This is a genomic window from Arthrobacter sp. UM1, from assembly GCF_020483305.1.
Lineage (GTDB): Bacteria > Actinomycetota > Actinomycetes > Actinomycetales > Micrococcaceae > Falsarthrobacter.
Window position 1 is genome coordinate 57,033 of the sequence record NZ_JACWAB010000005.1, and the last position, 55,882, is coordinate 112,914.

Sequence of the window (55,882 nt, forward strand, 5' to 3'; positions counted from 1 at the left end):
CCGTGTCCCAGATGACCGTGGCGGCCAGCAAGGATGACACGCTGCCGATTCTCACGGCCGTGCGCCTGGAGTTCGAGGCGGACAAGATCACCTTCCTCGCCACGGACCGCTACCGCCTCGCGATGCGCGAGCTGCCGTGGCGCCCCAACGCCACAGACATCAGCACCTCGGCGCTCGTCAAGGCCCGCACCCTGGACTCCGTGGCCAAGAGCCTTGCGAGCGGCGGAGACCTCTCGATCGCCCTCAAGGACGACGCGGACCTCATCGGCTTCGAGTCCTCCTCCCGCCGCCAGACGAGCCTGCTCGTGGACGGGGACTATCCCAAGATCCGCTCTCTGTTCCCCGAGTCCACGCCGATCCACGCCGTGGTCAACACCGCGGAGCTCGTCGGCGCCGTCAACCGCGTCAAGGTCGTCGCCGAGCGGAACACGCCCATCCGCCTCGCCTTCACGGACGGCGCCGTCACCCTGGACGCCGGCACGGGCGAGGACGCACAGGCCTCCGAGTCCATCAGCGCGCAGCTGGAGGGCGAGGAGATCACCGTGGCCTTCAACCCGCTGTACCTCAGCGAGGGCCTCGGCGCCTTCTCATCGGAGTACGTGCGCTTCTCCTTCACCTCGGCTCCGAAGCCCGCCATGATCACGGCGCAGCACGAGCTCGAGGGCGAGGACGAGGGAGACTACCGGTACCTCGTCATGCCGGTCCGCCTCCCGAACTACTGACCGCGGCCCCTCTGACGAGGGGCTGATCCCCCAATGAAGAAAAGTGGTTCCACAGTGCAACTCGGACTCATCGGCCTCGGAAAGATGGGCAACAACATGCGGGAGCGGCTGCGCCGCGCCGGCATCGAGGTGGTCGGGTACGACCGCAACCCGGAGGTCTCGGACGTCGCCTCTGTCGACGAGATGATCCAGAGGCTGCAGTCCCCGCGCAGCGTGTGGGTCATGGTTCCGGCCGGCCCCGTGACGGACTCGGTCATCACCGAGCTCGGCGAGAAGCTGGAGAGCGGGGACATCGTCGTCGACGGCGGAAACTCCCGATTCTCCGACGACCAGAAGCATGCCGGCCACCTCGGCAAGAAGGGCATCGCCTTCGTGGACTGCGGCGTCTCCGGCGGCGTCTGGGGCCTCGAGAACGGCTACGGCCTCATGGCCGGCGGCCGGGACGAGGACATCGAGCGCCTCATGCCGGTCTTCGACGCGCTCCGCCCGGAGGGCGAGCGCTCGGACAGCTTCGTCCACGTGGGCGAGGTCGGCGCCGGCCACTACGCCAAGATGGTCCACAACGGCATCGAGTACGGCATGATGCAGTCCCTCGCGGAGGGCTACGAGCTCCTCGAGTCGAAGGACATCATCAAGGACGTCACGGGCACGTTCAAGGCCTGGCAGCAGGGCACCGTGGTGCGCTCGTGGCTGCTCGACCTGCTGGTCCGCGCGCTCGAGGAAGACCCGCACCTCGACGCGATCAAGGGCTATGTGGAGGACTCCGGCGAGGGCCGCTGGACCGTCGAGGAGGCCCTGGCCCAGGCGGTGCCGCTGCCGGCCATCACGGCCTCGATCTTCGCGCGCTTCGAGTCCCGCCAGGAGGACTCCCAGGCCATGAAGGCCGTGGCGGCGCTGCGCAACCAGTTCGGCGGCCACGCGGTCAAGAAGGCCTAGCAGGCATATACGCGGCGGGGCATGTACATTGACCGACTCTCCCTGACGGACTTCCGGACCTACGCGCAGACGGATCTGCAGCTGGGTCCGGGAGTCAACGTCTTCGTGGGCTCGAACGGGGTCGGCAAGACGAACATCGTCGAGGCGATCGGCTACCTCGCCACGCTGGCCTCGCACCGGGTCACGAGCGATGCGCCCCTCGTCCGCTTCGGGGCGGAGCGGGCCATCGTCCGGGCCCGGATCGTCCGCGGGGGCCAGCAGAGCGTCCTCGAGCTTGAGATCGCCCCGGGCCGCTCGAACAGGGCCCGGATCAACCGCTCCGCGCCGATGCGCTCCCGGGAGATCGCGGGGATCGCACGCACGGTGCTCTTCGCCCCCGAGGACCTGGCCCTCGTCAAGGGGGAGCCCAGCCACCGGCGGCGGTTCGCGGACGACCTCATTGTGACGCTCTTCCCCTACCTGGCCAAGGCGCGCGGGGACTACGAGAAGGTCCTGAAGCAGCGCAACGCCCTCCTCAAGTCCGGCCGCCGCCAGTGGAGCGAGGGCCACGAGTCCACCATCGCGGTCTGGGACCAGCAGCTCGCCCGCGCGGCCGCGGCCCTGACCAAGGCGCGCCTGACCGTGCTGGCCGGCCTCGCTCCGCATGTGGAGGACGCCTACCACCGGCTCGCGGACGGCCAGAAGGCCACCGGCCTCGTCTACCTCAGCTCGCTCGCCGGGGACGTGGAGCAGCAGCGCTCCGCCCCGGATCCCGCGCACGCCGAGCGGCTCCGGGAGCTCGACGCGGCCGGCCTCTACGAGGCGTACCTCCGTGCGTTCGAGTCCTCCCGCCAGAAGGACCGCGAGCGGGCCACGACCACCGTGGGCCCGCACCGGGACGACATCGCCCTCATCCTCGGCACCGCCCCCGCCAAGGGGTTCGCGTCCCACGGCGAGACCTGGTCCTTCGCGCTGGCCCTGCGGCTCGCGTCCTTCCGCCTCATGCGGGAGGACGATTCGTCCGAGGCCGCCTGCCCCATCCTGGTGCTCGACGACGTCTTCGCAGAGCTGGACGCCCAGCGCCGGGCCCGTCTCAGCCGGCTGGTGCTCGAGGCGGAGCAGGTGCTCATCACGGCCGCCGTCGGCAATGACGTCCCGGAGGGGCTCGAGGGGCGGGCGTTCACGGTCACGCCCGGCGAGGTCGCGCTCGAGGGCGAGGCGGCATGAGCCACGCCGCCCCCGAGCAGCCGGCCCCCGAGCCGGATCAGTCCGGCGAGCCCGACGACGTCGACGCCGCCTGGGCCCTCCTCAACCGCGTGCGCTCCAACGCCGCCGAGCGCGGAGACCGCAGGGTGGACGCCCGCCAGGTGGCGCGCTCCCGCGCGAAGGTCAAGGACAGGGACCTCACCCGCGAGGCCCGGGCCAAGGACCGCGCGCGGCGCGGGGAGCACGACTCCTACTTCGGCCGGGATCCGCAGGGCATCGGCCGGATCTTCGGCCGCTTCCTCAAGGAGCGGGGGTGGAGCCAGCCGGTCGCCGTCGGAGGCGTCATCGCGCGGTGGCGGGAGCTCGTGGGAGCGGAGATCGCGGACCACTGCGAGGCGGTGGCGTTCGAGGACTCCACGGTCCGGGTCCGCTGCGACTCGACGGCCTGGGCCACAAACCTCAAGCTCATGGCTCCTCACGTGGTGCGGCAGCTCAACGAGCGGCTGGGCGACGGCGTGGTCACCCGCCTGGACATCACCGGGCCCGCGGCGCCGAGCTGGCGCAAGGGCTACCGCACCGTCCGCGGCCGCGGCCCCCGGGACACCTACGGGTAGGCCCCGGGGTACGGGACTCGGGACGCCGGGCGCGCAGAAGGCTCTCTGAGCGCCTCGACCCCCGTGGCGGACTCCCTCCCGCCGGGTGCCCCCTCAATCGCTTCCAGGTGAGGAATCCGGACGCTCAGGGCATGGACGGCCCCCATCCGAGGCGTCAGTTGGTAGAATTGCAGGGATTGACCGGGCGTCGTCTGAGCGGCGTTCGCCGAGACTTTTCAGGAGTTTGAGCCGGCAGTGGCAGAGAACAAGAACGAGGCCCCGTCCAACGCGGTCCAGAACGACTACGGCGCAAGCGCCATCACGGTCCTCGAGGGACTGGAGGCGGTCCGGAAGCGTCCTGGCATGTACATCGGCTCCACGGGTCCCCGGGGCCTCCACCACCTCGTGTACGAGGTCGTGGACAACTCGGTGGACGAGGCCCTGGCCGGCTACGCGGACATGATCGACGTGGTCCTCCAGGCCGACGGCGGCGTGAGCGTCAAGGACAACGGCCGCGGCATCCCGGTGGACATCCACCCCACGGAGGGCAAGCCCACGGTCGAGGTGGTCATGACCATCCTCCACGCCGGCGGCAAGTTCGGCGGCGGCGGATACGCGGTCTCCGGCGGCCTGCACGGCGTGGGCATCTCCGTGGTCAACGCCCTCTCCCGCCGGGTCCGCACCGAGGTGCGCCGGCAGGGCTACGCGTGGCGCATGGAGTTCGCGGACGGCGGCCGCCCCCAGGGCGAGCTCGAGAAGGGCGAGGCCACCGAGGAGACCGGCACCACGCAGACGTTCTACGCGGACCCGGAGATCTTCGAGTCCGTGGAGTACGACTTCGAGACGCTGCGCGCCCGCTTCCAGCAGATGGCGTTCCTCAACAAGGGCCTGCGGATCCGCCTCACGGACGAGCGGCAGCTCGAGGAGCAGGGCGAGGAGATCGCGGACGACTCCGAGGCGGAGGAGAAGGGCCCCCGCGTCGTCGAGTACTGCTACAAGGACGGCCTGCTGGACTACGTCAAGCACCTCAACGCGTCCAAGAAGGCGGAGATGGTCCACGAGGACGTCATCGCGTTCGAGACGGAGGACGAGGAGCGCAAGATCTCCGCGGAGATCGCGATGCAGTGGACCACGGCCTTCTCCGAGTCGGTCCACACTTACGCCAACACCATCAACACGCACGAGGGCGGCACCCACGAGGAGGGCTTCCGCACCGCGATGACGTCTCTCATCAACCGCTACGGGCGGGAGAAGGGCCTCATCAAGGAGAAGGAGGACAACCTCACGGGCGACGACATCCGCGAGGGCCTGACCGCCGTCATCTCCGTGAAGCTCTCCGAGCCGCAGTTCGAGGGCCAGACGAAGACCAAGCTCGGCAACTCCGAGGCCAAGGGGTTCGTGCAGCGCGTCGTCTCGGACCAGCTGGGCGACTGGCTGGACCGCAACCCGGTCTCCGCCAAGAGCATCATCCGCAAGGCGCAGCTCGCCGCCCAGGCGCGCATGGCGGCCCGCAAGGCCCGGGACCACGCGCGGCGGAAGTCCCCGCTCGAGTCGTTCGGCATGCCGGGCAAGCTCTCGGACTGCTCCTCGAAGAACCCGGTGGAGTGCGAGGTCTACCTCGTGGAGGGAGACTCGGCCGGCGGCTCGGCCAAGCGCGGCCGTGACCCGCGGACGCAGGCGATCCTCCCGCTGCGCGGCAAGATCCTCAACGTGGAGCGCGCCCGCCTGGACCGGGCGCTCGGCAACGCCGAGGTCCAGTCCATGATCACGGCGTTCGGCACGGGCATCGGCGAGGACTTCGACATGTCCAAGCTCCGCTACCACAAGATCATCCTCATGGCGGATGCGGACGTGGACGGCCAGCACATCACCACGCTGCTCATGACGCTGCTCTTCCGGTACATGCGCCCGCTCATCGAGCAGGGCCACGTGTTCCTGGCCCAGCCGCCGCTCTATCGCATCAAGTGGTCCAACGCCCAGCACGACTACGTCTACACGGACGCCGAGCGGGACGCCGCGCTCACGGCCGGCCGCGCCGCCAACAAGCGCCTGCCGAAGGACAACGGCATCCAGCGCTACAAGGGCCTGGGCGAGATGGACTACCACGAGCTGTGGGACACCACCATGGACCCTGCGCGCCGCACGCTGCGCCAGGTGACCATGGAGGACGCCGCCGCAGCAGACCAGATCTTCTCGGTTCTCATGGGGGACGACGTGGACTCGCGCCGCACCTTCATTCAGCAGAACGCGAAGGACGTGAGGTTCCTGGACATCTGATCCACCGGATGCCCTAGAACCCGCCGCGAAAGGAAGCCATGAGCGACAACACCCCCGAGAACCCGGAGAACGAGAACCCGGAGAACGGGACTCCCGAGAACGAGACCCCGGAGACCGAAGACCGGGAGCGCGAGCTCCCCGCGGACGCCGAGGAGGCGGGCCTCGAGGACGAGGCCCGGGAGATCAAGCCCGAGCCCGTCGTCGTGCCGGAGGGGCATGACAAGATCGAGCAGATCGACCTCCAGGAGGAGATGCAGCGCTCCTACCTGGACTACGCGATGGCTGTCATCGTGGGCCGCGCGCTCCCGGACGTCCGGGACGGCTTGAAGCCCGTCCACCGCCGCGTGCTCTACGCGATGTACGACGGCGGCTACCGCCCGGACCGCGCGTTCAACAAGTGCGCCCGCGTGGTGGGCGACGTGATGGGCACGTACCACCCGCACGGCGACCTCGCGATCTACGACGCCCTCGTGCGCCTCATCCAGGACTGGACGATGCGCTATCCGCTCGCGCTCGGCCAGGGCAACTTCGGCTCCCCGGGCAACGACGGCGCGGCGGCTCCCCGTTACACCGAGACCAAGATGGCGCCGCTCGCCATGGAGATGGTCCGGGACATCGACGAAGAGACGGTCGACTTCAAGGACAACTACGACGGCAAGAACCAGGAGCCCGTCGTCCTGCCGTCCCGCTTCCCGAACCTGCTGGTCAACGGCTCGTCCGGCATCGCCGTCGGCATGGCCACGAACATCCCGCCGCACAACCTCCGCGAGGTGGCGGACGGCGTGCAGTGGGCCCTCAAGAACCCCGAGGCGAGCCGCGAGGAGCTGCTGGACGCGCTCCTCGAGCGGATCAAGGGGCCGGACTTCCCCACGGGCGCCACGATCCTGGGCCACAAGGGCATCGAGGACGCGTACCGGACGGGCCGCGGCTCCATCACGATGCGCGCCGTGGTCAACGTGGAGGAGATCCAGGGCCGCACGTGCCTCGTGGTGACGGAGCTGCCGTACCAGGCCAACCCGGACAACCTCGCCATCAAGATCGCCGAGCTCGTCAAGGACGGCAAGATCAAGGGCATCGCGGACCTCCGCGACGAGACCTCGGGCCGCACCGGTCAGCGCCTCGTGATCGTCCTCAAGCGGGACGCCGTGGCCAAGGTGGTCCTCAACAACCTCTACAAGCACACGCAGCTGCAGGAGAACTTCTCCGCGAACATGCTCGCGATCGTGGACGGCGTGCCGCGCACGCTCTCCCTCGACGCGTTCGTGCGGCACTGGGTGGCGCACCAGATGGACGTCATCGTGCGCCGGACGAAGTTCCGCCTGCGCAAGGCGGAGGAGCAGGCGCACATCCTGCTCGGCCTCCTCAAGGCCCTCGACGCGCTGGACGAGGTCATCGCCCTCATCCGCCGCTCGCCGACGGTGGATGACGCCCGCAACGGCCTCAAGGAGCTCCTGGACATCGACGACGTCCAGGCCCAGGCCATCCTCGACATGCAGCTGCGCCGCCTCGCGGCCCTCGAGCGGCAGAAGATCCAGGACCAGTACGCGCGCCTCATGGAGGAGATCGCGGACTACAAGGAGATCCTGGCCACGCCGCAGCGCCAGCGGGACCTCGTCTCGGACGAGCTCCAGGAGATCGTGGACCGTTACGGGGACGACCGCCGGACGGAGATCGTCCGCGGCCTCGACGGGGACGTCAACATGGAGGACCTCATCCCCGAGGAGGAGATGGTGGTCACCATCACCCGGGGCGGGTACGTCAAGCGGACGAGGATCGACCAGTACCGCTCCCAGGCCCGCGGCGGCAAGGGCGTCCGCGGCGCCCAGCTGCGGGAGGACGACGTCGTCGAGCAGTTCTTCGTGACGACGACGCACCACTGGCTCCTCTTCTTCACCAACCTCGGCCGGGTATACCGGGCTAAGGCGTACGAGCTCGCCGAGGGCGGGCGCGATGCGAAGGGCCAGCACGTGGCCAACCTGCTCGCGTTCCAGCCGGACGAGCGGATCGCCCAGGTCATGGAGCTGCGGGACTACGACGTGGCCCCGTACCTCCTGCTCGCCACGCGCAACGGCCTCGTCAAGAAGACGCGGCTCGAGGACTACGACACCAACCGGGCCGCCGGCGTCATCGCGATCAACCTCCGCGAGGGGGACGAGCTCGTGGCCGCGCGCCTCATCTCGGAGAAGGACGACCTCCTCCTCGTCTCCCGCGAGGGCATGAGCGTGCGCTTCACCGCCACGGACGAGACGCTGCGCCCCACGGGCCGCGCCACCTCGGGCGTGACGGGCATGAAGTTCCGCGGGGAGGACCACCTCCTCTCGGCCGACGTCATCACGGACGAGGGCTACGTGTTCGTGGTGACCGAGGGCGGCTACGCCAAGCGCACCCACGTGAGCGAGTACCGCTCGCAGGGTCGCGGCGGCCTCGGCATCAAGGTGGCCAAGCTCGCGGACGAGCGCGGCGTGCTCGTGAGCGGCATGATCGTCGGGGAGGACGACGACGTCCTGGTGGTCATGAAGAAGGGCAAGATCGTCCGCTCCCGCGTGGACGGCGTGCCGGCGAAGGGCCGCAACACGATGGGCGTCATCTTCGCGAAGCCGGACAAGGGCGATTCGATCATCGCCGTGGCCAAGAACTCGGAGCGCCACCTGGACGAGGAGATCGAGCAGGCGCTCGCCGACTCCGAGGACGGGGCCGAATCCGGGGATGGCAAGGGCGATGGCGTACCGTTGACTACTGAACCCGCCCCCGGCGAGAGCGATCTCGTGGCGGCGGAAGCTGAAGGAACGTCCACGGAGGAACTGAGTGAGTGAGTCGAAGAGCGGGCGCGCAGGCGCGTCCCGCGCGGGAAACCGTCCCCAGGCCGGCCGTCCGATCCAGCGCTCGACGACGCAGCCGGCCTCCCGCGGGTCCCAGCAGCGTCCGGCCTCTCCGAGCCGTCAAGGAGCCCAGTCCCGTTCTGGAGCTCCGGCCCGTTCGGGGACCCAGTCCCGGCAGGGCCTCGTCCGGCCGGCGCCGAAGGCCAAGTCCCGCAAGGCGAGGCTCGTCGTCTCCAAGCTGGACCCGTGGTCCGTGCTCAAGATGGCGTTCCTCCTCTCGGTGGCGCTCGGCGTGGTGGCTGTCGTGGCCTCGATCGTCCTCTGGACGGTCCTGGACCTCACGGGCATCTTCGACCGCATGAACACCCTGATCGGTGACGTGGGCGGCCAGACGATGAGCAGCGTGGACGTGCGTCAGATCGCCTCGCTCCAGCAGGTGGTCTCCTTCACCACGATCATCTCGCTCGTGAACATCGTGCTCCTCACGGCCTTGGCCACGCTCGCTGCGGTCCTCTACAACATCTGCGCGTCCCTCGTGGGCGGCGTGGGCGTCACGCTCACGGACGACTGACCGGCGGGAGGCCGGCTCGAGGGCGACAGCCCCGAGGCCTGTCTTCCCGGCGGTTCTGCCGGCCCTCCTCGATTTGGCATTGCCAGGGAGGGTTCGGTAGAGTTGTCTCTCGGTCCGATGGACCGGTGAGGGCGTATAGCTCAGGCGGTTAGAGCGCTTCGCTGATAACGAAGAGGTCCCAGGTTCAAGTCCTGGTACGCCCACTCGATAGCCTTCCCAGCATGCTGATGACCAGCGCGGTTGCGGAAGGCATCGCCCATCTGGGGGCATGGCGCAATTGGTAGCGCATCTGCTTTGCAAGCAGAGGGTTAGGGGTTCGAGTCCCCTTGCCTCCACAACTGGATATGACAGCGGCGGCTGGCCTGAGGGCTGGCCGTCGCTTTTGTCTTCACCGGGTGACGCCCCAGGACGACGCGACCGGCGGAGACCAGGATCGCACGTCAACTGGGGTGCGGTGAGCACCCGCCCCGATACGATGGCCCCATGACGGTCTCCGAGCTCTCGACGAGCGCCCAGAACTACCTCAAGGTCATCTGGAGCCTGACGGAGTGGACGGACGAGCCCGTCACCCCCACGCTCATTGCCAAGCAGACCGGCCTGAAGCTCTCCTCCGTCTCGGATGCGCTGCGCCGGCTGAGCGCCCAGGGCCTGCTGAGTCACGCGCGCTACGGCTCGGTGGAGCTCACGGACACCGGCCGGACGCACGCGCTGGCCATGGTCCGCCGCCACCGGCTCATCGAGTCCTTCCTCGTGAGCGTCCTCGGCTACTCGTGGGACCAGGTCCATGACGAGGCCGAGACCCTGGAGCACGCGGTCTCCGACTTCATGGTGGAGCGGATCGACGCGTTCCTAGAGCACCCCACGCGCGACCCCCACGGCGATCCCATCCCGTCGGCGGACGGCACTATGAGCGTCCCGGATGCGGCGCCGCTCTCGGAGACGGGTGCGGGCGGGGACGTCGTCGTCGAGAGGATCTCGGACGCGGACCCGGACCTGCTCAAGTTCTTCGCGAGCCACGGGATCGTGGTGGGCGCGGTCCTGGCCGTCGAGGAGGGGGCTCCGTTCTCCGGGGCGCTCGAGGTCCGGGCGCGGTCGGCTGCCAAGAAGGGCGGCTCCAAGAAGCACGGCCACAAGGGCAAGGACGGCAAGGGCAAGGACGCGAAGAACGGGCCCGCCCGAGACCGCGAGGTCCTGGGCGAGCCCGTCCAGCTGGGACGCGAGGCGGCCTCGGCCCTCTACGTCTCGGTCAAGGGCGCCTGAGTCCCCCGCGGGCTGGGGCGGCGGGCGGCCGCCGTCGTCGTTCTCCGGCGGAGCAGGCCGTGACGCGGGCTGAGGAGGAAGACCGCCGCGAAGACCGCGCCCTGGGCGAGCACCACGAGGCCTCCAGGGGAGGCGTCCGCCCAGTAGCTCACGAGGATGCCGCCCGCCGTGCAGAGCGCCGAGAGCGCGGGCGCGAGGACGAGCATCCGGCTGAACCGCTCGGTGAGGAGCCGGGCGGTGGCACCGGGGATGACGAGCATCGCGACGACGAGCACCACCCCCACCACCTGGATCGCCATGACCGAGGTGAGCGCCACGAGCCCGAGCAGCAGCCACCCCAGCCGCCGCGGCGAGAGGCCGATGGCGAAGGCGTGGACGGGGTCGAACGCGAAGAGCGTGAGGTCCCGCCGCTTGAGCAGCAGCACGGTGAGGGACACGGCGGCGAGGACCGCCACCTGGAGCAGGTCCTCGCCCGAGGTGCCGAGGATGCTGCCGAAGACGATGTGGTTGAGGTCGGTGTGGCTGGGCGTCACCGAGATGAGCACCAGCCCGAGGGCGAAGAGCGAGGTGAAGACGATGCCGATCGCCGCGTCCTCCTTGACCCTTCCTCCTCCGCGGACCCCGCCGATGAGCCCGACGGCGAGGAACCCGAACACCACCGCGCCGACGGCGAACGGAATCCCCAGGATGTAGGCGAGGACCACGCCGGGCAGCACCGCGTGCGAGACCGCGTCCCCCATGAGAGACCACCCCACGAGCACCAGCCAGCAGGAGAGCACCGCGCACACCGTGGCCGCGATGATGCCGACGGCGAGGGCGCGGAGCATGAAGGGGTAGGAGAGGGGCTCGAGGATCCAGTCGAGGGGGCTCATGCGGGGGCCTCCCCGGCGGGGTCCAGGCCGAAGGCGAGGGCGAGACGCTCGGGCCGCACCGCCTCGCGGACTGGCCCCTGGTACAGGACCTTGCGGCGCAGGAGCACGGCCTCGTCCGCCAGCCGGGGCAGGGAGGCGAGGCCGTGCGTGGCCACGAGCACGGTGCGCCCGGAGGCGGCGAGCTCGCGGAGGAGCCCGGTCACGGCGGCCTCGCTCCCGCGGTCCACGCCGGCGAAGGGCTCGTCCAGGAGGAGGATCCGGGCGTCCTGGGCGATGGCCCTCGCCACGAACACCCGCTTCCGCTGGCCGCCGGAGAGGCTGCCGACCTGTCGGCGCCCGAGTCTCGAGAGCCCCGCTCGCTCCAGGGCGACCCGGACGGCCTCGCGGTCCGCCGCGCGGGGGCGCCGGGTGAGGCCGAGCAGCCCGTACCGGCCGGTCATGACCACCTCCTCCACGCTGAGGGGAAAGGACCAGTCCACCTCCTCGCTCTGCGGGACGCAGGCGAGGAGGCCCCGGGCCCGAGCGGCGGCCGGCGGCATGCCCGCGATCTCCACGGAGCTGGCGTCCGGGCGCAGCCGCCCGGTGATCGCGTTGAAGAGGGTGGACTTGCCGGATCCGTTCATCCCGACGAGCGCCGTGACCTGTCCGGCGGGGACGGCGAGGCTGAGGTCTTTGAGCGCGACGACGTCGCCGTAGCGGACGGTCAGGCCCCGAACGCGGATCGCGGGCCTCACGGGCGCCTGCCCGAGCCGCCTGCCGGTGCGCCGGAGCCCGCGCTGTCGCCCGGGCCCCGGCCGGTCAGGCCGCGCGCGATGACGTCCGCGTCATGCTGCAGCAGCGCGAGGTAGCTGGGCACGGGCCCTCCCTCGGCGGACAGCGAGTCCACGTAGAGCGTGCCCGCGAACCTCGAGCCGGCCGCCGCGGCCGCCTGCTTCATGGACTTGTCCGAGACCGTGCTCTCGCAGAAGACCGCCGGCACCTTGTTCTTCTTCACGAAGTCGACGACGCCTGCCACCTGCTTCGGCGTCCCCTCCTGCTCCGCGTTGACCGGCCAGAGGTACTTCTCCGTGAGGCCGGCGTCCTTCGCCAGGTAGGAGAACGCGCCTTCGCAGGTGACGAGCGCCCGCTTCTGGCTCGGCAGACCTGCCAGGGTGCGGACGAGCCCGGCCCGCACCTCGTCCAGGCGCTTCTTGTAGGCCTCGCCGTTGCGGCGGTAGTCCTCCGCATGCTCGGGGTCCAGCCGGCCGAAGGCGGCGACCATGTTGTCCACGTACTTCTTCCCGTTCGCCGGGCTCATCCAGGCATGGGGATTCGGCTTTCCGGCATATGCGTCCTCGGTGATGGACAGCGGCTCCACGCCCTCGGAGACGACGGCGTGCGGGGCGTCCGCGTCCCTGGCGAACTTCTCGAACCACCGCTCGAGGCCGAGCCCGTTGTCCAGGACGAGGTCTGCCTTGGCGGCTTTGCGGACGTCGCCGGGCGTGGGCTCGTAGTCGTGGATCTCTGCGCCGGGCTTGGTGATCGAGTGGACCTCGAGGTGGTCCCCGGCCACGTTCTCCGCCATGTCCTCGAGGACCGTGAACGTGGTGAGCACGGTCTTCTTCCCCTCGGCCTTCTTCTCCGACGGGGCCCCCGAGCACCCTGTGAGCAGGAGCGCCGCGGCGACCGCCGTCGTCGTCGCTGCCCCGAGCCTTCCCCTCAGCCGATTCCGTGTGCGCATCCCAACCGCCTTTCCTGCGTGAAACTCATCGAGGCGAGCGCCTCGGGCCCCGCGCCCGACGGCGCGAAGGCGTGTCCAACTCTAATGTTTGTCTAGACGTAGTGACAAGATTGTCCTACCGTAGTTGTTCCGAGGGAGAGGCGAGCTGAGGAGGACGGATGCTTGACGGGGACGGGCCCAGGGCGGAGAGATCCCGTGCGGGGAGACTCCGTGCGGAAGGACCGAGCGCGGAAGAGAACCGGGCGGAGCGTCCGCGGGCGCAGGGGACGGAAGCCGGAGGGTCCGAGGTGCGGGAGCTCGCGCCGGAGGAGAGCCCGGACCTCGTCTACTTCTCGAGCGCCTCGGAGAACACCAAGCGGTTCGTCGAGGCGCTCGGCCGGGAAGCCGTGCGGATCCCGCTCAGGCCGAGGCGCGAGGGGATGATCCGCGTGTGCCGGCCCTTCGTGCTCGTGGTGCCGAGCTACGGCGGAGGGGACCTCGCCGGGGCGGTGCCGCGGCAGGTGCGGACCTTCCTCAACGACCCGGCGAACCGGGCGCTCCTGCGCGGCGTCATCACGTCCGGGAACACGAACTTCGGGGAGCACTACTGCATCGCGGGGCCCGTCATTGCGCGCAAGTGCGGCGTGCCGGAGCTGTACCGGTTCGAGCTGCTCGGGACCGAGGAGGACGTCACGCGCGTCCGCGAGGGCCTCGAGCGGTTCTGGGCGCAGCAGCCCTCAGCAGACGGCACTCCACCCACACCCCAGAACGAGCAGAGGAGAGAAGCATGAGCATGACAGCGAGCCGGCCGGAGCAGGGGGCGCCGGGGCGGGGAGCTCCGCAGCAGGGAGCTCCGCAGCAGGGCACACCCGGGCGCGGGACCGAGGACTCGGTGACGCCGCCGGGATACCGGCACGATCCGGCTGCACGGCTGCGGCCCGTCAACTGGAACCGGGTGCAGGACGACAAGGACCTGGAGGTCTGGAACCGGCTGACCGCAAACTTCTGGCTCCCGGAGAAGGTGCCGCTCTCCAACGACCTCCAGGCCTGGCAGAGCCTCGGCCCCGAGCAGCGGACCCTCACGATGCGCGTCTTCACGGGGCTCACCATGCTGGACACCCTCCAGGCCACGGTGGGGGAGATCTGCCAGATCCAGGACGCCCGCACCGAGCACGAGGAGGCGGTCTACACGAACATCGCCTTCATGCAGTCGGTCCACGCGCGCTCCTACTCCTCGGTGTTCTCCACGCTGACGAGCACCCCGGAGATCGACGACGCGTACCGCTGGGCCATCGGCAACGACCTGCTCCAGGAGCGTTGCAAGAAGGTCCTGCAGCACTACTACGGGCCGAGTCCGCTCAAGCGGAAGGTGTCCTCGACGCTCCTCTCCTCGCTGCTCCTCTACGCGGGGTTCTACCTGCCGCTGCACTTCTCCGTCCGGGCCACGCTCACGAACACCGCGGACATGATCCGCCTCATCCTCAGGGACAAGGCGGTCCACGGCTACTACTCGGGCTACAAGTACCAGCGCGGGCTCGAGGCGCACGGGCCGGAGACCCGCGCGGAGATGGAGGAGTTCACCTACGGCCTGCTCGAGGAGCTGTACGAGCTGGAGCTCCGGTACTCGGGCGAGCTCTACGAGCCGCTGGGGCTCATGGAGGACGTGGCGGCGTTCGTCCGGTACAACGCGAACAAGGCCCTCATGAACCTCGGCTACCCCGCCCGCTTCCTCCCTGAGGAGACCCGCGTGAGCCCTGAGATCCTTGCGGCTCTGGCGCCGGGCGCGGACGAGAACCACGACTTCTTCAGCGGCAGCGGGTCCAGCTACGTCATCGGGAAGGCGGAGCACACGAGCGACGACGACTGGGATTTCTAGGGTTTGGGATCCAGGGGGCGGAAGCGGCCCGCTGTCTGTTCAGTGTGGAGACCGCTCAAGACCTGCCGGTCGCCACGGCACAGCGTCCTCGGCTCGGAGTGGGCTGAGCGCATTGGTTCTGTTTCGTAGAGGTCCGCATGCGCGGCGAAGAGCCGTGGATGCTGGCGCGCGATCGCGCGATGGAATTCAGCCGGAGTCGTCGGCGGGGATCTGCTGGTCAGAAGGCATCTCAGGCGAAGAGATCAGCTCTCAGGTCTTCACTCGTTGCCTCAACGAGTTCGCCCATCGTGGCCGTCCAGAACCGAAGATACTCTTCGTAGGGGATGCGGTTGCGGTTGCCCACCTTGACGGCGCGCAGTTCGCCTGAGGAGATCTTCCGGGAGATCGTTGAGCGAGACATGCCGGTGCGGTCTGCGACTTGTGCGGGTGTCAGCATGCGTCGCTTCGCGGTGAGGGTGACGAGCTCTCCTTCGGCAGCGGCGCGCTGTACGTACGCTGCGATCTGGTTCAGCCAGTCAGGCCGTCCTGAAGCCGGGGCCTGTTCTGCGCGTACCTCTTCTGGGGTGATGGTCAGGCTGTCTGCTGTCATGATCCGAGTCTACCCGGTCTTGAACAGTTAGATCAGACTGTCTGTGCAGACCGTCCGCACTGTTCGTGGCGATGGCTGGGATCGAGAAGGTTTTCCTGCGGCCTGAAGGGCAAACAGAATTTCAAGGCAACCTATAGGAATTGTTAGTGTTCCGAGCATGAGCAACGATTCTCAGAGCCCCTATGAGGGCCAGGCCCAGTCTCAGTTCAACAGCTACGGCCAGGACTCCGGATCCGGCATGCCTGCGTACGGAGGCCACGATGGCGCTCAATACGGCCAGGGCGGCTACGGCTCGCAGCCCTACGGCCAGCAGCCGTATGGTCAGCCGGGCTATGGCGTCCAGGGGGCGACCCTGGGCCAGCCGGTCGGGGGCACCCCGGAGAACCTCGACCTGCCGCTCTATGGTGCAACCTTGCCGCAGGCGTTCACCCGCTTCTTCAAGCGGTATGCGAACTTCCACGGGCGCTCGAGCCGCTCGGAGTTCTGGTGGATGTCATTGGTCGTGATGGTTGTTTAGTACGGCCTGATGATCCTTATGGCCACTGTCGGCACGGATCGGACGACGGGCGATGCGAACCCGTTTGGCGTGCTTCTCTCGGGGCTTCTTTTCATTGTGATGGCCGGTTGTCTGGTTCCCAACCTTGCTTCTGGGGTTCGCCGCCTCCATGATGCGGGGATGTCGGGATGGCTCTGGCTCCTGGCGGTGTTTCCCTTCTTCGGCTCGATTGCCCTCATCATCCTGTGGGCGCTTCCCTCGAAGCCGGAAGGCAGGTTCTACGACGATCAGAACGCGCCTGGCGTTCGCGAACAGTTCGCCGGTCAGAGCGGTTTCGGCGGAAACGGCTACCAGGGCTATGGCCAGCAGTCCTACGGCCAGGGCGGCTACGGCAGCCAGTCGGGCCAGTACGGCGCACCCTACGGCAACGGCCAGAACGGCTCTTCGTTCTGATCTCCCGCTGACTGCTGCCCTGCAAGACAGACAGGAAGGCCCGGCACCCTCAGGGTGCCGGGCCTTCCTGTCTGCCTGTTGTGGGGCGTCGAGGGCCGCTCCATCGAGGACGGGCGCAGGGAGCGTTGTAGCGTTGTCCCCATGAGCAACAACGCCGCACCCGGTCCCTTCGCGGGACAGAATCAGCCACAGTTCAACAGCTACGGTACTCAGGGCGACTTCGGCGGGCCGCAGGCGGCCATGGACAACTCCGGCGGCATGCCGGACAACCTGGACCTGCCCCTCTACGGAGCGAGCATCGGCCAGGCCATCACCCGCTTCTTCAAGCGCTACTTCAAGTTCGCGGGCCGTTCCAGCCGTTCTGAGTACTGGTGGTGGCAGTTCTTCAGCTTCATCGTGGCCTTCGTCCTCGGGTTCGTCCAGTCCCTCTTCGGCGGTCCGACTGACCACATGAACGCTCTGGGCAACACCATCGAGGTTCTCTCCTACGTCTTCGGGTTGGCCGTCCTGATCCCGACCATCGCTCTCACGGTGCGGCGACTCCATGACACGAACAAGTCCGGGCTCTTTGCCCTCTTCTTCCTGCTTCCCCTCCTGGGCGGCCTGGTGCTCATGATCATGTGCATCTTCAACAGCAACCCGCTCGGCCGGCGCTTCGACGACGCCAGTGCTGCCGGCGTCCAGGGCTACGGCCAGAACGGTTCGGCCTACTGAGCATGACCCGCAGCCCCGTGGGAGGAACCCCGGACAACCTGGACCTCCCGCTCTACGGGGCGGGGCCCGTTCAGGCGGTGGTCCGGTTCTTCAAGCGCTGGCTGAAGTTCCAGGGCCGTTCGAGCCGCTCCGAGTTCTGGTGGAGCATGCTGGCCCAGTTCCTGGTCAACGCAGTGATGACGGCGGCGATGTTCTCGCTCGAGCTGGCGCTGGCCGGCGGTTCGCCCCGCGAGTTCATGCAGGGGCCGGCGGTGTTCGCGTTGACCCCGTTCCTCCTCATCCACTACGCCCTGCTCATCCCGTGCATCTCCATGATGGTCCGCCGCCTCCAGGACGCGGGCCTGACGGGCTTCCTGTGCCTGCTCCTCACGGTGCCCTTCGGGGCGCTCGCGCTGCTCGTCATGTGCTGCCTCCCCTCGAAGCTGGAGGGGGAGCGGTTCGACGACCCCAACGCCCCCGGCGTGCGCCACCTCTATGCGGGGACCGGAACGCCGTCGTCGTTCTGAGCTGAAAGGGGAGGCGGCCGTCCGCGGACGTGGCCTCCGCGTGCCGGAGACAGAGAGAGGGCCCCGGATCCGTGCGGATCGGGGGCCCTCGTCAGCTCGGCGCCTTGAAGGGGAGGCGCTGTGCCGGCTTACTCAGCGGCGCGCGGCTTCGGCAGCTCCGTGGTGGTGGTGCCGGGCTCCGGGGTGACGGCGCGGCGGGCCTGCTGGGCCTGCGCGGTGGTCTCCACCGGGGTCTCGCCGTCCTTCTTCGGCTCGACCGTGGCGCGCTTCCAGGGATCCTCGATCGGCTGAACGGCCTTCCAGATCGCGGCGCCCGCCACAGCGGCCGTCACGATGAGGCCGAAGACCAGACCGCCCTTGCCCTTCTGGGCGCGGGCGTTCTGCTTGGCGGCCTTGCGGGCCTCCTTGGCGGCCTCCTTGGCCTGGGCGGCGGCCTGCTTCTGCATGGCCTTGAGCGAGCGGCCCGTGTACTTCTTGGAGGCCTTCTCGAGGCCGGCCGGGATGGAGAGGGCCGCGATGCCCTCGGCCGTCTTGGCCGCGGCGTCCGCGCCCTTGGCCTGAGCCGGGGCGAGGTGCTGCGCCTGAGCCTGCGCCTTGGCGTTCTGCAGACGCGCCTGGGCGTCCTTCTTGTAGGACGCCGCCTGCTTCTTGGCGTCCTTGGAGTAGGAGTTCGCCTGCTTCTTGGCGTCCTTCGTGTACGCGTCGGCCTGCTTCTTCATCTGCTCCGCGCGCTCGGCCGCAGCCTCCTGGGCGTTGCCGAGGGACTTCTCGGCGCGCTCGAGGAAGTCCTGGCTCTTGGCCTCGACCGTCTCCACCAGGTTCTGCAGCTTGGGCTGCAGGGTCTCAACCTTGTCCTGGATCACCGGGGTCACATCGTCGAGCGTGTTCTGGACGCGCTCCTGAACCATCGGGGCGTACTTGTTGTACTGCTCTGCGACCGCGTCAGCGAGAGTGGCCGGTTTGCGCTTCTTCTTCACTTTGAACATCGGGTCTCCTAGGTTGGGTGGTTTCCGTCCTCAGCCTAGAGGGCCGGTGCCGCCAAACTCTAGGCGAGAGGCCTTTCTGACGCGGATTTTCAGGCTATGCCCATGTTCGCCGCCGTCGAACTCTGCCGCCGAGGGGCGGAACAGTGCGAAGATTGGGGGCATGAACGCTAACGCAACCCAGCAGGCCACGATCAAGACGAACCACGGCGACATCGTCGTCGACCTCTTCGGCAACCACGCGCCGAAGACGGTGCAGAACTTCACGGGCCTCGCGGACGGCTCGAAGGAGTGGACGCACCCCGCCACGGGCGAGAAGCAGTCCGGCACCCCCCTCTACAACGGGACCATCTTCCACCGCATCATCCCGGACTTCATGATCCAGGGCGGCGACCCGCTCGGCCAGGGCTTCGGCGGGCCGGGCTACCAGTTCGAGGACGAGATCCACCCGGAGCTGCAGTTCGACAAGCCGTACCTGCTCGCCATGGCCAACGCCGGCCCCGGCACCAACGGCTCGCAGTTCTTCATCACCACGGTCCAGACGCCGTGGCTGAACGGCCGCCACACGATCTTCGGCGAGGTGGCGGACGAGGCCTCGAAGAAGGTCGTCGACGAGCTCAACCGCGTCAAGACCGGCGGGGCGGACCGCCCGGTGGAGGACGTCATCATCGAGAAGATCGACGTCAAGTAAGGACGCCTCTTGACCCCGGACCAGCAGCGGCCGTGGTCTGAGCCGAGCGGGCGGCCCGTGCACAGGCGTGCGCGGGCCGCCCGCTCGTCCATGCCCGTCACCTTCGCCGTCATGGCGGTCTGCGTCGCAGTGCAGCTCGCCGAGTTCGCCGTGCCCGGCCTGGACTACGAGTACGGGCTCAAGGCGCGCTATGCCGCGGACGAGCCGTGGACGCTCCTCACGAGTGCGTTCCTCCACGACCCGTCCTCCCTGGCCCACATCGGGACCAACATGCTCTCGCTGTGGATCTTCGGGCGGATGATCGAGCCGATGGTCGGCAGCCTGCGCTTCGCGGGGCTCTTGTTGGCGAGCATTCTGGCGGGCAGCGTCGGCGTGCTCCTCTGGGAGAGCCAGGGCGCCTACACGGTGGGGATGTCCGGCGGGATCTTCGGCCTCATCGGCGGAGTGCTCGTGCTCCAGCTCCTCCTGCGGCAGAACATCGCCGGGACCCTCGCGCTCCTCGGGCTCAACGCCCTCGTCCCGCTCATGGTCCCCAACATCTCCTGGCAGGGCCACGTGGGCGGCTTCATCGGGGGACTGCTGTATTCGGCGGCTGTTATCGCCCCGTGGGCCCGGCGGCGGCTGCGGAGGATCCCTCAGCCCTTCGGCGGGCAGGCTCCGCCCCCGCCTCCGCCTCCTGCGGGGGCTTGACCTCCTCCTCTCCCGCGCGAGGGGAGGGCGACGACGACGCCGGGGGCCGCCCGGCCTTTCCCCACCGTCTGTTTGTCCCCGCTCATCCACACGCGTTGTCCACAAGCGCCTCCCGGTTCGGGAGGCGCTTTTTCACAACTGGCGCACAGATTCGGGGGTTTCGGCGAATCACTTCGGTGATGTTCGAGGGTTGTCCCCAGCTTGTGGATAACTCTGTGCACATGTGTGGAGGGCGATGGGGACGGTGCGTTCGAGGAGCGTTCGAGAGAGCTCTGTCCACTGTCGAACATCCGTGCGATTCCGGGGGAGAAGGGGGTTGTCCACACCTGTTGTCAACAGTGTGGGCATCTGACACGCCTGTGATTCCCCGCGTGTGTTTCCCGCCGTTCCGCGGCTGTGGAGGGCAAGGTTCAACCCGTTGTCCAGAGTTAATGCACACCTGTGGATAACTCGTGTGCACACGTGTGGGCAGGGGTGTGGGGAACTCGAGGGGAGGGGGGTTGCCGCGGCTCGGAGGACAGTCCTAGGCTGACGCCATGAACTTGTGAATCCCCGTCCTGCTCGGCTCGAGGCCTGTGCCCGCCGGGCGAACACCACCGACACGGGGATGTCTGTGTTCACTACACCTTCTTCCATCTCAAACGCTCGCGCTCTCGGCGGTCACCTCCGCCTCGACGGCGTCTCGCACTCCTTCGGAGACCGCCGGGTTCTGACCGACGTCTCGTTCACGGCGTCAGCCGGAAGCTGCGTGGGCCTCGTCGGAGAGAACGGCTCCGGCAAGTCGACTCTGCTCAAGATCGCAGCGGGTGCCCTGGACCCGGACGCAGGAGACGTGCGGGTCTCGATCCCGGGGATCGAACGGCCCCGACGAGGCCTGCTCCATCAGGCGCCGCCGTTCGGCCCGCGACAGACGGTCGGCCAGGCTCTCGACGAGGCCGTTGAGCCCCAGCGGGCCGTGGCGGCCCGGCTGGAGACTCTGGCCGCGCGACTCGCCGACGCTCCCGAGGATCCCGACCCGGCCCGCGCCTACTCCGCTGCCCTCGACGAGGCTGAGCGGCTCGACGTGTGGAGCCTCGAGGCGCGGGTGGAGTCGATGATGAGCGGTCTCGGACTCTCGGCTCTTCCGCGCGGGCGGCTCACGAGCGAGCTTTCAGGAGGGCAGCGGGCACGGCTCTCGCTCGCGTGGGTCCTCTTGAGCATGCCGGACGTGCTTCTCCTGGACGAGCCCACCAACCACCTCGACGACAACGCGACGGCGCACCTGGTCGAGGTGTTGCGGGGATGGAGAAGTCCCGTGCTGACCGCGAGCCATGACCGGGCGTTTCTCGAGGAAGCCGTGACCTCGTTGGTTGATCTCGAGCCGACGCCCCTGGCTCACAGCGCCGTGGAGTCCCTTCTTCAAGGAGGGGCCGGCACCGGGATCGGCACGATTCACTTCACGGGTCGCTTCTCGGACTACCTCGGCGAGAGGGCTCGGGTCCGAGAGCAGTGGGAGAGACAGTACCGCGCTGAACAGGAGGAGCTTGGTCTTCTGCGGGAGAAGCTGCGCACAAGCCACACCGTGGGCCATCCCGGCGCGGGACCGCGGACAGAGGCTCGCGGAGCCGTGAAGTTCTACTCCGACCGGAACGCGACGGTGGTCTCGCGTCGAGTGCGCGATGCCAGGAGCCGGCTGCTCGAGCTGGAGGCCGAGCAGGTGCGTAAGCCGCCCCGACCACTCCGGTTCGAGGGACTCGATCCTGGCGGGGCCGCCCGGCACGGCGAGGGCGAGCTTCTCGCCGCGATGCAGGATGTCGAGGAGGCGCAACGCCTCCAGCCGGTCTCCGCGGAGATCCGAAGCGGCGAGCGGTGGCTGGTCACTGGGGCCAATGGAGCTGGAAAGTCCACGCTGCTCTCGCTCATCGCCGGCCTGAGGGCGCCGTCGTCCGGCTCTCTCTGGCTTGGTCCCGGGGTGACCGTCTCCCTCCTCGCCCAGGAAACCGAGCTCGGAGTGCTGAGCGGTGCGATGCCGCATCAGACTGCCCGGGAGCTCTACGCGAAGCATGTCGGTGCTGAGCGAGCGGAGCAGAAGCCTCTGGCTGGATACGGCCTGTTCAGGGCGAGGGATGAGGATCTCCCTTTCGGCTCGCTCAGCCTGGGGCAGCAGCGGCGCCTCGAGCTTGCCGTTCTTCTCGCGGATCCGCCGGACATCCTTCTGCTCGACGAGCCCACGAACCATCTCTCCCTCACCCTCGTCACGGAGATCGAACAGGCGCTGCCCTCGTACCCCGGCGCCGTCGTCGTCGCCTCGCACGACAGGTGGCTGCGGAAGCAGTGGGCGGGAAGGCACCTCGAGATCGGGAGGAGCTGAGGGAGATCCGCGGGCGTCTTCTCGGGATGAGCGCGCGGGACTATCGTCAGTCTCGCGGGCCCGCACAACCTCGGTCCCCACCCCTCACCCCTGGGAGACGCCATGAAGATCCGCGGAGCAGTCCTCACCACGTCCGGGGCCGAGCGCCCGTACGCCGAGTCCCGTCCGCTCGAGATCCGCGAGCTCGAGCTGGATCCGCCGGAGCGCGGCGAAGTCCTCCTCCGCATGACGGCCGCAGGCGTGTGCCACTCGGACCTGTCCGTGGTGGACGGCAACCGCCCGCGGCCCCTGCCGATGCTGCTGGGCCACGAGGGCACGGGCGTCGTCGAGCGGGTCGGCGAGGGCGTCGAGGGGCTGGCCCCGGGCGACCACGTCGTCGCCGTCTTCCTCCCCCGCTGCGGCGAGTGCGCGCACTGCCGGACCGACGGCACGCTCCCCTGCATCCCCGGCACCGAGTCCAACAACGCCGGCTTCCTCCCGGGCGGCGGCGAGCAGGTGCGCCTTCACGACGACGACGGCGGCCGCGTGCTGCACCATCTCGGCGTGTCCGCGTTCGCCACGCACGCGGTGGTGAACCAGGCGAGCGTGGTGAAGATCGGCTCCGACGTCCCGCCGGAGGCCGCGGCGCCCCTCGGCTGCGCCGTGCTCACCGGAGGCGGGGCCGTGGTCAACGCGGGGAAGCCGCGGGACGGTGACTCGGTCATGGTGGTGGGTCTCGGCGGCGTGGGGATCGCGGCGCTCATGACGGCGGTGGGCCTGAAGAAGGGCACGGTCATCGGGGTGGACGCCAACCCCGGGAAGCTGGCCAGGGCCCGTGAGCTCGGCGCGGACGAGGCGTACTCGCCCGAGGAGCTGGCGGAGAAGGGTGTGAAAGCCGATGTGGTGGTCGAGGCCGCAGGCCACCCCCGCGCGTTCGAGACCGCCTTCAACGCGACGGCTCCCGGCGGCCGGACGGTGACGGTCGGCCTGCCGCACCCTGAGGCGGAGTCCGTCATCCGTCCGCTGCTCCTCACGGCGGAGGCGAGGACGGTCATCGGCAGCTACCTCGGCTCGGCGGTCCCCTCGCGTGACATCCCGCGCTACGAGGACCTCTGGCGCAAGGGCGAGCTGCCTGTGGAGGAGCTCGTCTCGGACCGCATCCGGCTCGAGGACGTCAACGCCGCTATGGACACGCTCGCGGACGGGAAGGCCGTGCGACAGGTCATCGTGTTCGAGGACTGACGCGCGGCGTCAAGGCAGGCCTGGGTTCCCGCGGGCGCACTCCTGCGCTGACGGCCTGCGGAGTGGCGTGCGCCCAGAGCGGCCCGTTTGAGGGTCGAGCCGGGTGCGTCCTACGATTTAGAGGTGACTAAACTCCACTGGATCCGCCTGCTCGGCCCGGCCCTCGTGGCGGCCGTGGCCTATGTGGATCCGGGGAACGTCGCCGCGAACATGACCGCCGGCACCCAGTACGGCTTTCTGCTGCTCTGGGTGCTCGTGCTGGCGAACGCCATGGCCGCCGTCGTGCAGTATCTGGCGGCGAAGCTGGGGCTCGTGACGGGCCGCTCGCTCCCCGAGCACCTGGCCTCGCGCCTGGGGACGCCCGGCCGGATCCTCTACTGGCTGCAGGCGGAGGCGGTCATCATCGCCACCGACGTGGCCGAGGTGATCGGCGGCGCGCTCGCCCTGCACATCCTCTGGGGCGTGCCCCTGTGGCTCGGCGGCATCCTGACGGGCGCGGTCTCGGTGCTGCTGCTGCGGATCCGGGACCGACGGGGACAGCGGCGGTTCGAGAAGGCCGTCGTCGCGCTCCTCGCCGTCGTGGCGGCCGGCTTCCTCTTCGGGGTGTTCCTCGCGCCGCCGACGCCGTCTCAGCTGGCCGGAGGACTCGTCCCGCGCTTCGCGGACCAGGGCTCGGTGTTCGTGGCGGTGTCGATGCTCGGCGCCACGGTCATGCCGCACGCGATCTACCTGCACTCGGGTCTGGCGGTCCACCGGCATGGGGCCGGCGCTGCGGGGGACCCCTTTCCGGTCCGCACCCGCCTGCGCGCCGCACGGTTCGACGTGGGCGTGGCGCTCGCGGTGGCCGGGCTCGTCAACATCGGGATGCTCGTGCTGGCGGCGACGGCGCTGCAGGGCGCAGACGGCACCGACACGATCGAGGGAGCGCACGCCGCGATCGCGGGGCGGTTCGGGGCGGTGGCCGGCGCGGTGTTCGCCGTAGGGCTGCTCGCCTCGGGGCTCGCCTCCACCACAGTGGGGGCCTATGCGGGAGACGTGGTCATGGGCGGCCTCCTGGGACGGACCGTGCCGGCATGGGTGCGCCGGGCGGTCTCGCTGGTTCCGGCCATCGGGGTCATGGTCTCCGGCGCGGATCCGACGGCGGCGCTCGTGGTCAGCCAGGTGGTCCTCAGCATGGCCATCCCGTTCGCGGTGTTCCCTCTGGCCTGGCTCACCTCGCGGGCGTCCGTCATGGGGCGGCTGCGCAGCGGGCGGATCCTGGCCGGAACCGCGTGGGCGTGCTCCGGCGCGGTGGCGGTGCTCAACGCGGTCCTGCTCTGGCTCGTGTTCACGGGCGCGGCGTAGGAGGCCGGAGGGCGGCGGAGAGGGCCGTTCTGACCTGGGTCGCTTGCGCACCCTGTTCTTCCGCTTGCGCACCCTCTGGTGTCAGGATTCGGCCGGAAAACTGACACCAGAGGGTGCACAAGCTCCCGGCGGGCCCGGGTCAGACGGCGGGGAAGGTGTACTTCTTGTTCTCGACCGTCGTCAGAACCAGCTTGGTGGCGCCGTCCGGGACGATGAACACCTTCGTGGCCGTGACCTGCTTCTTGCCCTTCCAGTCCAGGGGGAACTGCTTGGAGGGGTCCTGGCACATGTCTCCGAGGAGACCGTCCACCTCCTCCGTCTTCTTGCCCTCTGCCGTCCAGGTGCCCTGGAGTGCGATCGCGCCGCTCGGCTTCTCCGTCTCCAGCTTGAGCTCGTACGCTACGGCGTGCTTGCCCTTGTCCGGCGCGGCGGTGCCGGTGCATCCGCTGAACTTGGCGGGCGCCTTCACGAGCGTCACATGCGTGTCCGAGTTTCCGATGCGCACGCTCTTGCCCACGGTCATTTCCTCGCCGGGGCTCTCGTTGTAGGCGGCGCCTCCGGAGGAGCTCTGCGCCGAGCTGCCGTCCGAGCCGCCCTCTGAGCCGGAGCCTCCGCCGCACGCGCTCAGGCCCACGGCCAGGAGAAGGGCTGCTGCGGCCGCCGTCGTCTTCGTGTTCATGTGCTGACCCCCATTGTCATGCGCATTCTGCGGCGCGCTCTCTGGCGCCGATGGCTCTATTCGATTCGAAAGCCTAACAATTCTGCGGGCGCGGCCGGGAACGGCGGCCTCTTCACGGTGCCTGTTTCGGACTCGGGGCCGTGGATACTGAGGACATGGATTTCCCCACCGCCCGTGAGCTCGACGACGAGGACCTGCGCCTCCTCGACGCGGCCCGCACCGTCATCGAGGCGAACACAGACGCCGACTCCGCCGACGCCGACGGCATCCACACCGTGGGAGCCGCCGTCATGGACGCCGAGGGGCGCGTCTTCCCCGGCGTGAACCTCTACCACTTCACGGGCGGGCCCTGCGCGGAGCTCGTGGCCCTCGGCTCGGCGAGGGCCGGCGGCGCCCGCGAGATCACTCGCATCGCGGCCGTGGGCTGTCACGGGCGCGGCGTGCTCGCGCCCTGCGGCCGGGACCGGCAGGTGCTGTCCGACTACCACCCCGCATGGCGGGTCATCGTCCCCACGGAGGAGGGGCTGCGGAGCGTCGCCGTCGCCGACCTCCTGCCCGGGAGCTACCGAGGCCCCGAGGCGGTGTAGGAGCCTTCCGCGCGGATTCCGCTCCCCGTAGGCTGGCCGGATGCTGGTCAAAGCCTGTCTCAACGGAGCGCGCGGAGCGCACGAGCACCCGGCCTTGAGCGCGGACCCAGTCGCCATGGCCCGAGAGGCTGCGGCCGCAGCGGAGGCCGGCGCGGGAGCCCTTCACGTCCATCCCAAAGACGACGACGGGGCGGACAGCCTCGCCGCTGCGCACGTCTCGGCGTGGGTCCGGGCGATGCGCGAGGCGTGCCCGAACACGCCTGTCGGCGTGACCACCGGCGCCTGGAGCGCGCCCGACCCCGCACAGCGTCTCGCCGAGCTCCGCGCGTGGAGTGACCTGCCGGAAGAGCGGCCGGACTTCGCCTCTGTGAACTGGCACGAGCCGGGGGCGGAGGAGACGGCGGAGCTGCTTCTCAGCCGGGGCATCGGGGTGGAAGCCGGCGTCTGGCACGCGGAGGGGCTGCGAGCCTGGCTTGCCTCGCCGCTGCGGGGGCGGTGCCTGCGGGTCCTCGTGGAGGTGCAGGACATTCCGGCGCACGAAGTCGAGGACACTGCCCGCGGGCTCGTGAGTGCCGTCCGGGAGGCGGAGCCCGGACTGCCCCTGCTGCTCCACGGGGAGGAGCGGTCCGCCTGGACGGCTGCGGCGCTCGCGGTGAGTCTCGGCTTGGACACCCGGGCGGGACTGGAGGACTCGCTGGTGCTTCCCGACGGCACGCCTGCCTCCGGCAACGCCCAGCTGATACGGGCCGTCTTGGATTGAGCGGCTTGTGCACCCTCTGGTGTCAGGATTCGGCCGGAAAACTGACACCAGAGGGTGCGCAAGCTGAGGAAGCGGGTGCGCAAGCGCGGGAAGCCGGTGTGCCTGAGCCGAAGAAGCTGGCGCGAACGCGCAGGGGGAGCCGGTGTGCCAAGATGAACGCATGATCGTCGAATCTGCACTGCTCCCCGTCATCCCGGGCAAGGAAGAGGAGTTCGAGGCCGCGCTCGAGGAGGCGAAGTCCTACATCTCCGCCTCGAAGGGGTTCGTCTCGCTCGAGGTCTCGCGCGGCGTGGAGTCGCCCAGCACGTATCTCATGGTGGTGAAGTGGGAGACCCTCGAGGACCACACCGAGGGCTTCCGGGGCTCGGAGCTCTTCGAGAAGTGGCGGGCCGCCCTCCACCACTTCTACGACCCGAAGCCGGTGGTGGAGCACTACCGGCCGGTGGTCTCCGTCTGAGAGCCCTCTCCCACGCGAAAGCCTCTGCCGGACAGGCTCAGCCGGAACCTCTCCGTCAGAGCCGGGTCCGCGCTACGCGCTGACGGGCTGCGGCTCCGCCGAGTCCGCCGTCGTGCCCTTGTCCCGCATGCGGGAGGCGAGCACCACGCCGACCGCGGCGAAGACCGCGGCCACGAGGAACGCGGTCATGAGCCCGGCCTCGGCGGTGGACGTCTGCGCGGCCGGGCCGCCGTCTCCGCCCTTGAGGTGCACGAGCCGCGCGGCCTGCATCACGCCGGTGAGCAGAGCCACCCCGAGCCCGCCGGAGAGCTGCTGCAGCGAGGAGAGGGTCGCCGAGCCGTGCGAGTACAGGTGCGGCGGCAGCGGGTTGAGCGAGTACGTGAACGCCGGCGTGAAGATGAGCGCCAGGCCTGCCGAGAACACCGTGTAGACGGCGAGGCCGAGCCACATCGAGGTGGTGTGGTCGAACCGGCTCATGACCAGCGTGGACGCGAGCAGCACAGCGCTGCCGGTGACCACGAGCGGACGCGGGCCGATGCGGTCGAAGAGCCGGCCGACCGGCGGAGCCGCGAGCCCCATGATGAGGCCACCCGGCAGCATGAGCAGACCCGTGGTGAGCGAGTCCTTGCCGAGCAGCTGCTGCATGTAGAGCGGGAAGAGGATGATCGTGCCGAACATGGCGATCATCGAGATGGTCATGAGCGCGAGGCCCTTGGCGAAGGGCTTGTACGCGAACACGCGCAGGTCCAGGAGCGGCTCGCGGCCCTGCTGGAGCGCGATCTGCCGGCGGCAGAAGGCCGCGATGCACGCGAGGCCCACGACGAGCGCGCCGACGGTCACGGGCGAGGGGTGCACCGCGATCTCGTTGATCCCGTAGACGAACCCGCCGAACCCCGGAATGGTGAGGAGCACCGAGGGGACGTCCAGCTTGATCGCCTTCCGCTCGCCCACGTTCTTGAGCAGCGCGAGTCCCGCGCACAGCATGACGACGGCGATGGGCAGCATCATGATGAACAGCGCCCGCCATGGGAAGTGCTGCAGGATGAGGCCGGAGAGCGCCGGGCCGATCGCGGGCGCCACGGAGATGGCGATGGACACGTTGCCCATGACCGCCCCGCGCCGCGCCGGCGGCACGAGCTGAAGGATGGTGGTCATGAGCAGGGGCATCATGACGGCCGTGCCCGAGGCCTGGACCACGCGGCCGAGGATGAGCACGGGGAAGGACTGCGCCGCCGCGCACACCACCGTGCCGGCGGTGAACAGGCCCATCGCCAGGGTGAACGCCTGCCGCGTGGACAGCCGCGCGAGGAGGAACCCGGTGGTGGGGATGACCACGCTCATGGTGAGCATGAAGGCCGTGGCCACCCACTGGACCGTGGAGACTTCGGCGATGTGGAGGCTCGTCATGAGGTGCGGCAGGGCCACGTTCATGAGGGTCTCGTTGAGGATGACCACGAACGTGGCCGCGAGGAGGACGGCGATGACCGCGAACGTGCTGGGCGCCGGCGCGCTCTCCGGCACACGGGTGTCCTGGGGCTCTGGGGTGGGGGAGGGCATCCGATGAGTCTATCGGGTGTTCGGAGAACCCGGAACGGCCCGTGAGGAGCCTCACGGCTTCCGCGCCGCACCGGGACGGCAGGGCGCCCGGGACGGCAGCACGCCCGGAACCGGCGGCGGGCCCGTCCCGCGCAGGCCGTCAGCTCGAGGCGGGCGGCCCCACGAGGAGGGCGACGGCGGTCAGCGCCGCCACGAGCACCACGAGGACGAGGACGGCGACCCCCGGGCGGGCGAGCAGCTCGGCGAGGGCCCGCTCGGGCGCGGAGGACGCGGTCTGGGGCTCGCCGCTCGGGGCCAGCCGCCAGCGGGGCGCGATGGCGCGGTGCTTCTCCGCGTTGGCCTCGAACAGGAGCGTGAAGAAGGGCGGGACGGCCGAGGCCATGCCGAGGAGGCCGCGCTTGACGGACCAGCGGTTGTCGATCCACACGGCCGCCGTGACCACGATGAACGCGATGAACACGACGCCGTGGAGCATTCCGGCGATCCTCACGCCCAGGTCCGTGGTCTTGGTGCCGTACTTGAGGACCATGCCGACGATGAGCAGGGCCCAGGTCACGGCCTCGGACCGGGCGACGAAGCGGTACAGGGAGAGTGCTGGGGAAGTCACCCGTCGATTGTGTCAGGCGTTCCTGGGCGCGCCGTCGGGACGGATCTTGCCCGCGAGGTCGCCGAGGGCCTGCCGAGCCCTCGAGCGGACCCGCCGGGCGAGCTTGCGGGCCTCGATGAGCCGCCGCTCCGTGTCATAGCGCTTCGTCAGGGGGATGTCCATGCAGGAAGGGTGCTCCACGATGGTCTTGGAGAACTTCAGCTTGAAGCCCTCGAGCCGTGCGAGCTCGGGCCAGGCGGGGGAGCCGATGCCGGTGAGCGAGGCGCCCGTGCACCCCTGCTCGCGGAGGCTCTCGAGAAGCGTGGTGAGCAGCAGCGAGGGCGCGCCCGCCTTCTGCCCCTCCGAGGTCGAGGCCGCGTGCAGGTACGTCCCCCAGCCGCGGTGCGCGCTGCTCATCGCCCAGGCGGCGCATCCCTCGTATCCCGGAACCTCTGCGGTGTAGAGGCGCACCTCCTCGGGGAAGAGGGAGAGGAGCCGGCGGAAGTACCAGACGGGGAGGGCCCCGAACCCGTCTCGCTCGGCGGTCTGGGCGAGCACCGGGTGGCACTCCCGCTCGAACACGTCCTCCCGGTTCTCGGTGACCTCGCGCACGACGACGCCCTGGCGCCGCGCCTTGCGGACCGTGTTCCTCGCCGAGGAGGAGAAGGCCTTCTCCAGAGGCACCGGGGCGTCGGCGAGGGGCACCACGACCTCCCGCTCGAAGATGCCCCGGCCCATGGACGGGCGGACGCCCTCGAGGGCCTCGGTGTGGCGGATCCGGATGCGCAGGACGAAGGGGATGGGCGCGGGCTCGGACTGGAGGGCGCTGACGAGCGCGTTGAGGACCCCGGCCTCGGTGGCGGCGTCCGGCTCGCGGGCGAAGACGGGACCGTCGTCGGCGGCCGCCTGCCGGCTGGCGCCCTCTCCCCGCTCCGTGATGAGGCACGTGGCCACGGCCGCGCCGTCCTGGTCCTCGATGACGAACATGCCTCCGAGGCGGGCGAAGGGGTTCCCCTCGAAGATCCGGCTCCACGTGCTGCCCTGCTCGAACGGCACGGTGCACTCGGCCGGGAAGCCGGCGTGGACCTCGGCGAGCTCCTCAGCGGAGATCCGGCGGGCCGTGAAGGGCGTGGCCCGCACGGCGAGCGGCCGGGGCTGGGGGCGCCTGGGAGCTGAGAAGGCGTCGCGGGCAGAGGCGGTGAGACTGGAGAGGGCGCGCACGTGCAGGTCCTTGTCGTTCATATGACTCAGCGTTCATATAGCTGAAATGAAAATTCCCGCTCCGTCCTGACGGTCTGGAGCGGGAACCTTCAGGGCTTACGCCCGAGTCTACAAGCGCGTCACCCGTATTCCGGGATGTCGGCGCGGGTGGAGGCGGCGGCCTCAGCCGTTGCGCTCGGAGCCGGAGGCCGGCGCTTCCGTGCGCGAGGCGGAGCCTGCTGCCCCGGAGGAGTCCGAGCCGGCGCCCGAGCGGGACGCCGCGGACTTCACCGTGCCGAGGAGGCCCGACGCCGCGCTGCGGACCCGGCCGAGCGCCTGACGGGCCATGTCCGGACCCTCCGAGCGGGCCTTGAGGACCGTGCGGACCGCGGTGTAGCGGGCGGCGTTGAGCGGGACGTCGTAGAGCCGCGGGTAGTCCACGATCTGCTTGGAGAACCGGAGTTTGAAGTTCTCCACGCCCTTGAGCTCCGGGTACCGCTCGGAGGAGATGCCCGTGAGGCCCACGGCGAGATTGCCCGTCGCCGCGAGCTCGGACAGGATCCGGTGCATGAGCGCGAACATGGCGCTCGTCTCCTGCGCGCGCAGGTTGGAGCCGCCGTAGTAGTAGCAGCCGCGGTAGTGGAACTCGTTGGTCATCATCCAGCCCACGGGGATCTTGTTCTCCGCGTCGCCCGGGTCGTCCGTGGCAGGGGCGTAGGCGATGAAGAGGCGCGTGTTCTCCGGCGCGTCCTCGAGGCAGGAGCGGTACACCTCGAGCGGCATGAGGCTGAACGCGTCGCGGTCCGCCGTCTCCTGCATGATCGGGAAGCAGGACTCCTCGAACACCTGGCCGCGGTTCTCCGTGACCTCCCGGATCTCGACGCCGGCGCGGGCCGCGCGGTTGATGCGGGTCTTCGCGTTGGAGGAGAAGGACTTCTTGAGCTCGTCGGGGGACTTGCCCGCGACGTCGACGACGACCTCGCGCTCGAACATCCCCCGCTCGATGGAGAGCTGCGCTCCCTTGATGCTCTCCGGGTGGTGGAGGTGCATCCGGAGGTAGAGGATGTTCACGGCGGGGTCGGAGGCCACGTAGTGCTGCAGGGCCTCGACGGTGCTGCGCTCGAGCTCGGCGCTCGGCTCGGACGTGTAGGTGGGGCCGGCGAGGACCACGAGCGACTCGCGGATGCGGCGGATGAACCGGTAGACGGAGCAGAAGGCCACGAGCGTGTCGCCCTCGTAGAAGGCGAAGAAGCCGTAGTGCTGGCGGGCGGGGTTGTCGGCGTCGATGCGGGTCCAGGCTGCGGACTGCTCAAAAGGGATGTACAGCTCGGCGGGCTGCGCGTCGAGGACGGCCTCGTACTCGGTGAGCGAGAGCTTCTTGATGGTGACCGTGTGCTGGGGCATGCTGACCAATCTACTGGGTGGGGAAGGGACGAGTCTGCGCGCGGGGCCGATCCGGCCGAGACAGAGGAATCCCGCCCTCATGCCACTGGCACAAGGACGGGATTCCGTGATACGGCCTCGGGCTGATGGGCCCAGTCAGCGCCTTGGGGGCGGCGTGACTACTTGGCGGCCGGGATCTCGATGGTCTGACCCGTGATGATGAGGTCAGCGGAGATGAGCTTGTCCTGGTTGGCCTGGTAGAGAGCCTTCCAGCCGCCCTTGACGTTGAACTTCTCGGCGATCTTGCCGAGGGTGTCGCCGGACTGGATCGTGTACTCGACCGTGTCGGCGGACTGCTCAACCGGGGCCTGCTGCTGCGGGGCCTGGTAGCCGGCCGTCTTCTGGCCGGAGGTGTACCAGGAGGAGCTGCTGTTCTGCTGCGGGGCCTGCTGGACCGGAGCCTGCTGCTTCGGCGCCTGGTAGGCCTGCTGCTGCGGAGCCTGCTGCTGGACCGGGGCCTGGGCGGCGGCCGGGTTGGCGCCAGCCTTGCCGGAGAGTCCGAGCTTGGCGGAGCAGGCGGGCCATGCGCCCCAGCCCTGCTGGGCGAGCAGGCGCTCGCCGGCCTGGATCTGCTCGGCACGCGAAGCGTTCGCCGGGGAGCCGGACATGCCGACGCCGTTCCAGGACTGCTGCGTGAACTGGATGCCGCCGAAGAAGCCGTTGCCCGTGTTCGCGTTCCAGTTTCCGCCGGACTCGCACTGCGCGAGGGCGTCCCAGGTGGAAGCGTCCGCTGCCTGAGCGGAGGTGCCGGCGAAGCCCATGGAAAGGCCGGCGAGGGCGAGGGCCGCGGCACCGCCGCGGATCGTGCGGTTCATCGTGATGGTCTTCATGTGAATGCTCCGAGGGCCACCTACGCTCGGACCGTCCCCGGTCTTCGACGCGCCGCCACCAACCACTGTTGAGAAGAGGTCAGTTCCGGTATCTGCCATCTTGGAGGCGTGTGGTGTGGGCAGTACCTGCATTGCTTACTGTCCGGCTCGGGGAAGTAATGGGAACCGGCCGGTTTCCCCTCTCGACAGAGGGAGCACTCTCGTGAGCGCTCCACCTACGTTATCGGACCGTTACCGATTGTCAAAGACGCCCCTACCTTTTGTCGCGCGTTCAGGCAACGACAAACCTCAACTGGAGCCTGAACCTCGCCGAGTTGTCCACAGGGGTTTTCCACAGTGTGGATTGCTTACACCGATGTAGTTCCGGCCGTGCATCCCCGGAATCGCGGGGCAGCCGTCGCGCTGTCCACTTGTCAACAACGCTGTGGATAAAATGGATGGACCTCGGAGCCGCGTCGTCCCTGTGAGGTTCCCTGTGAGAAGGGCCATGTCGAGCGGCGATGCTTTGCCGAGACCTTTCCCCAGCCGCGGGAACCCGTTGTGACCTGACCGTGACCAGGGGTCGGCCAGACCCCCGCCCACGGGGCCCGGTCCGGCCGTGCAGCCCGCGGAGCCCAGATTCGGAGCCGTCCCCATGCATCTGCTCGATTCCATCGTGGCCCTCGTCGCCACCGTCGCCGTCGTGCTCGCCGTGCGCCCGCTCGCCGAGCGCAGCGGGATCAACGCGGCGCTCATCCTCACCGTGCTGGGCATCGGGGTCTCGTTCCTGCCCTTCGTGAGCGTGGCGCCGCTTGAGCCGGACCTCGTGCTCATCGGGATCCTGCCGCCCATCCTCTACTCCGCGGCGGTCAACGTCTCCGTGCCGGACTTCCGGGCCGAGGCGAAGCCCATCATCCGGCTCTCCGTGTTCCTCGTGGTGTTCACCGCCTTCGCCGTCGGGCTCACGGCGTGGTGGCTGCTGCCCGTCGGGTTCGCGGCGGCGCTGGCGCTGGGCGCCGTCGTCGGCCCTCCGGACGCCGTGGCCGCGATGGCCATCGGCAAGAAGGTGGGGCTGCCCCGGCGCCTCATGACCCTGCTCGAGGGGGAGTCGCTCCTCAACGACGCGACCGCGCTCGTGCTCCTCACCACCGCCGTCTCGGCGATCTCCGGGGAGACGACGGCGGGCGGCGTGGGCCTCGGCTTCCTCCTGTCCGTGGGCGGCGGCGCGGCGGTGGGGCTGCTGGCCGGGCTGGTGGTCAACACGGTGCACCGGCTGACCTCGGACACCACGGTCTCCACGGGCCTGTCCCTCATCACGCCGTGGCTCGCGTTCGTCCCCGCGGAGGAGATCCACGCCTCGGGCGTGCTCGCCGTCGTGGTGGCGGGCCTCATGATCGGGCACCGCGCGCCCGTGCTGCAGACCGCCTCCGCGCGCCTCAGCCAGAGCGTCAACTGGCGCACCATCTCCTTCATGCTCGAGAACGCGGTGTTCTTCCTCATCGGCCTCCAGGCGCGGCACATCGTCGAGGGCGTCAACGCGGCCGGCCACGGAGGCCTCGGCACGTGGCTCGTCTGCGCGGCGGTCTACCTCGCCGTGGTCCTGGCGCGGTTCGCCTTCCTCTTCGCCTCCTATATGGGGGTGTTCGCGCCGAGGCACAAGAAGCGGCAGCGGCTCGCGTGGCAGCAGACCTTCGTCCTCTCGCTCGCCGGCATGCGCGGCGTGGTGACGCTCGCGTCCGTGTTCCTCATCCCCGAGGAGACGCCGTACCGGGACGTGCTCGTGCTCGCGGCGCTGTTCGTCACCGTGGCCTCGCTGCTCGTGCAGGGGCTCACGATGCCGTGGTTCGTCCGGCGGCTCGGCGTGGCCGGCGCGGGCGTGCGGAACGAGATCCTCCAGGAGGCCCACATCATGCAGCGCCTCGCCGTCGTGGGCCAGCGGAAGGTCAAGGAGCTCAAGCAGGCCGAGGGGCGGCCGCGCGGGGAGACGGACCGCGCCATCATCGAGCGCCTGTACGTCCTCAACGACCTCATGGCCAACCGCGTCTGGGAGCGGCTCGGCAGCCAGGAGGGGGACGAGGCCCCGTCCCACCTCTACCGGCGCTGGCGGCTCGAGACCCTCAAGGTCCAGCGGGCCGAGGCGCTCGCGATGCGCAACGAGCGGTCCGTGGACTTCGAGGTCCTGCAGAAGGTGCTCGGCTCCCTGGACGTCGAGGAGGCGAGCCTCCAGGCCGCCGAGTCCGCCGAGACGGTCACGGGCGAGGAGGGCGAGGTCACCGGCGAGCGCTGCCAGCACCTCGCCGACACGGATGGCTGGGACCCCGAGCCGCTCTCCGACTTCTGCGAGGAGTGCGACGACGCCGGGCTCGTCCCCGTCCACCTGCGCCTGTGCATGCAGTGCGGGTTCGTGGGCTGCTGCGACTCCAGCCCGGGCAAGCACATGACCCGGCACTTCCACGAGACGGGCCACCCCGTGCTCCGCTCGTTCGAGCCGGGCGAGGCGTGGCGCTGGTGCAACGTGGACCACGTGGTCTGCTGACTCTCCGGGTGCCGTCTCTCCTCTGACCGGGGCCTTGTGCACCCGGTGCCGCCCGTTACGCACCCGGTACCGCCCGTTGTGCACCCTCTGGTGTCAGGATTCGGCCCCAATCCTGACACCAGAGGGTGCACAAGGCCGGACGGGGGCGGGTCAGGTGGAGCCGGTCAAGTGGGGCGGGTCAGGCGAGAACGACGACGGCGGCCGGCCCGCACCCGCCCTCTTGTGGCCCTTATCGCTTCTCGATATTATCGAGCAACGATAAGCGTCAAGTCGGCTGGGCCCTTGTACCGGGGCTCGCCGCAGGAGAGTCCGTCAGGGGAGGACGCCATGGATCAGGATGCAGGCCGCACCCGAGGCACGTGGGCCCGGGCGTGGCGGAAGACCCGGGAGGCCCGCGCCGTCCGGCGGGAGCAGGAGAGGCGCGCCCCGGGCGGCTACGCGCTGCAGCTCTCGGCCTTCTGGGCCCGGCTCGTCTACGTGATCACGGGCGTCGTGGCGTTGTTCGAGGGGATCCGGCTCCTCGGCGGCGGTCCGCTCCAGGTTCGGGTGAGCCGCACCGACGGAGGGGCGCTCCCGGATCTCCCCGGCTTCACCCAGACGGACGCGGTCTCCACGCTTGAGTGGCAGGAGCCCCCGGCGCTCGCGGTGGGGTTCGAGTGGGCCACGCTCGTGATCGTGGCCGCGAGCGTCATCGCCCCTGCGCTGGCCTATCTGGCCTTCGCCAAGGACGTCCGGCAGGGTCGGCCCTTCAGCACGGGATTCCGGAGGTTCGCGCACATCCTGGCCATGGCGGTCTTGGCCGGCGGGTACCTCCCTCCGCTGCTGGGAGCGTTCCAGTCTGCCCTGGCGATCAGCGCCTGGGACGCGGCGGCAGCGGCCTCGGCGGAGAAGAAGCCCGGTCTGACGGACGTGCAGGGGCACCTGACCTTCTTCGCTGAGCTCCCCGTGTGGCCGGTCGCTGTGGCACTGGGCGCCTTCGTGCTTGTGCGGGTGTTCGAGCACGGCCGCCGCCTCCAAGAGGACACGGAGGGCCTCGTCTGATGCCGGCCGAGGACACGGACCGCCTCCGCTGCCGCCTCGACGAGCTCCTCGCGGAGCGCGGCATGACCCTGACCCAGCTCTCGGAGCGCGTGGGCGTCAGCCTCGTCAACCTCTCCGTCCTCAAGAACAACCGCGCCAAGGCCATCCGCTTCTCCACGCTGACCGCTCTCTGCGACGCGCTCGGGTGTCAGCCGGGGGACCTCTTCACGGTCGAGCCGGCCTGAGGCTCGGACCCCACAGCCCTGGTGGACCCGGTGGCCGGTCTTCTGCACCCGGATCGTTCGGTTTCAGGGCCGGAATCCGAACGATCCGGGTGCACAAGCCGACTCGGGGCGGGTGCACAAGGCGAGTCGGGGTGCACAAGACGAGGCAGGGGCGGGCGCACGAGGCCGGACGGCGGCGAGGCAGGGAAAGGGGCCGCCCGATACGATCGCCCCATGAGCGGGACGGAGAGCATGAACGGCGGAGCGGACGGCGTGAACGGCAACAGCGGAGCAGGAGCGAGCAGGCGGAGCGGCGGACGGGCCGGTGCGGTCAAGGCGGACGTCGTCGTGATCGGGGCGGGACTCGCGGGGCTGACGGCCGCGGCGGAGGTCGCGGAGGCGGGGCGCCGGGTCGTCGTGCTGGAGCAGGAGGGGCCGCAGAGCCTCGGCGGGCAGGCGTACTGGTCCTTCGGCGGCCTGTTCCTCGTGGACAGCCCGGAGCAGCGGCGGCTGCGCGTCAAGGACTCCGCCGAGCTCGCGTGGCAGGACTGGGAGGCCTCCGCCGGCTTCGACCGCCCCGAGGACCACTGGCCCCGCGAGTGGGCCAAGGCCTACGTGGAGTGGGCGGCCGGCCCCAAGCGCGAGTGGCTGCGCCGGCAGGGCCACCGCCTCTTCCCGGTGGTGGGCTGGGCGGAGCGCGGCGCGGGCATCGCCACCGCCCACGGCAACTCGGTGCCGCGCTTCCACATCACGTGGGGGACGGGCCCGGAGCTCGTGGAGGTCGTCGCGCGCCGGTGCCGCGAGCAGGAGAAGCTCGGCAACCTCACCTTCGCCTTCCGCCGCCGGGCGGACGAGATCCTCACTGCGGGCGGCCGGGTCTCCGGGGCCCGCGGCACCGTCCTGGCGAGCGACGACGCTCCCCGCGGCGCCCCCACCAACCGCGACGAGGAGCGGCCGTTCGAGGTGGAGTGCGAGGCCGTCGTCGTCGCCTCGGGCGGAATCGGCGGCAACCTGGAGGCCGTGCGGAAGGCCTGGCCGGAGCGCCTCGGAACGCCGCCGGAGCACATGATCGCGGGCGTGCCGGCGCACGTGGACGGCCGCGGCATCCAGATGGCGCAGCGGGCCGGCGGCGAGGTCATCAACGCGGACCGCATGTGGCACTACGTCGAGGGCGTGAAGAACTGGGACCCGATCTGGCCGGAGCACGGGATCCGCATCCTGCCGGGGCCGAGCTCGCTGTGGCTGGACGCGGAGGGCCGCCGTCTGCCCGCGCCGCTCTTCCCCGGATTCGACACGCTCGGGACGCTCGCGCACCTGCGCGCCTCCGGGCACGACCACTCGTGGTTCATCCTCACCCCCAAGATCATCGGCAAGGAGTTCGCGCTCTCCGGGCAGGAGCAGAACCCCGACCTCACGGGCAAGTCCGTCCAGGCAGTGCTGCGCCGCGCCACCCAGGAGATGCCCGGGCCGGTGCGGGACTTCCTCGAGCGGGGCGAGGACTCCGTCCGCGCGGACACCGTGGACGAGCTCGTGCGGAAGATGAACGCCGTCCACGGCGAGGACCTGCTGGACGCCGAGACCGTCCGCCGCGAGGTCGAGGCCCGGGACCGCGAGCTGGACAACCCCTTCTCCAAGGACCTCCAGGCCACGGCCGTGCGCGGGGCCCGCGAGTACCTCGGGGACCGTCTCATCCGCACCGCCGCGCCGCACAAGCTCACGGACCCGAAGTCCGGCGGGCTCATCGCGGTCAAGCTGCACATCCTGACGCGCAAGACGCTCGGCGGCCTCCACACGGACCTGGACTCGCGGGTGCTGGGGCACGACGGCGCTCCCGTCGAGGGCCTCTACGCCGTGGGCGAGGCGGCCGGCTTCGGCGGAGGCGGCTACCACGGGTACCGCTCGCTCGAGGGCACGTTCCTCGGCGGATGCCTCTTCTCCGGGCTGCGCGCCGGGCGCGATCTCGCGAGCCGCCTGCGGTGAGGCGGGCTGAGACGGCCCCGTGCGAGGCGGGGCGAGCCGGGGTGCGACCGCCCCGGGAGGAAGCAGTCAGTCGAGGCCGCTAGGCTCGTATCCATGAGCCAGGTGATTGATCTGAACAGCGATGTCGGCGAGTCCTTCGGGCGCTGGACGCTCGGGGACGACGCAGCCGTCATGGAGTCGGTCTCCAGCATCAACGTCGCGTGCGGATTCCACGCCGGCGATCCGCTCGTCATGCGGCAGACCTGCGCCACCGCGGTGGAGCGGGGCGTGACCGTCGGCGCGCACCCCGCGTACCGGGACCTCGCCGGGTTCGGCCGCCGCTTCATGGAGGTGGCGCCGAAGGAGCTCACCGCGGACCTCGTCTACCAGATCGGCGCGCTGCAGGCCGTGGCCCGGGCCGCCGGCACCGAGGTGAAGTACGTCAAGCCGCACGGCGCGCTCTACAACGCGATCGTGAAGCACGAGGCGCAGGCGGAGGCCGTCGTCGAGGCCGTGGCGGACGTGGATCCCACGCTGCCCATCCTGACCCTCCCGGGCTCGGCCGTGCTCCGCGCCGCCGAGAAGCGCGGCGTCCCCACCGCCATCGAGGCGTTCGCGGACCGCGCGTACAACCCGGACGGCTCGCTCGTCTCCCGCTCGCAGCCGGGCGCGGTGCTCGAGGAGGCCGCCATCGCGGACCACGTCAAGCGCATCGCGGACGGCGAGATCAAGGCCGTGGACGGGTCCCTCATCAAGGTCGCCGCGAACAGCATCTGCGTGCACGGGGACTCCCCGGGCGCCGTCGCCATGGCGGCGGACGTCCGCCGCACGCTGGAAGACTCGGGCATCACGATCAGGAGCTTCGCATGAGCCACACGCCCACGGGCCCCACCGGATACCGGATCGTCTCCCGCCGCGCGGTCCTGTTCGAGTTCGCGGACCTCGAGTCCGTGGTCACCGCCCAGGCGGCCGTCTCCGCCACCCCCGTGCCGGGCCAGGTGGAGCTCGTGGCCGCTGCGCGGACGCTCCTGCTCGAGGTGGACGCCGCGGAGAAGCTGGCCCCCGCCATCAAGGACATCATGGCCCGCGAGGTGGTCCTCCGCGAGGCCGCGGAGGGCAAGCTCGTGACGGTCGAGGCGGTGTACGACGGCGAGGACATCGCCGACGTGGCCCGCATCGCCGGCCTGACCGAGGACCCCTCGGCCGCGCGCGACGCCGTCATCAAGGCCCACACCGAGATCGAGTGGACCGCGGCGTTCGGAGGGTTCGCCCCCGGATTCGCCTACATGACGAGCCCGGACGAGCGCCTCGCCATGCCCCGCCTCGACTCGCCCCGCACCAAGGTCCCCGCCGGCTCCGTGGCGCTCGCGGACGGCTTCTCCGCCGTGTACCCGAAGGCGAGCCCGGGCGGATGGCGGCTCATCGGCCGGACCAAGGCGCGCCTGTGGGACGTCACCAAGGACACGCCCGCGCTCATCCAGCCGGGCGACCGCGTCCAGTTCAAGGCCGTCCGCGAGCAGGTCTCGCTCCCGGCCCTGCGCCTGCCGAACTTCATCCGCAGCGCCAACCACCTCGAGGTCCGCGATCCGGGCATCTTCGCCACGATGCAGGACCTCGGCCGCCGCGGCCACGCGAACATCGGCGTGACCCGCTCCGGCGCCGCGGACCGCACCGCGCTCCGCCGGGCCAACGGGCTCGTGGGCAATGACGAGGGCGCGGCCTGCATCGAGTTCATCGGCGGCACCTTCCGCCTCGCCGCCCGGACAGACCAGGTGGTGGCGGTGACGGGCGCCGTCGTCGACATCGAGATCACCACGCCCGAGGGCGGCACCCGGCACGCCGTGACCGAGGCGCCGCTGCGGCTGCAGCAGGGCGACCGGCTGCACGTCGGCGCGCCGGAGAGCGGCCTGCGCAGCTACCTCGCGGTGCGCGGCGGGTTCGACGTCAAGCCGATCGTGGGCAGCCGCTCCACCGACACGCTCTCCGGCGTGGGCCCGGAGCAGCTCGCCGAGGGCACCCGCCTGGCGGTGCTGCCGCCGAACCCCAAGTCCTTCGTGGGCCAGGCCGGCGAGCCGCTGCACGGGCTCCCCGTGGCGGGCGGCGAGGCCGTGGAGCTCCGCGTGGTGCTGGGCCCGCGCAACGACTGGTTCACGGAGGAGTCCATCGCGGAGTTCTTCCGGGCCGAGTACGAGGTCACCCAGAAGTCCAGCCGCGTGGGCGTCCGCTTCTCCGGGCCGGCGCTCGAGCGCTCCCGCGAGGGCGAGCTCGCCTCCGAGGGCACGGTGGCCGGCGCCCTGCAGATCCCGAAGGACGGCTCGCCCGTGCTCTTCCTCCAGGACCACCCGGTGACGGGCGGCTACCCGGTGCTCGGCACGGTGATCGACGACGACCTCTGGCTCGCCGGCCAGCTCCCGCCCGGATCCACGGTCCGGTTCACGCCGGTCTCCTCCGGCGTGGGCGCCGCCGTGGCAGAGGCGTCCGCCCAGCCGACGGGGCCTGCGGGAGCCGACGAGCTCGAGTAGGGGGCTGGGGGCCTTCGGGGCTGCGTCACCAGACGGGAAGCCGGTTCGCACCCGAAAACGTGCCGCTTGGCGGTGACTTCGAGGGTGCTGCGCTTCTCTCTGGCCGTTCGCACCCGAAAACGTGCGCCTTCCCTCGAACCGCACCCGTCAACGTGCGCCTCTGTCGAACTACACCCGTTTCTGACGAATACACCCGTTTTCGCGCGGGTTTTTGAGCGGAAAAAGGGTGTGGTGGCGTTTACGGGTGTGGCGGGACGGCCCCGGACGTTCGAGGGGCTCGTTCGGGGCGCGCAGACGCAGGCGGAACGGGACAGATTCAGGCCGGACGGGAGCAGACCCAGGGGAAAGCTGGTTCTGGGGAACAGTCGTCCCAGGGGAAAAGCCGGTCCCGGAGAACGCCGCCCCGGGGCACAAGTTGCCCCCAGGGCAAGAAGCGACCTAGGGCAGAAGTCGCCCCGGGGCAAGAGCCGCCTCAGGGGAACAGGGGCGCGGAAAGGCGGAGAGCCTACTTCCAGCGCATCATCATGAGGAAGCCCACGGCGATCAGGCCGAAGCCCGCCGTGATGTTCCAGCCGCCCCACGAGGCGATGGGACCCTGCGTCTGCATGATGTAGAACGTCACGATCCAGAGCAGGCCGAGGATCATGAGGCCGAACATGACCGCCTTGTACCAGGTGGGCAGCGGCTTCTCATCGGCCTTGACGGGCTTGGAGGACGTCGGCGGGAGAGCGCGGTCCTGGAAGATCTCAGGGACGTCGTCCTGGTCCTTGCGCAGCACGCGCTCGCCGCTGCCCTTGGCGGACGAGGCGGTGTTCGCGCTCTTCTTGCGGGCCGGGCGGGATCCAGACTTCTTCTGCGACATGCTTTCCTTGATGCTGACGGGCGGACAGGGAGAGCGGGGATCCGCTCATGCACTTCGGCCAGTTTACGCGGACGGCCTGCGACAAGCTGAGTGCGCTCAGCCGCGCGACGACGCCGGAGACGGCCTGGCCGGCGCAGGTGAGGTGTTCGGCGTTCCGGGGGAGGACTTCACCGAGGACTTCGCGGGCGCTGCAGGCGGCTTCGCTGCCCCGGCCGGGGGCTTCGCCGGAGCCGAGGAGCGCTTGGCGGGCGCCTTGTCCGGCGCCTTGCTCGGTGAGGGCGGCCGGTTCGGTGAGGGCTTCCGCCCCGGCGCGGACGGGCTCGGCGAACTGTGGCGGTCCTTCGGCTTGCCGGGGTCCGTCGAGACCACGAGCTTCACCTTGGTTCCCGCCTTGACCGACGAGTTGGGCCGCTCCGACTGCCTCGCCACCGTGCCGCCCGGCCACCCGGTGCCGCGGCTGTGCTCCACCTCGTAGGGGAGGCGGACGGAATCCGCCTCGAGGGCGGCTTTGGCGTCCCGGAGCGACATCCCCTGCACGTTGGGCACGGTGACCTCGCCCGTGGAGAGGGTCAGGATGACAGCAGTGCCGATCGCCACGTCCTCGCCCGGCTCCGGTGAGGTCTCCACGACGTCGCCTTCCGCCACCGTGGCGGAGTTCGCCCGCAGGGGCGGCCCGGCCTTGAGGCCGTGCTCCTCGAGGATCTTCTTGGCCTTCTCCTCCGAGACGCCCTTCAGGGTGTCCGGAACCCGGACATGGCTGGGCCCCACGGACACCACGACCACCACGGGCTCGTTCCGGTCCACCGACTGTCCCGCCGAAGGCGACGTGCTCACCACGTGCCCCTCCGGCACAGACTGCGACGTCCCGCTCTCGACCCGGTGCCGAAGCCCCTCCTTGGAGAGCGCCTTCACCGCCTTGGCCCTCTCCATCCCCGTGACGTCCGGGACGGTGAGGGTGGTGGGGCCCGCGGGCCGCTCCTGCGGGAGGGAACGGGAGAGCAGGTATCCCCCTCCGCCCACGACGACGACGGCGCCCGCCGCCAGCATGCCCATCGCCGTGCGGCGCGTCACCGCCCGGTGAGAGGAGGCCGGGTAGGGGCGTGGCGAGCCGAGCGGGCGGGACGGGCCCGAGGCGTTCGCGGCCTGGGCCTCGGGGCTTCCGGGAGGCAGGGCGTGCCCCTTCTCATCCCGAGGCTCGCTGAGGAGCTCGGCCAGGGAGGGGTCGGCCCCAGAGGGGTCAGTCCCCGAGGGGCCGGTCTCGGATCCGGTGCTCGGGCGCTCGGAAGCTGAATCCGCTCTCAAACCTGAGGGACCCTCAGTTTCGGAGCCCTCGCCGGAGGGCTGGTGGACCCTGCGCGGGTTCGGCGCACCGGTGGAGTTCATAACGTCTGATCTTATCCTGAGCCGGGCGGCCCGTCAGTCGGGTTCCGCGAACCGGTCCGCGGGCCGCCCGGTCAGGACGTCTCGGTCAGGAGGACGTCCCGGACGTGCTCGCGGACGGGCTGGCCTGTGAGCTGGCGCGTCCTGCAGGCTTCTGCGAGGGCTTCGGCTTGGAGGGGTCCTGCGAGGGGGCGGGCGAGGACTGGTCCGGGCTCGAGGAGGGAGAAGGCGAGCTCTTCGGCCCCGTGGAGACGACGTAGGAGACGGATGACCCGTTCTCCACCTGCGACCCTTCGGCCGGAGTGACCCGGATGACCGAGCCCGCGGGAACGCTGTCCGAGGACTCTTCTCCGGAGCGCTCCGCAGTCAGGCCGGCGCTCTGGATCGCGGCGATGGCCGCGTTCTCGCTCTGGCCCACGAGTCCGGAGGGAACCGTGACCCGGCCGGGCCCCGTGGAGTAGGTGATGTTGACCTGGGACCCCTTCTCCAGCTTCCCGGAGGGGTTCACCTCGGTCACCGTGCCCTTCCGGGCGTTGGCGTCCTCCTGGGCCACGACGTTGACGTTGAAGCCGAGCTTGAGCAGCTCGTCCCGGACGGCGGTGTACTCCCGGCCGATGTAGTCCGCGGGGTTGATGGTCACGGTGGAAGGAGTCGAGGGTTTCGAGGGCGTGGGCGTGGCGGACGTGGTCTTCGGCGAGGACGCGGTGCTGTCCTTGGGCGAGAACCAGCCCTGGATCTTGCCCGCGTTGAGCGCGGCCGCCACGGCAAGCGCGGCAAGGAGGATGAGGACGATGAGGGGGAACGTCAGCCGAGAGCGGCGGCGAGGAGTACGGCGCTCGTGGCGCTCGTAGGCCGGGTTCTCCCCGGTGTATCCGTGCTGAGGGGTGGGGCCGATCTCGTCGTCGTACCCCCGGTCCAGGGCGCGGCGCGCGTCCGTGGAGGAGGAGACCTGTTCCTCCTCCTCGGGAAGCGAGAGGGGACCGTGGCTCGCTCCGGCGTGGTTCTGCCGAGAGGCGTTCGCGGCTCCGGCGGCCGAGCTGCCCGCGGCTCCTGCCGCTGCGCCGGCTCCTGCTGCTGCGGCGCCGGCGGCAGCGCCCCCGAGCCTGGGGAGGGCTGAGGTCTTCGGGCTGCCGCCCGAGGCACCGCGGCCCGTGTCCTGAACCCGGCGGACCTGCCCGGTCTGTCCCGTGGAGGGGCCGTCTGCGTAGCGGGCGATGCCGGGAACGGCCGCCTCGGCCCGCGCGGGGCTGCCGGCGAGGAGGGCGTCCGCGGCCTCGGCGAGCTTGTGCGCGTTGGCGGGGCGGTTGCCGGCCTCCTTCTCCAGCATGGTCATGATGAGGCCGCGGGTGGCGGCGGGGAGGGCCTCAGGGAGCGGTTCCGGCTGGTCCTGCACCTGGGCGAGCGCGATCTGGATCTGCGACTCGCCGGTGAAGGGACGGTGTCCGGCGAGGAGCTCGTATCCGATGATGCCGAGCGCGTAGATGTCGCTCGACCCGGTGGCGTTCTGGCCCGTGGCCTGCTCGGGGGCGAGGTACTGCGCGGTGCCCATGACCTGGCCCGTGGCGGTGAGCGGGACCTGGTCCGTGAGGCGGGCGATGCCGAAGTCCGTGATCTTGACCCGGCCGTCCGGCATGCAGAGGATGTTGCCGGGCTTCACGTCCCGGTGGACGAGGCCAGCGTCGTGCGCCACCGCGAGAGCCTTGGCGGTCTGCGCGATGATGCTGAGCGTCCGCTCGTTGGAGAGGACCCGCTCGGACTCGATGACCGAGGACAGCGGCTTGCCGGGCACGAGCTCCATGACGAGGTAGCCGGAGCCCTCCTCCTCGCCGTAGTCGAAGACGTTGGCGATGGCGGCGTGGCTGAGCAGAGCGGTGTGGCGGGCCTCGGCGCGGAAGCGGGCGAGGAACGCCGCGTCGCCGGTGTACTCCTCCTTGAGGATCTTGATGGCGACGCTGCGGCCGAGGATGGTGTCTTTGGCCTTCCAGACCTCGCCCATGCCGCCGATGGCGATCCGCTCGGTCAGCTCATACCGATTGCCGCCGAGCGTGTTTCCCTTCATGGGCCTCACTTGTTCAACACCGCCTCGTAGATTTTCCGGGCCGCCGACGTCACGGCGTAGTTTCCGGAGTCCGTATCTGTGTGGGTGACCACCACGGTCACCGCGACCTGGGGGTCGTCCGCCGGCGCGAAGCCGGTGTACCAGGAGTTGGTCTCGTTGTTCGCGATCTCGGCCGTGCCGGTCTTCGAGGAGATCTCGACGCCGGGGATCGCCGCGCCCGTGGCCGTGCCGGAGCGCGTGGTCTCCTTCATCATGTCCTTGATCTCGGAGGCCGTGTTCTCGTCCGTGGCCCGCTGCAGCGTCTTCGCCTTGAACTGGCGCTTGACGCTGAGGTCCTGCCCGCGCACGGTCTTGACGAGCTGCGGCTGCATGATCTCGCCGCCGTTCGCGATGGCCATGGCCATCATGTTGATCTGCATGGGCGTGGCCTTGACGTTGTACTGGCCGATCGCGGACAGCGCCAGCTGGTCCTTCGAGAGGCCCTGCGGGAACTGGCTCGCGGTCACGTTCGTGGGGATCTTGAGCGACTTGCCGAAGCCGAAGTCCTGCGCCTTCTTCGAGATCGTGTCCTCGCCGAGGTCCATCGCGATCTTCGCGTAGGGCGTGTTGCAGGAGTGGGCCAGGACCCAGGTGAAGCTGGCCTTGGACTGCGTGCCGCAGGCGCCGAGCCGGTAGTTCGGCAGGTCCGTGGTGGTTCCGGGCAGCCGCAGGACGGGCGGGTTGTCCAGCTCCTTGTCCTTGCTGTACTTCCCCGACTCCAGCGCCGCGGCCGTGTCCACGATCTTGAAGACCGAGCCCGGCGCCAGGAGGTTCTCCGTGGCCGGGTTGGTGTAGGCCGAGAGGCCCTTGACGCCGTCGAGCTGCTGGAGGTTTCGGGCCACAACGTTGTTGTCATGGCTCGCGAGCTGGTTCGCGTCGAAGCTCGGCTTGGAGGCCATGGCCAGAACCTCGCCGGTCTTCGGGTTGGTCACGATGGCCACCGCCTGCTGTCCCTCGTTTCCCTGCGGCTCCGGCAGCGCGTCATAGGCCACCTTCTGCAGCTGCGGGTCCACCGTCAGCTCCACGGAGTCGCCGCCGGGCTCGGTGCCGGAGAGGATCTGGGCGGTCCGGTCGAAGAACTGGGAGTCCCCGGTCCCCGAGAGCTCGTCGTTGAGCGCGGACTCCAGCTGGGTGGAGCCGAGCGTCAGCGAGTAGAAGCCGGTCAGGCTCGAATACATCGGCCCGCCCGGGTAGTCCCGCTGGTACTTCCAGTCGTCATTGCTCGGCACGGACTGGGCCAGGGTGACGCCGTCGGCCGTGATCTGCCCGCGGTTCTTGGAGAACTCGGCGAGAATCCGCCGGGAGTTCCAGTTGTTGGCCTGCAGGGATCCGGCCTGGAAGAACTGCACCACGGTGAGCGAGCCGAGGATCAGCGTGAAGAGGACCACCGCGGCGATCCACGTGTTGCGAATGGCCTGGTTCATGCTGCGTCAGCCTCCTGTCGAGCGGGCCAGAAACGGCGACGGCGGCGGGCGTCCTGGTCCTCGTCCGTCATGGGGCCCGTGACGATGGGCCGGCGGGCGTTCTGCGAGATGAGCAGCAGCAGCGCCACGATGATCCAGTTCGCGAGCAGGGACGAGCCGCCGGCCGCCATGAACGGGGTGGTGAGGCCCGTGAGGGGCAGCAGGCGGGTCACGCCGCCGGCGATGGTGAAGAACTGGAGCGCCACGACGAACGAGAGGCCCGCCGCGAGCAGCTTGCCGAAGCCGTCCTTGGTGCCGAGGGCGGCCCGCATCCCCCGGGAGACGAAGAGGACGAACAGGACCACGATGGCCATGAGGCCGATGAGCCCCAGCTCCTCGCCGAAGGCCGTCAGGATCATGTCCGAGTTGGCGTACGTGACGATGTCCGGGCGCCCCTGGCCGAGGCCGGCGCCGAACAGGCCCCCGCTCGCGAGGCCGAAGAGGCCCTGGACCACCTGGTGGGAGCCGCCCACCGAGTCGTAGTACTGCGGCTCGAACGCGTACAGCCACCCGTTGATGCGCCGCGTCGCGTGGCCCACGAAGAAGTAGGCCAGGACCACTCCGGCGGCGACGAACGAGAGGCCGATGACGATCCACGAGATCCGGCCTGTGGCGATGTAGATCATCGCCATGAAGAGGCCGAAGAAGAGCAGGGACGAGCCGAGGTCATTCTGCGTGACGAGCACGCCGATGGAGATGAGCCAGGCCACCACCATGGGCGCGAGGTCCTTGAAGCGCGGGAACTGCAGCGGGCCGAACCTGCGGCCGGCCAGGAGGATGAGATCCCGGTTCGTGGAGAGGTACCCCGCGAAGAAGACGGCGAGCGCGATCTTGGCCACCTCGCCGGGCTGGAAGGTGCCGAACCCGACGTTGATCCACAGGCGCGCGCCGTTGATGGGCACGCCGATGGGCGGCGGAAGCATCGGAAGCAGCAGGAGCACGAGGGCCGCGAAGAGGCAGATGTAGGTGAAGCGCTGCAGGCGGCGGGCGTCCCGGAGGAACACGACCACCGCGGCTGCGACGAGGAGCGAGAGGGCGGTCCAGATGAGCTGCCGCCCGGCGTCGTCCCTGGCGCCGAACGGGATGTCCAGGCGGTGGATCATCGCGAGTCCGAGGCCGTTGAGGACGGTGGCGATGGGCAGGAGCATCGGGTCCGCGTAGCGGGCCCGGATGCGCAGGACGATGTGGATGAGCAGCGTGAGCCCCATGAAGACCCCCTGCCGCACCCAGAATCCGGGGCTGAGCGAGTCCAGCATGACCATGTCCACGTTCCAGTACGCGCCCACGCTGATGGCCCACGCGACCACGAGCAGCGCGAGCTCGAGATTGCGGCGGGGCTTCGGTGCAGTCAGAACCTCCATGGCTACCCTCCGCAGATGGTCGAGCGGTCAGTGGACGAGGAGGGCCCGGGCGCGGAGCCGGGGCTGGCCGAGTCGCTCTTCGAGGCGCTCGGCTTCGGGCTCGGCGAGGCGGACTCGCCGGGCTTCCCGCTCTTCGAGGGCGAGGGCTTCTTGCCGCTCGCGTGCCCCGAGGGGAAGCAGCTCTGGGCGCGGGCCATGGATCGCAGGCTCTCGACGATGCTCTGAGCGTGTCCGAGGTCCCGGGCGGCGACCGTCCGCTGCAGGTTCTGCCGCGCGTTCTCCGGCAGGACCGCGACGTCCACGTTGGACTCCTCCTGGACGTGCGAGAGGGAGATGGGGCCGAGCCGCTGGGCCACCCCGTTGTAGACGGCCACCTTCCCGTCATGCTCGCCGACGTAGTAGCGCGTCTGCGTCCACATGTAGCCGAGCGTGCCGACCACGGCGAGCAGCAGCACGAGGACGCCGAGCACCGCCGGCAGGAGCCAGGGGCGGCGCCGGGCGGGATACGCCTGGACGACGCTCTCCCCGTCCTCCTCCGAGGAGCCCTCGGTCTCGTCTGCGTCCTGGCCGTCCCTCGCGCCCTCGGCGGCGGAGCGCTGCTCCGAACTGTGGGCCGTGACCACGGGGAGCATGCCCGTCTCCGTGGCGAGCGAGGCGGCGCCCACGAGACGGTGCGGGCGCCGGTTGAGGTCTTGGCGCAGGATCGCGGCGCTCGGGGCCTCCGGATCGACGGGCGCCCTGTGGGCGCTCTGCAGGCGCTCCGGCGCCGGCACGGGGTCCGCGGGCAGGGTCTCGGCGTCCACAACGTCGACGACGGCGACCGTCACGTTGTCCGGTGCGCCGCCCTCGAGGGTGCGCTCCACGAGGATGTCGCAGATCTCGGTCAGGCTGTCCGTGGAGCGGACCACCTCCTCGATCTCCGCGAGGGAGACTACGTCCGTGAGGCCGTCCGAGCAGAGGAGCCAGCGCTCGCCGAGCTCGACCTCGAGCGTGGCGAGGTCCACCTCGGGGGAGGCGTCCGAGTCTCCGAGCACGCGGGCGATGACGTTGCGGTGCGGGTGGGTCTTGGCCTGCTCCGGCAGGAGGCGGCCCTCGTCCACAAGCCGCTGGACGAACGTGTGGTCCAGGCTGACCTGCTCGAACACGTCCCCGCGCAGGCGGTACGCGCGCGAGTCCCCGATGTGGGCGAACTGGATCCGGTCTCCGTCGATGAGGAGCGCCGTCAGCGTCGTGCCCATGCCCGCGAGATCGGGGCTCGTCTTGACGATCTCGTTCATGAGCAGGTTGGCGTTCTGGATCTCGTCCGCGAGATTCAGGGCGGCGTCATCCTGATCGCGGCGGTCCAGGGGCGCCAGCCCGAGGACCGCGGTGGCCGAGGCGACGTTGCCGCCGGCGTGGCCGCCCATGCCGTCGCCGAGCACGGCGAGGTAGCGGCCGGTGTAGGCGGAGTCGTCGTTCTTGCGACGGACCTGGCCCACATCGGTCTTGGCGGCGAAGGTGAAGGCGAGCTGCAAGGGCTAGTTCCTCAGCTCGAAGACGGTCTTGCCGATGCGCAGCGGCGTGCCGGGCTCCACGGGGATGGCGCGCACGAGCGGCTCGGAGCCCACGAACGTGCCGTTGGTGGAGCCGAGGTCCTCGATGAACCAGCGGCTGCCCTGCGGGAAGAGGCGGGCGTGGCGCCCCGAGGCGTAGTCGTCCGCCAGCACGAGCGTGGACTCCTGCGCCCGGCCCAGGAGGACGGGCGAGTCCGCGAGCTCGACGACGGTGCCGGCCTGCGGGCCCTCGGTCACCACGAGCTTGGTCGGCCGCACCCGGGCGGGAGCCGGAGGGGTGGCCGGAGCGGCGGAGGCGCGGGACGAGCTCCCGCGCGCGGCCTGGGGCGCCGCGGAGCCCGCCCTGCGGGGGCCGTTGACGCCGAGGTCCCGGCGCAGGGCGCCGATGATGAGGGCCACCATCACCCAGAGGAGGATGAGGAAGCCGAAGCGGATGGCGGTGACGGTCAGCTCGCTCACGTGCGCGCCCCCCGCCTGTCCTGGTCCGGATAGTCCGGCTCGAACCGGGCGCCGCGCTGATGCGTGCTCCGCGGGGGCCGCTCCTGGAGGCGGAACGAGACGCGCGTCCCGGCCAGGCTGAGGACGGAGCCGTCCGTCAGCTCCTCCTCGCGCTCCAGCGGGAAGCCGTTGAGGTGGGTTCCGTTGGTGGAGCCCAGATCACGGACCCAGTAGCGGCCGTCCTCCGCGATGATCTCGATGTGGCGGCGCGAGACGCCGTCGTCCTCCACCGAGATGTCCGCCGAGGAGGAGCGGCCGATGACGACCGACTCGCCCTCGATGGCATACCGCTGGCCCGCGACGGTGAGGATGCCCTGGTACTCGGGCTCCTGCGGCTCGTCATAGGCCGGGGCCGCGGCCGAGAGGCGGGTGTCCGCGTAGCCCTCCTCGAAGCCGTCCCGGGCCGAGGAGCGGTCCGCGGCCGGCGTCTCGGCGGATGCGCCGGAGAGGGCGCCGGGCTCGGCGTTGGACGGGGCGTGATCCGGAGCGGCGGGCGGCTCCGAGGCGAGGTCCTCTGCGTCTGCGGGGTCCCGGGGAGAGTCCTCCTCCGGCCGGTGGTCCCTGGCCTCCCGGTGGCGGTGCTCGCCGTAGGGGAGCGGATTGCCCTCGTTGTCCGTGAAGTCCGTGTCCACCTCGAACTCGTTCTCCCCGAGCTCGGGGTCCCGGACGAACTTCACCTCGACGTCCGCGGGCAGCGTGTAGCCCTGGTTCCGGGCGTGGCGGATGAGGACATCGCACAGCTCTTCCGCGAGCTGGGTTCCCCACTCCTTGGCCTTCTCATAGGCGCCGGAGCCGAAGCGGAACGTGGCGTCATTCGGCGCGATGCTGCGGTCTTTCCGAGAGACGATGGCGCGGTCTGTGGCGTTGCGCAGAGCGCTCGCGAGCTCGACCGGCTGCAGATTCCCCCCGCGGCCGCTGAACGGCTTGCGGACGGCCCGCTCGATCCGGCGCTCGAGGTTGTCGAGCAGTCCCATGGGACCCCCTTTCCATCGCATCTCGGGCGGCGCCCCCGGACGTGTCCCGGGCACGCTGTGCATGCGGCGCACCGAGGCCGCGTAGACCCGATACTACTGAAGCGTTCTGGGCGCCGCCTGTTCCAGCGCTGGATTGCGTGGACAGTTTTCTGTGCGAGCGCACAATGTCCACAGGCCGGCGGCGGGCCGTCGTCGCCCTCTGATCCCCGGCACGGCGGGGCGCTCGGGAAGGGGTGCAGAGAGACGGGGCGACGGCGAGAGGGGCGTGGCGGGAGTGAAGAGATCGGGTGTGCCGGGAGAGGGGGAACGCGAGTCGAGCAGCCGAGCCCGGGCACGATTTCTGTTCTGTGCGAGCCTGGGCTAAACTTGTCGAGTTGTCTGTGGGCAGTGCCCGCAGGTCTTCACGCGCGAATGGCGGAATTGGTAGACGCGCTGGCTTCAGGTGCCAGTGCCCGCAAGGGCGTGGGGGTTCAAGTCCCCCTTCGCGCACCGCGGCTCGGATCCGGAACGGATCCCGAGCACAGGCCCCGGTCACGGATGTGGCCGGGGCCTTCTGCGTTTCCGGGGTGGCGATGTTTCCGGGGCGGCTCCCGCACGTCCGTGGCCCGCGGTCACATGCCCCGGCGGTCCTGGGGGCCCAGCCCCCACGAGTCCTCGGCGAAGAAGAAGCCGATGGTCAGCATGTTCCTCAGCAGCTCCTGGAAGACGGTCGTGTTGAACGTGTCGGGGTCCGGCGTGGAGCGGAGGTGCTCGTCCATCCGGCGCTGATGCGCGGCCGTCAGCTCGGCCAGCTCCTGCACGCCCACCACGAGCCGGTCTTCAGGCCTCGCCCGCTGGAAGCGGAATGCGGCCTCGAGGCGGGACTCGCTCTCGAGGTCCACGGTGAGCCGGCGCTCCGCGTAGACGCCCTCGAGCGGGCTCTGGAAGCGGTCCGGGTCGCGGGCGATCCAGGACGCGGCCCGCGCGAGCCGATTGGCGCCCTCGTCTCCGGGCTCGGCCCAGTCGATGCCCTCGACGACCTCGGCGGCCGTCATGTCCTGGCCGTCGGCGTACCGGGAGACGAGCCAGTCCACGTCCCCGCTGGCGAAGGTCGTGGCGGGCAGGGCTGAGAGGTCGTCGATGAGGTTCCAGGCCGCCACGTCAAAGCCGCAGACGAAGCGCGCGAGGCGGTTCTCCGCGTAGTCCCGCCGGCTGGCCGCGAGGTGGCCCACCCCGGCCGCGCGCGTTCCCCGCCTGGCCATCGCGTCGACGGAGATCACGGCGGCGTCCGCCACCCACGTCTGCTCGAGGGATCGGGACAGGCCCTCGAAGGCCCGCTCGTGGCCCTCCTTCACGGAGGGATTGAGCCGGAGCCGAGACCGGAAGGCGATCCCGGCGCGGTCGCCGGGCGCCGTCGCGGGCTCGACCGCGAGGCGGGGCAAGAGGAGCGGATCGGTCTTGCCTCCCCACTCGCCGGGGAGCATGGGCGCCGCGAACTCCGTGAGAGCCGGGGCGAGCTCGGGCGGAGTCTTCTCGAAGCGCGGGAAACGGGGCGGGCTGCCGTGCTGAGCGGTCCAGGCGCGGACGATCTCGGCGGGACGCGGGGACATGCCGGCGGGGTCTCCTCGGGGCTTCGGGGCAGGCGGGCCCTTCGAGCCTACTGGGGCGCGGAGAGGCGCGGCGCGCGGCCGGGCGACGACTCGCGCGTCCCCGCATAGGCTGGCGGCATGGCACAGGCGCGCAGATTCGACCACGTGGGCATCACGGTCGCGGACATGAACCGGGCAGAGGCGTTCTTCGGGGTGATCGGCTTCGAGACCGAGGGCTCCGCGCACATGGAGGGCGAGTTCGTGGACACGGTCACAGGCCTCGCAGGCTCGCGGAGCGAGATCCGCGTCCTGCGGCTCCCCGGCGCGGAGACCACGCTGGAGCTCTCGGCGTTCGAGACGCCCGCGCACGAGCCCGGCCCCGAGGCTCCCCGCCCCACTCTCGCGGGTCTGCGGAACCTCTGCTTCGAGGTGGAGGGCCTGCCCGGCCTCGTCGAGGAGTACGCGAGCCGGGGCTACGGGCTGGTCGGCGGGATCGGCGAGTGGCAGGGCGCCTGGCGCATGGCCTACGTCCGCGGCCCGGAGGGGATCATCCTGGCGCTCGCGGAACGGCTCTGAGGGGCCGTTCTCCTCTGCGGCGCTATCGCCTGCTCGGCTGCCGCTCAGGCGCCCGCTGCGCCGGCGCCTTCTGCGCGGCCGGCTCCTGCGCGGCTGCCTCTTTCGCGTCCGCCTTCTTCTCGGCGGAGCGCGTGCAGCTGAGCCGGACGCCGTTGACGATCGCGTTGGCCCGCGCGCACAGCGCCGAGCCCTCGAGAGAGCGGGCCACGAGGATGCGCCGGCGGTCGTCGTCGGGAAGCGTGCGGAAGAGGAGCCCCCGGTCCACGAGCCCGTCCACGAGGCGGGAGAGCGTGGCGTTCGCCAGGCAGACCGCCGCGCCGAGCTCCTTCATGGGCACGGCGCGCTGCTCGCTCACTCGGCGCAGGATGCGCCACTGGTCGACGGTCAGCCCCGCCTCCGACTCCAGCGCGCCAGCGATGTCGCGGGCGGCTCGGCGGGCGGTGGTCAGAAACTCGTCGACGGCATCCGCTTGCTCTCGGGTCACACCACGACGATACTCGATGCGATGACAGCGGCCGAGGTGCTCATGGACCCCCTGGAGGTCCTGGTGCGGGGTCGGGGCCCCCGCCAGGTCAGGGTGGCGCTCGCCCTCCCGGGCGCCGGTCCCCTCGGCATGGCCCGTCCCGCGGCCATGGCGGCCGCGGTCCTCGCCGCGGAGACGGTGAACGACGACGGCGGCATCCGGGACCGTGACATGCGCCTCGTCCCCGTGGACGCGGGAGCGGGTCCTGCGGGCAGCGCCGCGGCTCTCGCGCCCCTCGTGGACGGGGGACTGGTGGACGCCGTCGTCGGATTCCACACGAGCGACGTGCACCGCGAGCTCGAGCGCGTGACGGCCGGCCGCATCCCCTATTTCTTCACCGCGCCTCACGAGGGCGGAGAGCGGCGCCCCGGCGTGGTGCGCGTGGGCCCGGGCCCGATGCGGCAGCTGGCGGAGCCGATCCGGCAGCTCAGCCGAGCGGGGGCGCGGCGCTGGGCGCTCGTGGGCAGCGACTACGTGTGGCCGCGGTCAGTCCACCGCGCGGTGCGGCGGGTCATCCGCGAGGCGGGCGGCGAGGTCGTGGGGGAGCGGCTCGAGCCGCTCGGCCGCTCCCGCCCGGCGGAGGCGGTCCGGCGCGTGGAGTCCTGGCGGCCGGACGCCGTGCTCCTCACGATGGTGGGGCGCGACCTGGCCCTCTTCAACCGGGCGTTCGCGGCCTCCCCGATGCTGGGGCGCGTCCTGCGCCTCTCGGGCGGCCTCGAGGAGACTGGTCTCCTGGAGATCGAGGGGGACCGCACGGGCACGCTCTTCTCCGCGATGGACTGGTACGCCGGGGATCCCGAGGACGAGGTCTCGGACCGGTATGCCCATCGGTGGGGCGAGGTGCGGCCGCCGCTCGCCTCGTATGCCCGCAGCTGCTTCGACGGCCTCATGCTCTTCGCCGAGAGCGCGTCCGAGGGCCGGCTGGACCCCTCCCGGCCGTGGGCGGGCCTGCATCCGGAGGAGGCGGGAGCCCTGGTGCGCCCGGGCGTGCTCGCGTGTGCGGACGGCGTGCTGCTGCGCCCGCTCGGCCGCTCCTGAGGGCGTCCGCTCCCTCCGCCCCTTCCGGCGCCTGCCCGGCCGCCCCGCGGGCGACCCCTGCCGACATCCCGGCGGCCTGACCCCGCCTTCTTGCCAGTGTGTCTTGCCTCACATACTCTTTCCACATGGAAGTGTTCCAGGAGGGAGCACCCTGAGAAGGCAAGGACCGCCATGGCAGAGCAGACCCCCGCTGCGCCTGATCGCACCGCTCCCGAGCACCGGCTCGAGGAGTTCGGCTACACCCAGGAGCTCAAGCGCACGCTGAGCTTCACCGACCTGCTCGTCTACGGGCTCATCTTCATGGTGCCGATCGCGCCGTTCGGCATCTTCGGCAGCGTCTACCAGACCTCCGGCGGCATGGTGGCGCTCACCTACGGGATCGGCATGGCCGCCATGATGTTCACCGCAAACTCGTACGCGCAGATGTCCCAGGCCTTCCCCATGGCCGGCTCCGTCTACACGTACGCGGGCCGGGGGTTCCGCCCCTGGGTGGGCTTCCTCTCCGGCTGGGTCATCCTGCTCGACTACGTCCTGGTGCCCTCGCTCCTCTACCTCGTGGCGAGCGTGGCCATGGCCTCGATCCTGCCGGCGGTCCCGGTGTGGGCGTGGCTCATCGGGTTCATCGTCCTCAACACGGTGGTCAACTACACCGGCATGGAGATGACGGCGAAGGTCAACAAGATCATGCTCATCGCCGAGCTCGTGGTCCTCGCGGTGTTCCTCGTCCTCGGCGTCGTGGCCCTGGCGCAGGGCAAGGGCAACGGCTTCAGCTTCTCGGCCTTCTTCAACCCGCACACGTTCA

52 protein-coding genes and 3 tRNA genes (2 of these 55 only partly in view) are annotated in these 55,882 nt (G+C 70.2%); 34 read left to right on the forward strand and 21 right to left on the reverse strand.

Annotation, left to right across the window (positions count from 1 at the left end; all coding sequences use genetic code 11):
- From dnaN to H9I38_RS07620, 10 genes are all read left to right on the forward strand, one after another.
- A protein-coding gene (dnaN, locus tag H9I38_RS07575) for a DNA polymerase III subunit beta (protein ID WP_226338170.1) crosses the window boundary here: on the forward strand, window positions 1-722 show its 3' portion. It extends 406 nt beyond the left edge of the window; only the last 722 of its 1,128 coding nucleotides appear in the window; its start codon lies off the left edge, out of view; the stop codon is at window positions 720-722.
- A gap of 54 nt (window positions 723-776) precedes the next feature.
- Window positions 777-1,658 (forward strand): phosphogluconate dehydrogenase (NAD(+)-dependent, decarboxylating), encoded by an 882-nt coding sequence (gene gnd / locus H9I38_RS07580; RefSeq protein ID WP_226338171.1) that lies wholly within the window; start codon window positions 777-779, stop codon window positions 1,656-1,658.
- 21 nt (window positions 1,659-1,679) lie between these two features.
- Window positions 1,680-2,864 carry a DNA replication/repair protein RecF gene (gene recF, locus H9I38_RS07585; RefSeq protein WP_226338172.1) on the forward strand — a complete coding sequence of 395 codons (1,185 nt, stop codon included), beginning with the start codon at window positions 1,680-1,682 and terminating at the stop codon, window positions 2,862-2,864.
- Complete coding sequence (locus tag H9I38_RS07590) at window positions 2,861-3,457, forward strand: DUF721 domain-containing protein (protein ID WP_226338173.1); 597 nt, start codon at window positions 2,861-2,863, stop codon at window positions 3,455-3,457. Before recF ends, H9I38_RS07590 begins: the two co-directional genes overlap by 4 nt.
- Window positions 3,458-3,691: 234 nt before the next feature.
- Window positions 3,692-5,713: a DNA topoisomerase (ATP-hydrolyzing) subunit B gene (gene gyrB, locus H9I38_RS07595; RefSeq protein ID WP_226338174.1), complete on the forward strand. Its 2,022-nt coding sequence runs from the start codon at window positions 3,692-3,694 to the stop codon at window positions 5,711-5,713.
- A 38-nt stretch (window positions 5,714-5,751) separates the two neighbouring features.
- Window positions 5,752-8,526, forward strand: a complete 2,775-nt coding sequence (gene gyrA, locus H9I38_RS07600; RefSeq protein WP_226338176.1) for a DNA gyrase subunit A — start codon at window positions 5,752-5,754, stop codon at window positions 8,524-8,526.
- The gene (locus H9I38_RS07605) at window positions 8,519-9,103 is read left to right on the forward strand and encodes a DUF3566 domain-containing protein (RefSeq protein ID WP_226338177.1); all 585 of its coding nucleotides are present in this window, start codon (window positions 8,519-8,521) and stop codon (window positions 9,101-9,103) included. The genes gyrA and H9I38_RS07605 overlap by 8 nt, the downstream gene beginning before the upstream one ends.
- A 129-nt stretch (window positions 9,104-9,232) precedes the next feature.
- Window positions 9,233-9,306, forward strand: a tRNA-Ile gene (locus H9I38_RS07610).
- Window positions 9,307-9,365: 59 nt separating this feature from the next.
- Window positions 9,366-9,438 (forward strand) — tRNA-Ala (locus tag H9I38_RS07615).
- A gap of 148 nt (window positions 9,439-9,586) precedes the next feature.
- Complete coding sequence (locus tag H9I38_RS07620; protein WP_226338178.1) at window positions 9,587-10,363, forward strand: metal-dependent transcriptional regulator; 777 nt, start codon at window positions 9,587-9,589, stop codon at window positions 10,361-10,363.
- On the opposite strand, the gene H9I38_RS07625 is transcribed toward H9I38_RS07620, so the two are convergent.
- Genes H9I38_RS07625 through H9I38_RS07635 form a run of 3 tightly spaced genes read right to left on the reverse strand, consistent with a single transcriptional unit; the run spans window position 10,339 to window position 12,955 of the window.
- Complete coding sequence (locus tag H9I38_RS07625) at window positions 10,339-11,235, reverse strand: metal ABC transporter permease (protein WP_226338179.1); 897 nt, start codon at window positions 11,233-11,235, stop codon at window positions 10,339-10,341. The two genes, H9I38_RS07620 and H9I38_RS07625, sit on opposite strands and share 25 nt — an antisense overlap.
- Window positions 11,232-11,969: a metal ABC transporter ATP-binding protein gene (locus H9I38_RS07630; RefSeq protein ID WP_226338180.1), complete on the reverse strand. Its 738-nt coding sequence runs from the start codon at window positions 11,967-11,969 to the stop codon at window positions 11,232-11,234. The genes H9I38_RS07625 and H9I38_RS07630 overlap by 4 nt, the downstream gene beginning before the upstream one ends.
- Window positions 11,966-12,955, reverse strand: a complete 990-nt coding sequence (locus H9I38_RS07635; protein WP_226338181.1) for a metal ABC transporter substrate-binding protein — start codon at window positions 12,953-12,955, stop codon at window positions 11,966-11,968. Before H9I38_RS07635 ends, H9I38_RS07630 begins: the two co-directional genes overlap by 4 nt.
- A gap of 287 nt (window positions 12,956-13,242) precedes the next feature.
- On the opposite strand from H9I38_RS07635, the gene nrdI reads away from it, so the two are divergent.
- Together nrdI and nrdF are read left to right on the forward strand one after the other, a co-directional pair.
- Window positions 13,243-13,725 carry a class Ib ribonucleoside-diphosphate reductase assembly flavoprotein NrdI gene (gene nrdI / locus H9I38_RS07640; protein ID WP_226338183.1) on the forward strand — a complete coding sequence of 161 codons (483 nt, stop codon included), beginning with the start codon at window positions 13,243-13,245 and terminating at the stop codon, window positions 13,723-13,725.
- Window positions 13,722-14,810, forward strand: coding sequence for a class 1b ribonucleoside-diphosphate reductase subunit beta (gene nrdF, locus H9I38_RS07645; RefSeq protein WP_226338184.1), 1,089 nt, complete (start codon window positions 13,722-13,724; stop codon window positions 14,808-14,810). Before nrdI ends, nrdF begins: the two co-directional genes overlap by 4 nt.
- Window positions 14,811-15,039: 229 nt before the next feature.
- Here the strand turns inward: nrdF and H9I38_RS07650 are convergent, their stop codons facing one another.
- Window positions 15,040-15,399 (reverse strand): helix-turn-helix domain-containing protein, encoded by a 360-nt coding sequence (locus H9I38_RS07650; RefSeq protein ID WP_226338185.1) that lies wholly within the window; start codon window positions 15,397-15,399, stop codon window positions 15,040-15,042.
- Between the two features lie 157 nt (window positions 15,400-15,556).
- Here H9I38_RS07650 and H9I38_RS07655 point away from each other — a divergent pair, with 157 nt between their 5' ends.
- The 4 genes from H9I38_RS07655 (at window position 15,557) to H9I38_RS07670 (ending at window position 17,568) form a co-directional block, all read left to right on the forward strand.
- Window positions 15,557-15,916, forward strand: coding sequence for a DUF805 domain-containing protein (locus tag H9I38_RS07655; RefSeq protein ID WP_226338186.1), 360 nt, complete (start codon window positions 15,557-15,559; stop codon window positions 15,914-15,916).
- 18 nt (window positions 15,917-15,934) lie between these two features.
- Window positions 15,935-16,348: a DUF805 domain-containing protein gene (locus H9I38_RS07660; RefSeq protein ID WP_226338189.1), complete on the forward strand. Its 414-nt coding sequence runs from the start codon at window positions 15,935-15,937 to the stop codon at window positions 16,346-16,348.
- 141 nt (window positions 16,349-16,489) lie between these two features.
- Window positions 16,490-17,062 carry a DUF805 domain-containing protein gene (locus H9I38_RS07665; RefSeq protein WP_226338191.1) on the forward strand — a complete coding sequence of 191 codons (573 nt, stop codon included), beginning with the start codon at window positions 16,490-16,492 and terminating at the stop codon, window positions 17,060-17,062.
- A gap of 2 nt (window positions 17,063-17,064) precedes the next feature.
- On the forward strand, window positions 17,065-17,568 hold the full coding sequence (locus H9I38_RS07670; protein WP_226338193.1) for a DUF805 domain-containing protein: 504 nt from the start codon (window positions 17,065-17,067) through the stop codon (window positions 17,566-17,568).
- Between the two features lie 128 nt (window positions 17,569-17,696).
- Here the strand turns inward: H9I38_RS07670 and H9I38_RS07675 are convergent, their stop codons facing one another.
- Entirely contained in the window at window positions 17,697-18,554 is an 858-nt protein-coding gene (locus tag H9I38_RS07675; RefSeq protein WP_226338194.1) for a hypothetical protein, read from the reverse strand.
- A gap of 160 nt (window positions 18,555-18,714) precedes the next feature.
- Between H9I38_RS07675 and H9I38_RS07680 the strand changes: the two genes are divergently transcribed.
- From H9I38_RS07680 to H9I38_RS07700, 5 genes are all read left to right on the forward strand, one after another.
- Entirely contained in the window at window positions 18,715-19,242 is a 528-nt protein-coding gene (locus tag H9I38_RS07680; RefSeq protein ID WP_226338195.1) for a peptidylprolyl isomerase, read from the forward strand.
- A 9-nt stretch (window positions 19,243-19,251) separates the two neighbouring features.
- Complete coding sequence (locus tag H9I38_RS07685) at window positions 19,252-19,932, forward strand: rhomboid family intramembrane serine protease (protein ID WP_226338196.1); 681 nt, start codon at window positions 19,252-19,254, stop codon at window positions 19,930-19,932.
- A gap of 607 nt (window positions 19,933-20,539) precedes the next feature.
- The gene (locus H9I38_RS07690) at window positions 20,540-22,282 is read left to right on the forward strand and encodes an ABC-F family ATP-binding cassette domain-containing protein (RefSeq protein ID WP_413463534.1); all 1,743 of its coding nucleotides are present in this window, start codon (window positions 20,540-20,542) and stop codon (window positions 22,280-22,282) included.
- A 102-nt stretch (window positions 22,283-22,384) separates the two neighbouring features.
- Window positions 22,385-23,503 (forward strand): zinc-binding dehydrogenase, encoded by a 1,119-nt coding sequence (locus tag H9I38_RS07695; protein WP_226338200.1) that lies wholly within the window; start codon window positions 22,385-22,387, stop codon window positions 23,501-23,503.
- A 123-nt stretch (window positions 23,504-23,626) separates the two neighbouring features.
- Window positions 23,627-24,847, forward strand: a complete 1,221-nt coding sequence (locus tag H9I38_RS07700) for an Nramp family divalent metal transporter (RefSeq protein WP_226338201.1) — start codon at window positions 23,627-23,629, stop codon at window positions 24,845-24,847.
- A 139-nt stretch (window positions 24,848-24,986) separates the two neighbouring features.
- Here H9I38_RS07700 and H9I38_RS07705 read toward each other — a convergent pair whose 3' ends face one another.
- Complete coding sequence (locus tag H9I38_RS07705) at window positions 24,987-25,526, reverse strand: hypothetical protein (RefSeq protein ID WP_226338202.1); 540 nt, start codon at window positions 25,524-25,526, stop codon at window positions 24,987-24,989.
- Between the two features lie 155 nt (window positions 25,527-25,681).
- Here H9I38_RS07705 and H9I38_RS07710 point away from each other — a divergent pair, with 155 nt between their 5' ends.
- From H9I38_RS07710 to H9I38_RS07720, 3 genes are all read left to right on the forward strand, one after another.
- Window positions 25,682-26,113, forward strand: a complete 432-nt coding sequence (locus H9I38_RS07710; RefSeq protein WP_226338203.1) for a cytidine deaminase family protein — start codon at window positions 25,682-25,684, stop codon at window positions 26,111-26,113.
- Window positions 26,114-26,153: 40 nt separating this feature from the next.
- Window positions 26,154-26,873, forward strand: a complete 720-nt coding sequence (locus H9I38_RS07715; protein ID WP_226338204.1) for a 3-keto-5-aminohexanoate cleavage protein — start codon at window positions 26,154-26,156, stop codon at window positions 26,871-26,873.
- A 160-nt stretch (window positions 26,874-27,033) separates the two neighbouring features.
- Window positions 27,034-27,330, forward strand: a complete 297-nt coding sequence (locus H9I38_RS07720) for an antibiotic biosynthesis monooxygenase family protein (RefSeq protein ID WP_226338205.1) — start codon at window positions 27,034-27,036, stop codon at window positions 27,328-27,330.
- Between the two features lie 72 nt (window positions 27,331-27,402).
- Here H9I38_RS07720 and H9I38_RS07725 read toward each other — a convergent pair whose 3' ends face one another.
- The 5 genes from H9I38_RS07725 to H9I38_RS07745 form a co-directional block, all read right to left on the reverse strand.
- Window positions 27,403-28,887: an MDR family MFS transporter gene (locus H9I38_RS07725; RefSeq protein WP_226338206.1), complete on the reverse strand. Its 1,485-nt coding sequence runs from the start codon at window positions 28,885-28,887 to the stop codon at window positions 27,403-27,405.
- A gap of 139 nt (window positions 28,888-29,026) precedes the next feature.
- The gene (locus H9I38_RS07730) at window positions 29,027-29,494 is read right to left on the reverse strand and encodes a DUF3817 domain-containing protein (RefSeq protein ID WP_226338207.1); all 468 of its coding nucleotides are present in this window, start codon (window positions 29,492-29,494) and stop codon (window positions 29,027-29,029) included.
- A gap of 12 nt (window positions 29,495-29,506) precedes the next feature.
- Window positions 29,507-30,715: a peptidoglycan bridge formation glycyltransferase FemA/FemB family protein gene (locus H9I38_RS07735; RefSeq protein WP_226338208.1), complete on the reverse strand. Its 1,209-nt coding sequence runs from the start codon at window positions 30,713-30,715 to the stop codon at window positions 29,507-29,509.
- A 141-nt stretch (window positions 30,716-30,856) separates the two neighbouring features.
- A complete protein-coding gene (locus tag H9I38_RS07740) occupies window positions 30,857-32,077 on the reverse strand; it encodes a lipid II:glycine glycyltransferase FemX (protein WP_226338209.1) in 1,221 nt (406 codons plus the stop codon).
- Between the two features lie 158 nt (window positions 32,078-32,235).
- Window positions 32,236-32,946 (reverse strand): transglycosylase family protein, encoded by a 711-nt coding sequence (locus tag H9I38_RS07745; protein WP_226338210.1) that lies wholly within the window; start codon window positions 32,944-32,946, stop codon window positions 32,236-32,238.
- 634 nt (window positions 32,947-33,580) lie between these two features.
- On the opposite strand from H9I38_RS07745, the gene H9I38_RS07750 reads away from it, so the two are divergent.
- From H9I38_RS07750 to H9I38_RS07775, 6 genes are all read left to right on the forward strand, one after another.
- Window positions 33,581-35,461 (forward strand): cation:proton antiporter, encoded by a 1,881-nt coding sequence (locus H9I38_RS07750; RefSeq protein WP_226338211.1) that lies wholly within the window; start codon window positions 33,581-33,583, stop codon window positions 35,459-35,461.
- 327 nt (window positions 35,462-35,788) lie between these two features.
- The gene (locus H9I38_RS07755; protein WP_226338212.1) at window positions 35,789-36,502 is read left to right on the forward strand and encodes a hypothetical protein; all 714 of its coding nucleotides are present in this window, start codon (window positions 35,789-35,791) and stop codon (window positions 36,500-36,502) included.
- Window positions 36,502-36,726: a helix-turn-helix domain-containing protein gene (locus H9I38_RS07760; RefSeq protein WP_226338213.1), complete on the forward strand. Its 225-nt coding sequence runs from the start codon at window positions 36,502-36,504 to the stop codon at window positions 36,724-36,726. The genes H9I38_RS07755 and H9I38_RS07760 overlap by 1 nt, the downstream gene beginning before the upstream one ends.
- Window positions 36,727-36,939: 213 nt before the next feature.
- Window positions 36,940-38,685, forward strand: coding sequence for an FAD-binding dehydrogenase (locus H9I38_RS07765; RefSeq protein ID WP_226338214.1), 1,746 nt, complete (start codon window positions 36,940-36,942; stop codon window positions 38,683-38,685).
- A gap of 93 nt (window positions 38,686-38,778) precedes the next feature.
- Window positions 38,779-39,534, forward strand: a complete 756-nt coding sequence (locus H9I38_RS07770) for a LamB/YcsF family protein (protein WP_226338215.1) — start codon at window positions 38,779-38,781, stop codon at window positions 39,532-39,534.
- Window positions 39,531-41,186: an urea amidolyase family protein gene (locus tag H9I38_RS07775; RefSeq protein WP_226338216.1), complete on the forward strand. Its 1,656-nt coding sequence runs from the start codon at window positions 39,531-39,533 to the stop codon at window positions 41,184-41,186. The genes H9I38_RS07770 and H9I38_RS07775 overlap by 4 nt, the downstream gene beginning before the upstream one ends.
- 505 nt (window positions 41,187-41,691) lie before the next feature.
- Here the strand turns inward: H9I38_RS07775 and H9I38_RS07780 are convergent.
- From H9I38_RS07780 to H9I38_RS07815, 8 genes are all read right to left on the reverse strand, one after another.
- Window positions 41,692-42,048 (reverse strand): cell division protein CrgA, encoded by a 357-nt coding sequence (locus H9I38_RS07780; protein ID WP_264177508.1) that lies wholly within the window; start codon window positions 42,046-42,048, stop codon window positions 41,692-41,694.
- Window positions 42,049-42,144: 96 nt separating this feature from the next.
- Complete coding sequence (locus H9I38_RS07785; RefSeq protein ID WP_226338217.1) at window positions 42,145-43,350, reverse strand: PASTA domain-containing protein; 1,206 nt, start codon at window positions 43,348-43,350, stop codon at window positions 42,145-42,147.
- 166 nt (window positions 43,351-43,516) lie between these two features.
- Window positions 43,517-45,487, reverse strand: a complete 1,971-nt coding sequence (locus H9I38_RS07790) for a protein kinase domain-containing protein (RefSeq protein ID WP_264177509.1) — start codon at window positions 45,485-45,487, stop codon at window positions 43,517-43,519.
- Between the two features lie 5 nt (window positions 45,488-45,492).
- Window positions 45,493-46,950 carry a peptidoglycan D,D-transpeptidase FtsI family protein gene (locus H9I38_RS07795; RefSeq protein WP_226338219.1) on the reverse strand — a complete coding sequence of 486 codons (1,458 nt, stop codon included), beginning with the start codon at window positions 46,948-46,950 and terminating at the stop codon, window positions 45,493-45,495.
- Window positions 46,947-48,350, reverse strand: a complete 1,404-nt coding sequence (locus tag H9I38_RS07800) for an FtsW/RodA/SpoVE family cell cycle protein (RefSeq protein WP_226338220.1) — start codon at window positions 48,348-48,350, stop codon at window positions 46,947-46,949. The genes H9I38_RS07795 and H9I38_RS07800 overlap by 4 nt, the downstream gene beginning before the upstream one ends.
- Window positions 48,351-48,352: 2 nt before the next feature.
- Entirely contained in the window at window positions 48,353-49,864 is a 1,512-nt protein-coding gene (locus tag H9I38_RS07805) for a PP2C family protein-serine/threonine phosphatase (RefSeq protein WP_226338221.1), read from the reverse strand.
- 3 nt (window positions 49,865-49,867) lie between these two features.
- Entirely contained in the window at window positions 49,868-50,362 is a 495-nt protein-coding gene (locus H9I38_RS07810) for an FHA domain-containing protein (RefSeq protein WP_226338222.1), read from the reverse strand.
- A complete protein-coding gene (locus tag H9I38_RS07815; RefSeq protein ID WP_226338223.1) occupies window positions 50,359-51,375 on the reverse strand; it encodes an FhaA domain-containing protein in 1,017 nt (338 codons plus the stop codon). The genes H9I38_RS07810 and H9I38_RS07815 overlap by 4 nt, the downstream gene beginning before the upstream one ends.
- 405 nt (window positions 51,376-51,780) lie before the next feature.
- On the opposite strand from H9I38_RS07815, the gene H9I38_RS07820 reads away from it, so the two are divergent.
- Window positions 51,781-51,864, forward strand: a tRNA-Leu gene (locus H9I38_RS07820).
- Window positions 51,865-51,986: 122 nt separating this feature from the next.
- Here the strand turns inward: H9I38_RS07820 and H9I38_RS07825 are convergent.
- On the reverse strand, window positions 51,987-52,964 hold the full coding sequence (locus H9I38_RS07825; protein ID WP_226338224.1) for a hypothetical protein: 978 nt from the start codon (window positions 52,962-52,964) through the stop codon (window positions 51,987-51,989).
- 117 nt (window positions 52,965-53,081) lie between these two features.
- Here H9I38_RS07825 and H9I38_RS07830 point away from each other — a divergent pair, with 117 nt between their 5' ends.
- Entirely contained in the window at window positions 53,082-53,519 is a 438-nt protein-coding gene (locus H9I38_RS07830; protein WP_226338225.1) for a VOC family protein, read from the forward strand.
- 22 nt (window positions 53,520-53,541) lie between these two features.
- On the opposite strand, the gene H9I38_RS07835 is transcribed toward H9I38_RS07830, so the two are convergent.
- Window positions 53,542-54,003, reverse strand: a complete 462-nt coding sequence (locus H9I38_RS07835) for a MarR family winged helix-turn-helix transcriptional regulator (RefSeq protein WP_226338226.1) — start codon at window positions 54,001-54,003, stop codon at window positions 53,542-53,544.
- Window positions 54,004-54,024: 21 nt separating this feature from the next.
- Between H9I38_RS07835 and H9I38_RS07840 the strand changes: the two genes are divergently transcribed.
- Both H9I38_RS07840 and H9I38_RS07845 read left to right on the forward strand, forming a co-directional pair.
- The gene (locus H9I38_RS07840) at window positions 54,025-55,080 is read left to right on the forward strand and encodes an ABC transporter substrate-binding protein (protein ID WP_226338227.1); all 1,056 of its coding nucleotides are present in this window, start codon (window positions 54,025-54,027) and stop codon (window positions 55,078-55,080) included.
- Between the two features lie 171 nt (window positions 55,081-55,251).
- Window positions 55,252-55,882 carry the beginning of an APC family permease gene (locus H9I38_RS07845; RefSeq protein ID WP_226338228.1) on the forward strand. Its footprint extends 782 nt past the window's final position, so the window shows 631 of its 1,413 coding nt (coding positions 1-631); its start codon is at window positions 55,252-55,254; its stop codon lies beyond the right edge, outside the window.

Bases quoted from the DNA above. Each gene is read 5' to 3' on its own strand.
- recF (WP_226338172.1), top strand. From the start codon at position 1,680: ATGTACATTGACCGACTCTCCCTGACGGACTTCCGGACCTACGCGCAG.
- H9I38_RS07590 (WP_226338173.1), top strand. From the start codon at position 2,861: ATGAGCCACGCCGCCCCCGAGCAGCCGGCCCCCGAGCCGGATCAGTCC.
- gyrA (WP_226338176.1), top strand. From the start codon at position 5,752: ATGAGCGACAACACCCCCGAGAACCCGGAGAACGAGAACCCGGAGAAC.
- H9I38_RS07620 (WP_226338178.1), top strand. From the start codon at position 9,587: ATGACGGTCTCCGAGCTCTCGACGAGCGCCCAGAACTACCTCAAGGTC.
- H9I38_RS07625 (WP_226338179.1), bottom strand. From the start codon at position 11,235: ATGAGCCCCCTCGACTGGATCCTCGAGCCCCTCTCCTACCCCTTCATG.
- H9I38_RS07635 (WP_226338181.1), bottom strand. From the start codon at position 12,955: ATGCGCACACGGAATCGGCTGAGGGGAAGGCTCGGGGCAGCGACGACG.
- nrdF (WP_226338184.1), top strand. From the start codon at position 13,722: ATGAGCATGACAGCGAGCCGGCCGGAGCAGGGGGCGCCGGGGCGGGGA.
- H9I38_RS07650 (WP_226338185.1), bottom strand. From the start codon at position 15,399: ATGACAGCAGACAGCCTGACCATCACCCCAGAAGAGGTACGCGCAGAA.
- H9I38_RS07655 (WP_226338186.1), top strand. From the start codon at position 15,557: ATGAGCAACGATTCTCAGAGCCCCTATGAGGGCCAGGCCCAGTCTCAG.
- H9I38_RS07660 (WP_226338189.1), top strand. From the start codon at position 15,935: ATGGCCACTGTCGGCACGGATCGGACGACGGGCGATGCGAACCCGTTT.
- H9I38_RS07665 (WP_226338191.1), top strand. From the start codon at position 16,490: ATGAGCAACAACGCCGCACCCGGTCCCTTCGCGGGACAGAATCAGCCA.
- H9I38_RS07670 (WP_226338193.1), top strand. From the start codon at position 17,065: ATGACCCGCAGCCCCGTGGGAGGAACCCCGGACAACCTGGACCTCCCG.
- H9I38_RS07675 (WP_226338194.1), bottom strand. From the start codon at position 18,554: ATGTTCAAAGTGAAGAAGAAGCGCAAACCGGCCACTCTCGCTGACGCG.
- H9I38_RS07680 (WP_226338195.1), top strand. From the start codon at position 18,715: ATGAACGCTAACGCAACCCAGCAGGCCACGATCAAGACGAACCACGGC.
- H9I38_RS07690 (WP_413463534.1), top strand. From the start codon at position 20,540: ATGTCTGTGTTCACTACACCTTCTTCCATCTCAAACGCTCGCGCTCTC.
- H9I38_RS07695 (WP_226338200.1), top strand. From the start codon at position 22,385: ATGAAGATCCGCGGAGCAGTCCTCACCACGTCCGGGGCCGAGCGCCCG.
- H9I38_RS07705 (WP_226338202.1), bottom strand. From the start codon at position 25,526: ATGAACACGAAGACGACGGCGGCCGCAGCAGCCCTTCTCCTGGCCGTG.
- H9I38_RS07710 (WP_226338203.1), top strand. From the start codon at position 25,682: ATGGATTTCCCCACCGCCCGTGAGCTCGACGACGAGGACCTGCGCCTC.
- H9I38_RS07715 (WP_226338204.1), top strand. From the start codon at position 26,154: ATGCTGGTCAAAGCCTGTCTCAACGGAGCGCGCGGAGCGCACGAGCAC.
- H9I38_RS07720 (WP_226338205.1), top strand. From the start codon at position 27,034: ATGATCGTCGAATCTGCACTGCTCCCCGTCATCCCGGGCAAGGAAGAG.
- H9I38_RS07725 (WP_226338206.1), bottom strand. From the start codon at position 28,887: ATGCCCTCCCCCACCCCAGAGCCCCAGGACACCCGTGTGCCGGAGAGC.
- H9I38_RS07735 (WP_226338208.1), bottom strand. From the start codon at position 30,715: ATGAACGACAAGGACCTGCACGTGCGCGCCCTCTCCAGTCTCACCGCC.
- H9I38_RS07740 (WP_226338209.1), bottom strand. From the start codon at position 32,077: ATGCCCCAGCACACGGTCACCATCAAGAAGCTCTCGCTCACCGAGTAC.
- H9I38_RS07745 (WP_226338210.1), bottom strand. From the start codon at position 32,946: ATGAAGACCATCACGATGAACCGCACGATCCGCGGCGGTGCCGCGGCC.
- H9I38_RS07750 (WP_226338211.1), top strand. From the start codon at position 33,581: ATGCATCTGCTCGATTCCATCGTGGCCCTCGTCGCCACCGTCGCCGTC.
- H9I38_RS07755 (WP_226338212.1), top strand. From the start codon at position 35,789: ATGGATCAGGATGCAGGCCGCACCCGAGGCACGTGGGCCCGGGCGTGG.
- H9I38_RS07760 (WP_226338213.1), top strand. From the start codon at position 36,502: ATGCCGGCCGAGGACACGGACCGCCTCCGCTGCCGCCTCGACGAGCTC.
- H9I38_RS07765 (WP_226338214.1), top strand. From the start codon at position 36,940: ATGAGCGGGACGGAGAGCATGAACGGCGGAGCGGACGGCGTGAACGGC.
- H9I38_RS07770 (WP_226338215.1), top strand. From the start codon at position 38,779: ATGAGCCAGGTGATTGATCTGAACAGCGATGTCGGCGAGTCCTTCGGG.
- H9I38_RS07775 (WP_226338216.1), top strand. From the start codon at position 39,531: ATGAGCCACACGCCCACGGGCCCCACCGGATACCGGATCGTCTCCCGC.
- H9I38_RS07780 (WP_264177508.1), bottom strand. From the start codon at position 42,048: ATGTCGCAGAAGAAGTCTGGATCCCGCCCGGCCCGCAAGAAGAGCGCG.
- H9I38_RS07790 (WP_264177509.1), bottom strand. From the start codon at position 45,487: ATGAAGGGAAACACGCTCGGCGGCAATCGGTATGAGCTGACCGAGCGG.
- H9I38_RS07795 (WP_226338219.1), bottom strand. From the start codon at position 46,950: ATGAACCAGGCCATTCGCAACACGTGGATCGCCGCGGTGGTCCTCTTC.
- H9I38_RS07800 (WP_226338220.1), bottom strand. From the start codon at position 48,350: ATGGAGGTTCTGACTGCACCGAAGCCCCGCCGCAATCTCGAGCTCGCG.
- H9I38_RS07815 (WP_226338223.1), bottom strand. From the start codon at position 51,375: ATGGGACTGCTCGACAACCTCGAGCGCCGGATCGAGCGGGCCGTCCGC.
- H9I38_RS07825 (WP_226338224.1), bottom strand. From the start codon at position 52,964: ATGTCCCCGCGTCCCGCCGAGATCGTCCGCGCCTGGACCGCTCAGCAC.
- H9I38_RS07830 (WP_226338225.1), top strand. From the start codon at position 53,082: ATGGCACAGGCGCGCAGATTCGACCACGTGGGCATCACGGTCGCGGAC.
- H9I38_RS07840 (WP_226338227.1), top strand. From the start codon at position 54,025: ATGACAGCGGCCGAGGTGCTCATGGACCCCCTGGAGGTCCTGGTGCGG.